This is a genomic window from Desulfobaculum bizertense DSM 18034 (assembly GCF_900167065.1).
Classification (GTDB): domain Bacteria; phylum Desulfobacterota; class Desulfovibrionia; order Desulfovibrionales; family Desulfovibrionaceae; genus Desulfobaculum; species Desulfobaculum bizertense.
The window spans coordinates 171,656-229,326 of the sequence record NZ_FUYA01000001.1 but is presented as its reverse complement, the minus strand read 5'-3'; the positions used below and the strand labels follow the sequence as shown (position 1 = coordinate 229,326).

Annotated in this window: 48 protein-coding genes (2 of these 48 running past the window's edge); 17 read left to right on the top strand and 31 right to left on the bottom strand. The window is 53.0% G+C overall.

The genetic code is table 11. The features are described 5' to 3' along the window. From B5D23_RS01070 to pspA, 12 genes are all read right to left on the bottom strand, one after another. Positions 1-191, bottom strand: the beginning of a protein-coding gene (locus tag B5D23_RS01070; protein WP_078683539.1) for a UbiA family prenyltransferase. Its footprint begins 634 nt before the window's first position; only the first 191 of its 825 coding nucleotides appear in the window; it begins with the start codon at positions 189-191; the stop codon falls past the left edge of the window. After that, positions 191-1,408 carry a cytochrome c oxidase subunit II gene (gene coxB / locus B5D23_RS01065; RefSeq protein ID WP_078683538.1) on the bottom strand — a complete coding sequence of 406 codons (1,218 nt, stop codon included), beginning with the start codon at positions 1,406-1,408 and terminating at the stop codon, positions 191-193. The genes B5D23_RS01070 and coxB overlap by 1 nt, the downstream gene beginning before the upstream one ends. An 8-nt stretch (positions 1,409-1,416) precedes the next feature. Beyond that, positions 1,417-1,704, bottom strand: coding sequence for a cytochrome C oxidase subunit IV family protein (locus B5D23_RS01060; RefSeq protein ID WP_078683537.1), 288 nt, complete (start codon positions 1,702-1,704; stop codon positions 1,417-1,419). A gap of 10 nt (positions 1,705-1,714) precedes the next feature. Beyond that, a complete protein-coding gene (locus tag B5D23_RS01055) occupies positions 1,715-2,317 on the bottom strand; it encodes a cytochrome c oxidase subunit 3 family protein (protein ID WP_078683536.1) in 603 nt (200 codons plus the stop codon). Next, complete coding sequence (gene ctaD / locus B5D23_RS01050; protein WP_078683535.1) at positions 2,304-3,914, bottom strand: cytochrome c oxidase subunit I; 1,611 nt, start codon at positions 3,912-3,914, stop codon at positions 2,304-2,306. Before ctaD ends, B5D23_RS01055 begins: the two co-directional genes overlap by 14 nt. A 25-nt stretch (positions 3,915-3,939) precedes the next feature. Continuing rightward, positions 3,940-5,499 carry an SCO family protein gene (locus B5D23_RS01045; protein WP_078683534.1) on the bottom strand — a complete coding sequence of 520 codons (1,560 nt, stop codon included), beginning with the start codon at positions 5,497-5,499 and terminating at the stop codon, positions 3,940-3,942. Next, complete coding sequence (locus B5D23_RS01040) at positions 5,496-5,810, bottom strand: c-type cytochrome (RefSeq protein WP_078683533.1); 315 nt, start codon at positions 5,808-5,810, stop codon at positions 5,496-5,498. The genes B5D23_RS01045 and B5D23_RS01040 overlap by 4 nt, the downstream gene beginning before the upstream one ends. Before the next feature lie 609 nt (positions 5,811-6,419). After that, on the bottom strand, positions 6,420-8,552 hold the full coding sequence (locus B5D23_RS01035; RefSeq protein ID WP_078683532.1) for a methyl-accepting chemotaxis protein: 2,133 nt from the start codon (positions 8,550-8,552) through the stop codon (positions 6,420-6,422). Between the two features lie 619 nt (positions 8,553-9,171). Continuing rightward, positions 9,172-11,307, bottom strand: coding sequence for a methyl-accepting chemotaxis protein (locus B5D23_RS01030; RefSeq protein WP_078683531.1), 2,136 nt, complete (start codon positions 11,305-11,307; stop codon positions 9,172-9,174). 285 nt (positions 11,308-11,592) lie between these two features. Then, positions 11,593-12,084 carry a PspC domain-containing protein gene (locus tag B5D23_RS01025; protein WP_144012502.1) on the bottom strand — a complete coding sequence of 164 codons (492 nt, stop codon included), beginning with the start codon at positions 12,082-12,084 and terminating at the stop codon, positions 11,593-11,595. Then, complete coding sequence (locus B5D23_RS01020) at positions 12,071-12,319, bottom strand: hypothetical protein (protein ID WP_078683529.1); 249 nt, start codon at positions 12,317-12,319, stop codon at positions 12,071-12,073. Before B5D23_RS01020 ends, B5D23_RS01025 begins: the two co-directional genes overlap by 14 nt. A 31-nt stretch (positions 12,320-12,350) precedes the next feature. Further along, positions 12,351-13,040 (bottom strand): phage shock protein PspA, encoded by a 690-nt coding sequence (pspA, locus tag B5D23_RS01015; protein ID WP_078683528.1) that lies wholly within the window; start codon positions 13,038-13,040, stop codon positions 12,351-12,353. Between the two features lie 205 nt (positions 13,041-13,245). On the opposite strand from pspA, the gene pspF reads away from it, so the two are divergent. Next, the gene (gene pspF, locus B5D23_RS01010; RefSeq protein WP_348980879.1) at positions 13,246-14,301 is read left to right on the top strand and encodes a phage shock protein operon transcriptional activator; all 1,056 of its coding nucleotides are present in this window, start codon (positions 13,246-13,248) and stop codon (positions 14,299-14,301) included. Positions 14,302-14,363: 62 nt separating this feature from the next. Here pspF and B5D23_RS01005 read toward each other — a convergent pair whose 3' ends face one another. Both B5D23_RS01005 and B5D23_RS01000 read right to left on the bottom strand, forming a co-directional pair. Then, positions 14,364-17,381 carry a proline dehydrogenase family protein gene (locus B5D23_RS01005; RefSeq protein ID WP_078683527.1) on the bottom strand — a complete coding sequence of 1,006 codons (3,018 nt, stop codon included), beginning with the start codon at positions 17,379-17,381 and terminating at the stop codon, positions 14,364-14,366. Positions 17,382-17,646: 265 nt separating this feature from the next. Next, on the bottom strand, positions 17,647-18,681 hold the full coding sequence (locus B5D23_RS01000; RefSeq protein WP_144012501.1) for a hypothetical protein: 1,035 nt from the start codon (positions 18,679-18,681) through the stop codon (positions 17,647-17,649). A 357-nt stretch (positions 18,682-19,038) separates the two neighbouring features. On the opposite strand from B5D23_RS01000, the gene B5D23_RS00995 reads away from it, so the two are divergent. Then, entirely contained in the window at positions 19,039-19,239 is a 201-nt protein-coding gene (locus B5D23_RS00995; protein ID WP_078683525.1) for a hypothetical protein, read from the top strand. A 289-nt stretch (positions 19,240-19,528) separates the two neighbouring features. Here the strand turns inward: B5D23_RS00995 and wbaP are convergent, their stop codons facing one another. Then, positions 19,529-20,887 carry an undecaprenyl-phosphate galactose phosphotransferase WbaP gene (gene wbaP / locus B5D23_RS00990; RefSeq protein WP_078683524.1) on the bottom strand — a complete coding sequence of 453 codons (1,359 nt, stop codon included), beginning with the start codon at positions 20,885-20,887 and terminating at the stop codon, positions 19,529-19,531. 207 nt (positions 20,888-21,094) lie between these two features. On the opposite strand from wbaP, the gene B5D23_RS00985 reads away from it, so the two are divergent. After that, complete coding sequence (locus tag B5D23_RS00985; protein WP_078683523.1) at positions 21,095-21,646, top strand: hypothetical protein; 552 nt, start codon at positions 21,095-21,097, stop codon at positions 21,644-21,646. 28 nt (positions 21,647-21,674) lie between these two features. Here the strand turns inward: B5D23_RS00985 and B5D23_RS00980 are convergent, their stop codons facing one another. Both B5D23_RS00980 and lpxB read right to left on the bottom strand, forming a co-directional pair. Beyond that, entirely contained in the window at positions 21,675-24,245 is a 2,571-nt protein-coding gene (locus B5D23_RS00980) for a DNA internalization-related competence protein ComEC/Rec2 (protein WP_159445865.1), read from the bottom strand. A gap of 19 nt (positions 24,246-24,264) precedes the next feature. Beyond that, positions 24,265-25,371 (bottom strand): lipid-A-disaccharide synthase, encoded by a 1,107-nt coding sequence (gene lpxB, locus B5D23_RS00975; RefSeq protein ID WP_078683521.1) that lies wholly within the window; start codon positions 25,369-25,371, stop codon positions 24,265-24,267. 193 nt (positions 25,372-25,564) lie between these two features. Between lpxB and B5D23_RS00970 the strand changes: the two genes are divergently transcribed. Next, on the top strand, positions 25,565-26,500 hold the full coding sequence (locus B5D23_RS00970; protein ID WP_233813568.1) for a Gfo/Idh/MocA family protein: 936 nt from the start codon (positions 25,565-25,567) through the stop codon (positions 26,498-26,500). Between the two features lie 67 nt (positions 26,501-26,567). Here the strand turns inward: B5D23_RS00970 and hgcB are convergent, their stop codons facing one another. Both hgcB and hgcA read right to left on the bottom strand, forming a co-directional pair. Then, entirely contained in the window at positions 26,568-26,855 is a 288-nt protein-coding gene (gene hgcB, locus B5D23_RS00965; RefSeq protein ID WP_078683520.1) for a mercury methylation ferredoxin HgcB, read from the bottom strand. A gap of 14 nt (positions 26,856-26,869) precedes the next feature. Continuing rightward, a complete protein-coding gene (gene hgcA, locus B5D23_RS00960) occupies positions 26,870-28,018 on the bottom strand; it encodes a mercury methylation corrinoid protein HgcA (RefSeq protein WP_159445864.1) in 1,149 nt (382 codons plus the stop codon). Positions 28,019-28,781: 763 nt separating this feature from the next. Here hgcA and B5D23_RS00955 point away from each other — a divergent pair. Together B5D23_RS00955 and hydA are read left to right on the top strand one after the other, a co-directional pair. Beyond that, entirely contained in the window at positions 28,782-30,158 is a 1,377-nt protein-coding gene (locus B5D23_RS00955) for a cytosine permease (RefSeq protein ID WP_078683518.1), read from the top strand. Positions 30,159-30,166: 8 nt separating this feature from the next. After that, on the top strand, positions 30,167-31,594 hold the full coding sequence (hydA, locus tag B5D23_RS00950) for a dihydropyrimidinase (protein WP_078683517.1): 1,428 nt from the start codon (positions 30,167-30,169) through the stop codon (positions 31,592-31,594). A gap of 564 nt (positions 31,595-32,158) precedes the next feature. Here the strand turns inward: hydA and qrcD are convergent. From qrcD to rfbC, 6 genes are all read right to left on the bottom strand, one after another. Continuing rightward, a complete protein-coding gene (gene qrcD / locus B5D23_RS00945; RefSeq protein ID WP_078683516.1) occupies positions 32,159-33,457 on the bottom strand; it encodes a menaquinone reductase integral membrane subunit QrcD in 1,299 nt (432 codons plus the stop codon). Beyond that, entirely contained in the window at positions 33,450-34,271 is an 822-nt protein-coding gene (qrcC, locus tag B5D23_RS00940; RefSeq protein ID WP_078683515.1) for a menaquinone reductase iron-sulfur cluster-binding subunit QrcC, read from the bottom strand. The genes qrcD and qrcC overlap by 8 nt, the downstream gene beginning before the upstream one ends. 14 nt (positions 34,272-34,285) lie before the next feature. Beyond that, entirely contained in the window at positions 34,286-36,322 is a 2,037-nt protein-coding gene (qrcB, locus tag B5D23_RS00935) for a menaquinone reductase molybdopterin-binding-like subunit QrcB (protein ID WP_078683514.1), read from the bottom strand. A gap of 15 nt (positions 36,323-36,337) precedes the next feature. Next, complete coding sequence (gene qrcA, locus B5D23_RS00930; RefSeq protein WP_078683513.1) at positions 36,338-36,940, bottom strand: menaquinone reductase multiheme cytochrome c subunit QrcA; 603 nt, start codon at positions 36,938-36,940, stop codon at positions 36,338-36,340. Between the two features lie 275 nt (positions 36,941-37,215). After that, positions 37,216-38,646: a mannose-1-phosphate guanylyltransferase/mannose-6-phosphate isomerase gene (locus B5D23_RS00925; RefSeq protein WP_078683512.1), complete on the bottom strand. Its 1,431-nt coding sequence runs from the start codon at positions 38,644-38,646 to the stop codon at positions 37,216-37,218. A 25-nt stretch (positions 38,647-38,671) separates the two neighbouring features. Beyond that, positions 38,672-39,229, bottom strand: a complete 558-nt coding sequence (gene rfbC, locus B5D23_RS00920) for a dTDP-4-dehydrorhamnose 3,5-epimerase (RefSeq protein ID WP_078683511.1) — start codon at positions 39,227-39,229, stop codon at positions 38,672-38,674. 195 nt (positions 39,230-39,424) lie between these two features. Between rfbC and B5D23_RS00915 the strand changes: the two genes are divergently transcribed. Next, complete coding sequence (locus tag B5D23_RS00915) at positions 39,425-41,791, top strand: PAS domain-containing sensor histidine kinase (RefSeq protein WP_078683510.1); 2,367 nt, start codon at positions 39,425-39,427, stop codon at positions 41,789-41,791. Between the two features lie 467 nt (positions 41,792-42,258). On the opposite strand, the gene gap is transcribed toward B5D23_RS00915, so the two are convergent. The 3 genes from gap to surE all read right to left on the bottom strand — a co-directional run bounded on the left by gap (position 42,259) and on the right by surE (position 45,156). Continuing rightward, the gene (gene gap / locus B5D23_RS00905) at positions 42,259-43,260 is read right to left on the bottom strand and encodes a type I glyceraldehyde-3-phosphate dehydrogenase (protein ID WP_078683508.1); all 1,002 of its coding nucleotides are present in this window, start codon (positions 43,258-43,260) and stop codon (positions 42,259-42,261) included. A 25-nt stretch (positions 43,261-43,285) separates the two neighbouring features. Next, a complete protein-coding gene (gene fba, locus B5D23_RS00900; RefSeq protein WP_078683507.1) occupies positions 43,286-44,209 on the bottom strand; it encodes a class II fructose-1,6-bisphosphate aldolase in 924 nt (307 codons plus the stop codon). Positions 44,210-44,397: 188 nt separating this feature from the next. Continuing rightward, positions 44,398-45,156, bottom strand: a complete 759-nt coding sequence (gene surE, locus B5D23_RS00895) for a 5'/3'-nucleotidase SurE (protein WP_078683506.1) — start codon at positions 45,154-45,156, stop codon at positions 44,398-44,400. Positions 45,157-45,601: 445 nt separating this feature from the next. Here surE and B5D23_RS00885 point away from each other — a divergent pair, with 445 nt between their 5' ends. The 9 genes from B5D23_RS00885 to B5D23_RS00840 all read left to right on the top strand — a co-directional run bounded on the left by B5D23_RS00885 (position 45,602) and on the right by B5D23_RS00840 (position 52,606). Then, positions 45,602-46,633, top strand: a complete 1,032-nt coding sequence (locus B5D23_RS00885) for a 3'-5' exoribonuclease YhaM family protein (RefSeq protein WP_078683504.1) — start codon at positions 45,602-45,604, stop codon at positions 46,631-46,633. Continuing rightward, the gene (gene tmk / locus B5D23_RS00880) at positions 46,609-47,268 is read left to right on the top strand and encodes a dTMP kinase (RefSeq protein WP_078683503.1); all 660 of its coding nucleotides are present in this window, start codon (positions 46,609-46,611) and stop codon (positions 47,266-47,268) included. The genes B5D23_RS00885 and tmk overlap by 25 nt, the downstream gene beginning before the upstream one ends. Positions 47,269-47,353: 85 nt before the next feature. Further along, a complete protein-coding gene (locus B5D23_RS00875; RefSeq protein WP_078683502.1) occupies positions 47,354-48,133 on the top strand; it encodes a glycosyltransferase family 2 protein in 780 nt (259 codons plus the stop codon). Between the two features lie 317 nt (positions 48,134-48,450). After that, on the top strand, positions 48,451-49,263 hold the full coding sequence (locus B5D23_RS00865) for an amino acid ABC transporter permease (protein ID WP_078683500.1): 813 nt from the start codon (positions 48,451-48,453) through the stop codon (positions 49,261-49,263). A 61-nt stretch (positions 49,264-49,324) separates the two neighbouring features. After that, positions 49,325-50,050 (top strand): amino acid ABC transporter ATP-binding protein, encoded by a 726-nt coding sequence (locus B5D23_RS00860; RefSeq protein ID WP_200803616.1) that lies wholly within the window; start codon positions 49,325-49,327, stop codon positions 50,048-50,050. Positions 50,051-50,071: 21 nt separating this feature from the next. Further along, positions 50,072-50,905, top strand: coding sequence for a transporter substrate-binding domain-containing protein (locus B5D23_RS00855; RefSeq protein ID WP_078683498.1), 834 nt, complete (start codon positions 50,072-50,074; stop codon positions 50,903-50,905). Between the two features lie 61 nt (positions 50,906-50,966). Beyond that, complete coding sequence (locus B5D23_RS00850) at positions 50,967-51,851, top strand: amino acid ABC transporter permease (RefSeq protein WP_078683497.1); 885 nt, start codon at positions 50,967-50,969, stop codon at positions 51,849-51,851. Between the two features lie 150 nt (positions 51,852-52,001). Continuing rightward, positions 52,002-52,256, top strand: coding sequence for a glutaredoxin family protein (locus tag B5D23_RS00845; RefSeq protein ID WP_078683496.1), 255 nt, complete (start codon positions 52,002-52,004; stop codon positions 52,254-52,256). Positions 52,257-52,258: 2 nt separating this feature from the next. Then, a complete protein-coding gene (locus tag B5D23_RS00840; protein WP_078683495.1) occupies positions 52,259-52,606 on the top strand; it encodes a ferredoxin-thioredoxin reductase catalytic domain-containing protein in 348 nt (115 codons plus the stop codon). A 64-nt stretch (positions 52,607-52,670) separates the two neighbouring features. On the opposite strand, the gene B5D23_RS00835 is transcribed toward B5D23_RS00840, so the two are convergent. The 3 genes from B5D23_RS00835 to B5D23_RS00825 all read right to left on the bottom strand — a co-directional run bounded on the left by B5D23_RS00835 (position 52,671) and on the right by B5D23_RS00825 (position 56,490). Further along, entirely contained in the window at positions 52,671-54,098 is a 1,428-nt protein-coding gene (locus B5D23_RS00835) for a sigma-54-dependent transcriptional regulator (protein ID WP_078683494.1), read from the bottom strand. Next, positions 54,091-55,947, bottom strand: coding sequence for a two-component system sensor histidine kinase NtrB (locus tag B5D23_RS00830; protein ID WP_078683493.1), 1,857 nt, complete (start codon positions 55,945-55,947; stop codon positions 54,091-54,093). The genes B5D23_RS00835 and B5D23_RS00830 overlap by 8 nt, the downstream gene beginning before the upstream one ends. Before the next feature lie 90 nt (positions 55,948-56,037). Next, entirely contained in the window at positions 56,038-56,490 is a 453-nt protein-coding gene (locus tag B5D23_RS00825) for a Spy/CpxP family protein refolding chaperone (RefSeq protein WP_078683492.1), read from the bottom strand. A 445-nt stretch (positions 56,491-56,935) separates the two neighbouring features. On the opposite strand from B5D23_RS00825, the gene B5D23_RS00820 reads away from it, so the two are divergent. Further along, on the top strand, positions 56,936-57,671 hold the 5' portion of the coding sequence (locus B5D23_RS00820; RefSeq protein ID WP_078683491.1) for a hypothetical protein. It continues 233 nt past the right edge of the window; the window shows 736 of its 969 coding nt (coding positions 1-736); its start codon is at positions 56,936-56,938; the stop codon falls past the right edge of the window.

Here is a 57,671-nt window from a genome sequence, read left to right as displayed (position 1 = left end):
ATCAGGCTGTCCTGCTCGCGCTCCTGAACCTGATTTAGAACGGAGCATCCCGCGCACAAAAAAAACGCACAGCTTGCCGCAAGAAACACCTCAAAAGACAGCTCTCCACGAGCAAGGATAAAGCCACACGCGCAGGCCACGGCGACCATAAAAGAAACCCGAACACGCAAAAGTTGCTGGATCTGAGCCATTACTTTGATGGCGGCACCCCCAGAGTTTTTATCCAGTCGATAAGCGCCAAAAGCTCTTCTTCACTCAAGGCGTCATAGGCAGGCATCAACTCACCATAGCCCTTGGTGAGTAATTTCTTTGGATTCAGGATAGAGGCACGAATATACGCGTCATCTGCCACGACAGACTTTTCTGCTCCATCTTCAACGACAACACGCATGCTCCCGTACAAACCACGGAAACTTGGTCCTGCGACGTCGCTCCCATCCGTTGAATGGCAACTCAGACAGCCTTGATCCTCTGCGACCTGCCGCCCAAGACTGGCATCCCCAACTCCCTGATTTGCCATCCAGTTCACCATACGCAAAAGTTCATCCTCTGGAATGACTCCTTCATATGAAGCCATAAGAGCCTCATAGCCCTGAACCAACTCTTCATTGGGGTACAGTATGGCCCGGCGCAAATAGGCCTTGTCTGCGATCTGTTCTTTTTGTGTCCCATCAGGCAAAACCAGAATCCGCGTCTTGCCATAAATGTTGTACAGCGTTGGCCCCACGCCCTCACTCCCATCCAGGGAATGACACGAGGTACAGCCATATGTTTCAAACAGGGCCTCATCCCCCTTTCCTTCCTCATCCAGCTCCCCGGCCAGCCAGCTCTCGTACTTTTCCTCTGGCACCACCCGCACCGTCGACAGCATGTTGGCGTGCTTTACTCCGCAGTACTCCGCACACAAAATGTCATAGTCGCCCTGCTCCTTTGGCAGAAACCACGCATAGGTCTGCATGCCGGGCACGGTATCCCTCTTGAGGCGAAATGCAGGCACATAAAAGCTGTGGAGCACGTCGCGGGATGTCATGGTCAGCTTGATTGGTGTTTTTTGTGGCACATACAAAATGTTGCTTCGCCGCCCATTCCCGTACTCAAAATTCCAGCCCCACATGTACGCTTCGACCTTCACCTCCAGCGCATTCTCTGGCACCGCCCGCAAAGCCTGATAGCTGTCCCATCCAAACCAGAACATTCCCACAGCAAGGACTGTCGGGATAATGGTCCACACGACTTCCAGCCACCAGCTTTCACCCTCATGCTCTGGCTCCGGGTGCCTGCTGTGATGATAGCGCCAGACAAAAAAGAGCATCAGGGCCGTCACCAGCACGAGCACCACAACTGAAATCCCAAGAATAAGCAGGAATGTTGCGTCAACTTTTGCGACAGCATCAACGCTTGTGCTCATAAGCAGCCCTACCTGTACGCAACGTCAAAAAAGGTAAACCCAATAAAAATGGCCAGAACAGCACAGGCGATCAAGACCATCAGGCCCATGACACGAGACTCGTAGCGGAGATGCATAAAAAACAGCACCACAAGCGCAGCCTTGCAGGTCGCGACGCTCAGCGCCACGGCCACATTGGCAAAGCCCAAGTCAATGCCCGCCACGTACACCGTAATAACAGTCAGCACCAAAAGCAGTATCCAAACCGTCACCAGCCCCTGATAGCGTAAAATCGGAAGTTCACGTCCTTCCTGCATAGCGTTCTCCTTAGGCCACAAGGTAAAACAGCGGAAAAAGATAAATCCACACGATGTCCACGAGGTGCCAGTACAGACCTGCGTTTTCCAAGGTGACCGCATACGCAGGAGTGACCCGGCGCAGGTGAATAAGCCAAGCCACCCAGATCAGCACAAAAATGCCAATGCACACATGAATCGCGTGGAGTCCGGTCATGGCGTAATACATGGAATAAAAAATGGCTCGCCCGTCGTTTTGCATGAGGTCTGGCGCCCCCGGGAAAATGCCATGCGAAATTTTCTCATGCCACTCAACCCCCTTGATAACGAGAAAGGCACCCGCCAGCACCAGCGTTGCGCTCAGGTACTGGAGACATCGCACCCGCTCGCCACCGCGCAGGGCCGTCACAGAGCAGGCAACACAAAGACTACTCGTGAGGAGCACAACAGTATTTGCAGCCCCCAGCCCCACATGCAGTGTTTTTCCTCCTGCGTGGAAGGCATCAGGAAAGCGCGAAAAATACACCGCATAGAGCAGAAAAAGCCCGCCAAAGAGCATGAGTTCTGTAAACAGCAAAAGCCACATGCCCATGCGTGCCCCAAACTCATCGTGGTGCTGGTCAAGGTGCATCATCAGGCGTGACCTCCGTGTAGTCATAGGGCCAGCGCACAGAGTCCGGCGGCGTTTCAAAATTATGCCGCGGCAAAGGCGAAGGGAGGGTCCACTCTAGCGTGCCAGCGCCCCACGGATTTGCTCCTGCTTTTCGCCCTCGCAGCATGCCAACGAGCAAATTCCCCAGCATCAGAAAAACAGCAGCAGCAACAACCCACGAGCCTACCGTGACGATGACGTGCAGCGTCGTATATTGCGGCAGATAGTCGTAGTAGCGTCTCGGCATGCCCTTCATGCCAAGCACAAGCATGGGCATATACAAAATGTTTATGCCCAGCACGAGCAGGACAGTGCTTACATTGGCCCACTTAGAATTATACCGCCTGCCGCAAAGCTTGGGAAACCAGTAGTGAAGCCCTGCAAACAGGCTCAGCATGGTTCCGCCAAAGATAATGTAATGGAAGTGCCCGACGACAAAGTAGGTGTCGTGGACATGGATGTCCGTGCCCGCAGCTCCAAGGACAAGTCCGGTCAGTCCTCCGACCAGAAAAAGGACAATGAAGCCCAGCGCAAAAATCATAGGAGTTTCGAGGCGGATAGAGCCTTTGTACAGGGTCGTCACCCAGTTAAAGACTTTAATAGCCGAAGGGATTGCGACCACAAAGGTCAAAAAGGAAAAGACCAGCACAGCCGTGTCGCTCATGCCGCTTGTAAACATATGGTGCGCCCAGACAAGCGAGCCAACAAAGGCAATAAGCAAGCTTGTCAGGGCCAGCATGGTATATCCGAAGATTCGTTTTCTTGAGAACACAGGAATGATTTCGGAGATGGTGCCCATTGCGGGCAGGATCATGATGTACACGGCCGGGTGGGAATAAATCCAAAACAGGTGCTGGTAGAGTATGGGATCGCCTCCTCGCGCCGGGTCAAAGATGCCAAGCCCCAGCACGCGCTCTGCCACGATCAGGAGAAGGGTTATGCCCAGAATTGGCGTTGCCAGCACCTGAATCCATGCTGTGGAATACAAAGACCAGACAAAAAGCGGGAGTTTGCCCCACGTCATTTTTGGGGCACGCAGGCGGTGGACTGTCACGATAAAATTCAGTCCGGTCAGGATAGACGAAAATCCCAGCACAAACGCCGCGCTCACGGCCAATCCGACATTTGTGCCTGTTTTTGTGGAGAAAGGGACGTAAAAGGTCCAGCCTGTATCTGGTGCGCCACCTCCGGTAAACAGCGAGCCTAGCGCCATCAGGCCGCCGATCATATACATCCACCACGACAGGCAGTTCACCCGAGGAAAAGCAACATCTTCTGCCCCAATATGCAGGGGGAGCATAATATTTCCAAAGCTGGCCGGAATGCTTGGGATAATGACAAGAAAAATCATCACCACGCCATGCACCGTAAACATGGCGTTATAGGTCTGGGCATCCATCAGGGTTGCTCCCGGTGCAATCAGTTCCAGCCGCATCAAAAGGCCTATGCACAGCCCCAGAACGAACATGATAAGCACGCCCCAGAGGTACATGACCCCAATACGTTTATGATCTGTTGTCAGAAGCCACGAGCGCAGCAGACTCTGCCCCGGGACGCGGGCAGTAAAACTTTCAGACATGGAGCACCCCTCTTTCCTCTTTGCCCTAGTCTTTCTTTTTTCTCCTTCCCGCAACAAGCAGACTCACAAGCAAAATTCCGGCACCAAGCAGCACGGCAAAGCCTGCAACCCGCATCGTTGAAAAAACATACCGCTTTCCCTCAGGATCATAATCAAAGCAGAATGCCACCAGCCGTTTTATGGAAACACCAGTTCGGCCTTCGGCCGCCTCTGTTGCTGCCATTGTCACGTCAAAAGGCATGAAGCTCGTCCCATAGAGGTAGCGGATAATCTTGCCATCTTCCGACAGCGCGACAACCACGGAGGGGTGCACAAATGCATTGCCCCTGCGTTCATAGTGGTATCCCAGAGAATCCAGAACCTTTCGCGAGTTTTCTTCTTTTCCAGTCAAAAAGACCCACGCATCAGCGGGAAACTCTTTCCCTATTGCTGCATAAAAATTGTGCTTTTTCTGCGCCGCCAATCGTGGCGTGTCGTTTCCATCGAAACTCAGCGCAATAACCCGGTATTCCTTGCCCGGCTCCAGCTTGACCTTGCTTAGCACGGAGGCAAAGGACGACAGGATCATGTTACACGCGCTTGGGCAGGTGTAGTACACAGGTAAAAGGATTGTCGGCGCAGTCAGCAATTCATCCAAAGAGACGGTCTTTCCTGATGAATCCACGAACTCAAGCTTAGTCGTAGCCGTCTCGCCAAGTCGTTCTTCCACGCCGATCGTCTTCTCTGAACTTTTTTTTTCCGTCGTGTTTTCCTGCATGTCCTGCATCATCTTTTCATGATCATGCCCAAATGCACCGTGCTGCCCTGCTTCCTCTTCTTCCGCAGCCCGCTGCTCTGCCTCTTGCTCCTGCTGCAAATGCATCATCAATTCCTGGTCATCCTGCATGCGCATCATGGAATCGTTTTCCTGACTATTTTGCATGTCCATGCCAGAATCCATTCGCTCACTCGGATTTTCCGACGCGCCGCCAGCATCAAGAATCCCACCTTCATCTCCGCCATCAGCATCAGCCGCCAGAGCCAGCAGGATTTCCTGCCGCCCTGAATCTCGCAGAGAATTTTGTTGTGGATCATCGGACTCCGGCACCATCTTTTCCGGCTTGTCCTTGGCCTCAGGAGTCTCTTCAATCTCCAGCTCCTGATCCACTGCATCTCGGTCCATACGGTCACGAATCATATCGTGCGTTTGGCCCATCTGGTCGTGGTTCGGCGCAGAGTAATCTCGCTTTAGCCGTACATCTTCACTTTTCGCATTTGCACCACCGCTTCGGTCCGGATGCTCCAGCGTCTCAATCAAAGGCAAAAAGTTTGCCTCAATTGGAGACTTTGGCGACAGAGGACGCTGGGACAAAGAATCTTCAGAACCAATATCCCTATGCGTTTCCGCTCCATCCTTCTCGACGCTCTGCGTTTGGTACAAAATCACTTTCGGCCCCTGTTGCCACGAGCGCTTTTGCACTTCCTGCTGCTGCACCTCTGGGCGATTTGGGCCAAGTATCCACGCCCCGGCATCACTGCTCGGTAGTCCCCACAGCAGCACCAGAGCGCAGCTTACGCCTGCAAAACTCTTTTGAAGTGTTGTCATTTAAAACCCTCGATATGTTTCGCCAGACCAGAAATTTCCTCCGGACTGAGCTTTTTGAGGATGTTCACCATAATCGTCTTTTTGTTCCCGCCGTATGTGCCATCAAGGTAACCCTTCATCATTTTCTCCAGATCAGCAGCCGAGTGCCCCTTAAGCGGAACCCCAGCCCCAAGTGCAAGCTTCTCCCCATTCTGACCATGGCACCCAGCACATTTCGACTTATACAGCTTATGCGCGTCCGCCTGCGCAATCCCAACAGCTCCAAACGTGAACAACGCGCACACAATTCCAGTAACAACTGCCTTTCGCATTTCTTCCTCCTCTTTCTCTCGCAGGATTACAGTTCTATGCCTTACGAGAATACCACACCACTACAGCGCTGGCGAGTTCTTGTAGAGCTAAGCGGGGTGGAGCTACGAGACTCCGTCTCGTGCCCTGCAAGGGGTGCAGGGGTGGGTGGGGGTACGAGACTCCGTCTCGTGCTCTGCAAGGGGCGCTGCCCCTTGACCCCGCCCAAGGACGAGGCCCTTGGGAATCCCGCTATCGCCCAAAATGAAGGGCCGGATGTGTGAAAGCCGTTGGCTTTCCCTTACATCCGGCCCTTCATTTTGGCCTAGTGGCATTTCCCGATTGCGTGTTCTTTTGCCTTTTCTGCCGCACTTATTTTCTTTCTGAACGCTCGCGTTCAGAAAGAAAATGGTGGCGAACGAACGGGAAAGAAAAGAAGCCGCTTTAGGCAGCCCCAACAAGTTTAAAAGCCGAGCAAGCGAAGCTTGCCCGGCTTTTAAACTCGATGAGGATACGTAAGGGAATCATTCCCTTACGCGGGGGTTTGGGGGCTGGCCCCCAAACTTCCCCCCCCACCCATCCAGCACTCACGTGCTGGGGCTGGCCCCCAATTTCTCTAAAACAACCCTCAGCTAACGCTGAGCATCGTCTTTCATGCGCTGAATAAGCTGCGCGAGGTCAGCGGCCTGCTGAGCCATTTCGCGAAGCGCGGCAGTTGTTTCGGCAATGCCCTGAGCAGTGTCGACAGTAATCTGGTTAATGTTCTCAATAGCGTGATTAATCTCTTCGCTAGCGGCAGACTGCTGCTCGGCGGCAGTGGCAATGCTCTGCACCTGGCTGGCAGATTCCTCTGCGGAACGAACAATATCGTTAAGCATCTCACCGGAATTATTAGAAAGCTTCACAGCTCCGGCAAGGTCCTTCTCCGCGAGAAGCATTGTTTCAATATTGCTGGAGGCGACGCGCTGAATGGAGACAATGGAGGCGCCAACTTCCTTGGTTGCGGTCATAGTCTTTTCCGCGAGCTTCCGCACCTCGTCCGCAACAACGGCAAAACCGCGACCAGCTTCACCAGCACGGGCGGCTTCGATGGCAGCATTGAGGGCAAGCAAGTTGGTCTGGTCTGCAATGTCCTCAATAACATTCATGATGTTGCCAATGGACTGAGCCTGAGAATCAAGATCCTCCATGGCTTCCTTGAGCTTCTCTGTCTGCTTGCGAGTCATGTCCATTGCTTCAATGGACTGGCCCACAACATCCTGCCCCTCACGGGCCTGAGACATGCTAGTATTGCCACTCTCCGCAGCCTGAGAAGCATTCTGCGCAACTTCAAAAACAGTTGCATTCATTTCTTCCATTGCTGTAGCCGTCGCCTGAATGCGCTCTTTCTGCGTTTCTGTGCCGTTGTGAATTTCTTCCGACTGGGCAGAGATTTCTTCCATCGCAGTTGAAAGCCGCTCCACAACTTTTTCCAACTGCTCAGCGGCCTGGAGCATGCCTTCGGCCTTGGCACTCTCGGCCTTGCGCTTCGCCTCCTCAGCGGTGCGCATTGCAATTTCAGCTTCGCGTTTCTTTTCCTCGGCAAAATGCATCTGCTGCTCAAGGGAATCCACATTTTCCTGAAGCTTTTCTGCCATAAGGTTCACAGAACGGCGCATTGTTGCAACTTCGTCGCGGCCTGTACTGGCAAGACGTACCGAAAAATCACCTTCGGCAATCTGGTCAACGGCCTTGGCGGTTTCATGAATGGGAGAAGAAATTCTTCCAGCACCGATCCACAACAAAATCAGCCCGACGCCCATGCACAAAAGACCAATAAGGACCATGCTCATCGTCATGGCATTGGCTTCTTCATAAATCTTAGCAACTGGAATGCTATACCCAAAGGCCCAGTACTGGCCGGTTTGGCCAATAGAAATTGGAACGAGGACGAGGAGTCGACCGTCAGCAATGGTAAAGTCGCTCTGACCTCGCATGCAGCTTTGGATAAGGCGACGGCAGGATGGCATACTTTCCACGAGCTTTTTCCCGACCAGACTCTGGTCATAAGAATTTGCGCAAATGCTTCCGGTATGCGTGACAAGAACTGAGTTTGCGCCTGAATCGCCTTCAACAGCGCTCACAGCTAACGTTTTTAGGTAACGCATGGACAAGTCCACGCCAACAACACCAAGAGATTGTCCGTTATGGATAATTGGTGAGGTCAGTGAGGAAACCGTGTCATTAATGAGCTTATAGTATTGAGGATCACCAATCGCATCACGCTGTGAATTAAAAGAATCCCAATACCACGCTGTCTCTTTCGCCCCAATGGCAAACCAAATCCAGCTTCCATTCTTTTGCTGAATAATCGGTTTGAAACGTCCGTTTTCGTCGCTCCCCTTGGCTCCTCGGAACTCTGCATCCCGACCATCAAATGCGTTCGGCTCCCAGTCGCACCACACATCAATATAACTCGTATTATCACGAGCCAGTGAGCGCATCATGCTGATGACCTGAGAACGCTCCTGGGTCCCAGAACTGTCCGCTCGATACCCCTCTACGGTACGAGCAAAATCTCGGGCACTATTCAGCGCCTGCTCAAGATAGTTCTCAACCTCGGCACCCCTGATCTCGGCCTTCTGCCGAATACCATGAAGCGCATTGTCCTGTGCACGGTCCCGCATTGTATACGCAGAGTACGTAATCAGCACCGCCATCGAAACAATAATAATGCAGCCAAAGAAGAGAAGGATCTTAGCCTTAATCGATTGCAATCCGTTCACAAATGACTCCTTATCGCTGCCCCCCACAATTCCCCTTGAGGTGGACAACTCTGGTTGTAGCCCCACTCTTCTCTTCGGCAATACGTTACAATCCTTTAAAATTTATGCGTAGCACGAGCTACGAGACTCCGTCTCGTGCTTTGCAAAGGGCGCAGGGGTGGGCGGCGGGGACTCTGTCCCCGCTCCTCTGCAAGGGGCGCTGCCCCTTGACCCCGCCCAAGGACGAGGCCCTTGGGAATCCCGCTTTCGCTCAAAAAATAAGGCTGAATGGGATGAAAGCTTCGCTTTCCTCTCCATCAGCCTTATTTTTTGAGCTAGTGGGCGTTTCCCTAACGCGTATTCTTCTGCCTTTTCCAGACCGCACTTATTCCTTTTGAACGCCGAAAGGCGGTGGCTCGCAGAAGAAAAAGAAGCCGCTTTAGGCAGCCCCAACAAGTTTAAAAACCGAGCAAGCGAAGCTTGCCCGGCTTTTAAACTCGATGAGGATACGTAAGGGAATCATTCCCTTACGCGGGGGTTTGGGGGCAGGCCCCCAAACTTCCCCCACCCACCCATCCAGCACTCGCGTGCTGGGGCAGGCCCCCAATTTCTGCCACCATTTTTCTAAAACACCCCTCAGCTAACGCTGAGCGTCGTCTTTCATGCGCTGAATAAGCTGCGCGAGGTCAGCGGCCTGCTGAGCCATTTCACGAAGGGCGGCGGTTGATTCGGCAATGCCCTGGGCAGTGTCGACAGTAATCTGGTTGATGTTCTCAATAGCGTGATTAATTTCCTCGCTCGCGGCAGACTGCTGCTCGGCGGCAGTAGCGATGCTCTGAACCTGATTAGCGGCATCTTCTGCGGAACGCACGATGTCGTTAAGCATCTCTCCAGAATTGTTGGAAAGCTTTACTGCTCCGGCAAGATCCTGCTCTGCGAGAAGCATCGTTTCAATGTTACTGGAGGCAACGCGCTGAATGGAGACAATGGAGGCGCCAACTTCCTTGGTCGCAGTCATGGTCTTTTCCGCGAGTTTCCGAACTTCGTCGGCAACAACGGCAAAGCCTCGACCAGCTTCACCGGCACGAGCGGCTTCAATAGCGGCGTTAAGAGCGAGCAAGTTGGTCTGATCGGCAATGTCTTCAATAACATTCATGATGTTACCAATAGACTGAGCCTGAGAATCGAGATCCTCCATAGCTTCCTTGAGCTTCTCTGTCTGCTTGCGAGTCATGTCCATTGCTTCAATGGACTGCCCCACAACCTTCTGCCCGTCACGGGCCTGAGACATGCTGGTGGTGCCACTTTCTGCGGCCTGAGAGGCATTCTTTGCGACCTCAAAAACAGTAGCATTCATTTCTTCCATTGCCGTAGCAGTGGCCTGAATGCGCTCTTTCTGTGTTTCGGTACCGTTGTGAATTTCCTCTGACTGCGCAGAAATTTCTTCCATTGCAGTAGAAAGACGCTCAACAACCTTTTCCAGTTGCCCAGCAGCCTGAAGCATACCTTCTGACTTGGCAGTTTCAGCTCTACGCTTTGCTTCCTCGGCAGTGCGCATTGCTTCCTCAGCCTCACGCTTCTTTTCTTCGGCAAAACGCATCTGCTGTTCAAGAGAGTCAACATTCTCCTGAAGCTTCTCAGCCATAAGATTCACAGACCGACGCATAGTTGCAACCTCGTCGCGACCTTCGCTCGAAAGTCGAACCGAGAAATCACCTTCGGCAATCTGGTCAACGGCCTTGGCGGTTTCATGAATGGGAGAAGAAATTTTCCCCGCACCAATCCATAAAAGGAGGATGCCAACAGCCATGCACAAAAGACCAATAAAAACCATGTTCCAGGTCATGGAATTGGCGTCAGCATAAATTTTTTCGACAGGAATGCTGTAGCCAAAGGCCCAGTACTGACCGGTTTTCCCAATCGGAACAGGGACAAAAGTAACCAGACGACCGTTATTAAAAGCATATGCACTCTGTCCTCTCATGCAGCTTTGAATGAGAGGACGGGTGTACGAGGCAATATTCGCATAATTTTTGCCAACAAGACTCTGATCGCCAGAAAGGGCACAGACATTGCCCGTATGCGTAATAAGAATAGAATGCACGCCTTCTTCACCATGAACAGCATCAACAGCAAGTTTTTTCAGATACTTCATGGAAAGATCAATGCCGATAACACCCAAGGCTCGACCATTATTCATAATCGGCGAAGTGAGGGATGCAACGGTGTCATTGATATAGGAATAGTACACAGGATCAATAACGAAATCTTTTTTACTATCAAGGGATGCGTGATACCAGTCACCTTTCTCCTGATCGCCAGCGGCTCGCCACAACAGCTGGCCATTCTTGCGCTGCCACATAGGCTTAAAGCGACCTGTTTCATCACTTGATTTAGAATTTCTAAATTCGTTATCGCGACCATCAAAGGCATTAGGTTCCCAAACACACCAGACATCGATGTAGTTCGGATTATCTCGGGCAATGGCACCAAGCATGCTGATGACCTGAGATCGCTCCTGCGTTCCAGAACTGTCGGCCCGATAGCCTTCAATGCTCTGAGCAAGGTCACGAGCGCTAAAAAGAGCCTGCCCCAAATAATTTTGCACCTCTGCCCCGCGCAACTCCGCGCGCTGACGAATGGTACGAATCGCTTCCGCCTGAGCGCGCCCTCGCATAGTGTATGCAGAGTATGCAATGAGCGCCGCCAGGGACGCGATAATAATGCAGCCAAAAGAAATAATAATTTTTGATTTTATTGAACTCAGCCCGTTCACAAGTCTTCTCCTTGTCCGCTACCCCCTGTGCTCCCCCAGAGGCATGCGGGCTAAAGTGTATACGCGTACTTCATCATCGGACCAATTCGATAATCCTTTAGAGAAATAAGGATTTTCGAAGAAATTGACCGTACACACCAAGGGAAATCCTGTGAAACAAAATTTCAATTCATATTAAAATGCTCATAAAAGTCCTTCAAAAAGAAAACACAGAACACACAAAGCCTCCTGAGAAATGCAGGAGAGGTCAAAAAAAAGCGCCTCATAAAGCGAGGCGCTTGTGACTTAGTCTTTTTTTTGATGGAACTTTTGTTCCCACTGATAGTCAGAGGAGGTGACAATGTCCTCAGCTCTCCGAATTCGCTTATCCAAGCGGTCAAATTTCTCTTTGAGTCGTGAAATTGCCTGCCCCCGCGAACGGGAATAGGAATCATAAAATTCCTTTTCCGAAGGAGACTGAACAGGAACAACAGGCTCAAGCCGCATAAGCAGTGCGGCCATAAAATAGAGAAAAACGCCGGGCCACAGTCCTGTGAACAAAATGCAGAGCGTCACAAGAAGGCGCAGCCAAAAGACAGAGATGTCGAAATAATTTGCGAGTCCCTGACAAACGCCAAGGAACACAGCGCTTCGAGCGCGATACATTCCTCTACGGCGCGGTTCTGGAGCGACATAAAACCCACCGCCCGAACCACGGCGAGAGGAGGGACCGCCACCAGAGCTTCTGCCCCGGTGAGTACCCCAATGCCCACGCCCACGTCCTTTATGTGCGTTCATTGGATTTTTCTCCCTCGCGTCGATCCTGCTCAATGAGCAGGGTTTCCAAAACATCCATCCGCTGTTCAAGATTATTCATGCTGTTGTACATTTCCTGAATCATGCGGGTCTCATCGACACGTTCTTCTGGTTCATTACGAGAAAAGGCCCCACTAAAGAGCTTTGCCACGAGAATGATGATACCCATGACGACCGCGAGGGGCATCAGGACAAACCAGAAACCAATATGAAACATAAGCTATCCTTTCGCTGGCGTATGGCGGCGCTTAGCGCCCAGAGTTTTCCTCATCAGCCGGCTGCTGGCGCTTGGCCTTCATCCGGGCAAGTTCAGCCTCAATGCTATCCTCTTTTTCCATTTGGGCAAACTCACCTTCTGCGCCGCGAAGCTGTGGGGAAGGGGCAGAAAGTTCTGCTTCTGCTTCCAGCTGCTCAATGTGGTTTTCAAACTTGTCGAAACGAAGCATCACGTCGCTGCTGTCCACCTTGGTCAGAGTGCGCCCAGTACGAGTCCGCTCAGAGGCGCGAACATGGCGCTGCACCAAAAGCCGCTGCTTTTCTCGTGCACCGGCAAGTTTTTCTTCCAGTCGAGTAATATCTTCACGAGTCTGCATAATGGCAGTGTCGAGGTAGTCCATTTCTTCTTTCAGTGTTTCTTCACGATGCTGAAAAGCATTGCGCTCCTGCAAGGCTTCGCGGGCGAGGTCATCGCGACCACGCTCAACGGCCATTTCTGCACGATCATTCCAGCGGTGCAAATCCGCATCAACAGCGGCATACTCACGGTCCAGATTTTTCCGGTCTGCCATAGACTTGGCGCACGAAGACTTGAGTTCAACAAGGGTCTCTTCCATTTCGCGAACCATAAGACGAATCAGCTTTTCCGGGTCTTCTGCGCGGTCAAGCAGTGCGTTCATATTCGAGCTAACAATATCTTTAAATCGGCTAAAAACACCCATATCTTCCTCCGAAAATCGCTGAGTGATGAGATTGTACTGTATCCAATGCACCTAGAAGAGCAGGAAGCGTACCAGATCTCTCTTCCCTTATAAAAATGAAGAAAACCAGATAGATAGTAAAATTTGCATTTCTTACGTATTTGGGCTTATTCTACATTTATATCATTTTTAAACCATTTTTTACATTTCTTTACCAGGAGTTCCCGTGCGCACAGCCTCAGAACAAAACATGATTGGCCAAAGCGACAGCTTCCTTGCCTTTATGGAAGAACTGTCCCGGGCTGCAAAGGTCAACCGCCCTGTTCTCGTGGTCGGCGAACGCGGCACAGGCAAAGAGCTTGCGGCACAACGCCTGCACTTTCTCTCTCAGCGCTGGCAGCATCCATTCCTCACACTCAACTGCGCAACCCTCTCTCCAGCTCTCGCAGACTCCGAACTCTTTGGACACGAAACAGGCGCATTCACCGATGCCCGAACCCGACGCCTTGGACGCTTTGAACGCGCCGATTCTGGCACGCTCTTTCTGGATGAAATCGCCACTCTGCCCCTTTCCATTCAGGAAAAACTTCTGCGGGTTGTGGAATATGGCGAATTTGACCGAGTGGGTGGAGAAAACGCCGTCAGCGTCGACGTTCGCATCATCGGCGCGACCAACACAGACCTTCCACACCTCGCCGCAAAAGGGGAATTCCGCCACGACCTGCTCGACCGACTCAGCTTTGAAGTCCTGACCATCCCCCCACTGCGGGCACGGCAGGATGATATTCTTGTCCTCGCCGAGCACTTTGCCCTGCACATGAGCCTTGAGCTTGGCTTTGACGACCTGCCCCGCTTTCAGCCCTCACTCCGGGAACAACTTCTGCGCTACGACTGGCCCGGAAACGTCCGCGAACTCAAAAACGCCATTGAGCGCGCCGTCTACCTCAGTGAAGGTCAGCCAATTGAGCACGTTCCGCTCAATCCCTTTGCCTCACCCTACCGGCCTCTCCCCAAGCAAACGGACCGCAGCGCGAAACGCACAGAACCCCTCCGGCACAGTGCGCCAGAAAGCCCCCACATTCCAGCTTCGGCCCCATTCAAATCATTTTCTTTGCCCAAAGCCATTGAAGAGATGGAGCGCTCAAGCCTGCTCAATGCTCTTGAGGCAAACCAGTTCCATCAAAAACGTGCCGCAGCAGCGCTTGGCCTCAGCTACAACCAGTTCCGCACACTGTATCGCAAACACAAAGCCACACTCACGCCAACAGCCCCACACAACTAAACGCCACAAAAAAGCCCCCCGCCAAACAGGCAGGGGGCCATACTCTCACTCACACAGCAGGATTAAATCCAGTCGTCGTCGGCTTCGATTGGCGTGAAGCCACGGCGAACCGTATTTTCCGTCACAATCTGCGGGTCCATGAACTGAATCAGGTAATCAGGACCACCGGCCTTGGCACCAATGCCAGACATCTTGAAACCGCCGAACGGCTGGCGCTCAACCAGTGCGCCCGTGCAGTTTCTGTTCACGTAGATGTTACCAGCTTCAATGTCAGTATTCACACGCTCAAGGTGGCGCGGGCTGCGGCTAAAGACACCAGCAGTCAACGCAAAGCGGGTACTGTTCAGCCACTCAATAGCCTGATCAAAGTCCTTGGCCCGCATCACGGAGAGAACCGGACCAAAGATTTCTTCCTGTGCAATGCTCTTGTCTGGCGTAATACCGTCAACCACGACAAGAGGTGCATAGCAGCCAGCTTCCAGATCAGCATCCTTGGACTCAGGCAGACGGTTCACAAGGACATTCCCTTCTTTCTCTGCAACTTCAGCCCAGTGCTGCACTTTCTTCTGCGCCTCGCGGTCAATCACTGGTCCCATTGAGAATTCAGGCTTCTCGGACGGGCCAAGCGGCATGGAGCGGGCAGCTTCAACAAGACGCTCAACAAACTTGTCGTACACGGAATCGAGAACGATAACGCGCGAACATGCCGAGCACTTCTGCCCCTGGAATGCAAAGGCAGAATAAATCACGTGATGCAGGGCTTCATCAAGTTCAGCGTCATCATCAACGATACAGGCATTCTTGCCACCCATTTCTGCGACAACCTTCTTGCAGAAATGCTGGTCAGGACGTGGCTTGGATGCGACTTCAATGATTCGCTGTCCAACCCCCATCGAGCCTGTAAAGGCAATCAGATTCACATCAGGATGCCCAACAAGATGATCGCCCATGACGGAGCTGGGACCCGGCACGTAGTTAAACACGCCCTCAGGAAGACCAACTTCGCGGAAGATATCAACAAGACCGTGACCAACAACTGAAGACAGACGCGAAGGCTTGTACACAACGCAGTTGCCTGTCACCAGAGAAGCGCTCACCATACCTGTGGAAATTGCCAGCGGGAAATTCCACGGTGCGATAACAGCAGCAACGCCCTTCGGGCGATAGGTCGCGCAGTTCATCTCACCCGGAGCACGTCCCATGCGGCGGGGCTTGCCAAGGCGAAGCATTTCACGGCTGTAGTATTCGAGGAAGTCAATAGCCTCGGTCACGTCAGCGTAGGCCTGATCCCACTGCTTGCCGATCTCCAGAACCTGTAGCGATGCCAGATCAAAGATGCGCTCACGCATCTTGGCCGCAGCTTTTTGCAGGTAGCCAACGCGTTCTTCGTATGGAGTCCGGCCCCATACCTTAAATGCTTTGCGAGCGGCCTGAACAGCCTGATCCACTTCTTCCTTGCCTGCCTGACAAATCTTGCCAATGACTTCTTTGTCGTTCGACGGGTTGTAGGAATCAAGCATCTCAGAGGTGCTCACGTCTTTGCCATTAATAAAGAGCGGGTAGGTTTTGCCAAGGTCCTTGCGTATCCGGGCAATGGCTTCCGGAAATTCCTTGCGGCCCTCGGGCTTGGCAAAGTCAATCATCGGCTCATTGCGGAACGGTCCAAGCTCACCCAGAGGCACTGGCTTTTCAGCAGGCTTGGCCTCGCGTTCTTCGTCAGCCTTCTTGATGGGGCTGCGCAAAAGTTCTTCAACGGCTTCACCATCGACAAATCCCTGGCGCAGGAACGAGTCGTTACTGGTATTTTCCAGCAGACGACGAACCAGATACGCCATGCCCGGAATCAAATCGCCGTACGGGCAGTAGAGCCGGACACGGCCAGCAACAGCTTTCAGTCCACGGCGGACAGGTTCGCCCATGCCGTAGAGTACCTGAAATTCATAGCGTTCCTCAGGAACGTTCAACTGGTGCGCGGTCTCCATAATTGCGGAAATAGTGCGGATGTTGTGCGAAGCACAGCTCAGGCGCACGATGTCATGATTTTCCAAGACATACCGGGCATTGCGTTCATACGCGGCATCGGTGTCTGCCTTGATAGTGTAGGTCGGAATATCCCAGCCCTGCTGGCGGGCCTGAACAGTTTCCTGATCCCAGTATGCGCCTTTCACCAGACGGAGTTCGATAGGAAGCTCGCTCTTGCGTGCCCACGAGACCATATCCTTGATATCGTCCAGAGTTTCGCGGAGGTAACACTGGAAGACGAGGCTCAGGTGCTTGTAGTCACGGAATTCTTCATAACTTCTCAGCCGCTTGAACAGCTCGATAGTCATTTCCTTGTGATCCAGAGCTTCCATGTCGATGCACATGGAACCACCAATCTCGATAACCTTGCGATAGATAGGAGCGAGGCGCTGGAACATGCCTTCGACTGCACCTTCGGGGTCGCGGGCGCGGGCCTGAGAGAAAAATGCCGTTGGCTTGACTGCAATGCTGACCATCGGCTCAGTGCCCCAGTCCAGACCATTACTTGATTTTCCAAGCGGACTAAATTTCTTCTGCATTTCATTGAGGTCATCAAGCAGCTGCATGTGTTCGCGAAGCTGCCACTCTGCCTCGGATTCACTCACGGTTGCTTCGCCGAGGATATTGATAACAAAGGCGAAACCTTCTTTACGGAGCTTGATCAGGTTTTTCAATGCTTCCTTGGCATTTTGGCCGATGATAAACTGACGACCCATGCGTTCAATATTTTTCGAAATACCCTTTGCGACAAGCCCATTGCTCAGCTTGCCGACAACGCCAGCGCTTTTGAGTCCAAACTTCATGACTGCAGGGACATCACCAGAAGAACTCTGGAAATAGTCCGCCATGTGCTCAGAAAGAGACTCAGGGGTGTAGAGGCAGGGAAGAACATCAACGAATCGGAAGAGCTGGACCTTGAAATCTTCGTCTTTCATACTCCAGTCCAGAACCTTACCGGTCCACCAGCTCCTGTTGAATACCGAAGGCGTTTCACCGCCAATGGCCTCAAAGAACATCTTTCCGCGATCAACGATTCGTTGTTCGAGATCTGACGACATGTGCTCTCCTTAGGCTTGCAGGTTGGCATGACACTAAGCGACCCGACGAATGCCTCCGGTGTTCCCTCATTCATAGTCTTGAGGCAGTCCCCGGTGCTTTTCCTCCTCTATTTTATACGAGTAAGCACCTAAAAAGACAATATCATTATTGATTTTTTCTGCACTATCGCCAACAAAGCCCGTCAGCAGCCTTTATCTGAATAAAAAAAGTGCGAGCACCCACATAAGGTACCCGCACTCAATTGCTTTTTTATCTCAGAGCAGACTATTTTATGCCAAGTTGCGTCCGCAAATAGGACTTCATCATCAGGTTTACTTTCTGCGCCCTGTTCAGTTGCTTCACATAAGTGTAATCATCAAGAAGACTTGCGAACAAACCATCCTCCAAAAGCTCATTCTCAGAGCGAAAACGCTGCAAACCGTCAACGTAGGTCCGCATCATTGCATCAAGTTCTTCATCAGACAGCTTTGTCAAAGACGCGTATTGTGCAGCAAGCTCATTACTGCTTGGAAGCTTTGGAGATTCTATAACCTGCCGGAAGGACCGTACGGAGCGTTCACATCCCGCAGCAATGTGTTTGGAACGAACCACATTAAGTTTTGCCCACCCAGCGCGCAACCACTTGAACATCATACATGTGGTATGCTGAGGGTTTGCTGCATCCTGAATGTACACAGAGACAGACGCAGAACCGTACATGTAGGTATCCATCCACGTCATGCCGCCCTTGGTCAACCCTTCCTCTTCAGAATAGAGGTAATTCCAAGTTGCGTCGTCCAGAACCAGTCCTTTTTTCCCTACGGAAGACGGTCCATCCTGTTGAGTAATAGACACAAAGACGTCACGACCTTCGTAGCTCGTTCTAAGGAGCACACGGTCCATCGTATAGCGGTAAAAGGCACCACTAAAGGTATCCGGAGTAATTTCTTCAAACTCGCGTCCGCGAATAATAAACGGAGCTTCAAGCGTTCCAGACTTGTCCCAAAGCTGTGGCTTTTCCTGTGCAAAATCAGAATCCGCAAGCCAGCCGCTTTCGCGAATCATGGCAGGGTAAACGACATTTGCTGGAATTCCAGGGTGGTAACCATACTCCAGAATACGCTGGAGTGAGGTGTTGATTGACGCGCTTACCGCAGCGCCAGCCGCACCGTATTTCTTTGGCAAATCCAAAACCTGAGCATCTGCAACACCCGCGACATATTTCAGCACAGCGCGCAAATCCTCAGTTTTTGGCTGAGCGCCGGGCTTTGCACAGAGATCAATCAGCGCAGTCACAGACTGAACGACCTCCAGGGGCACAGAAGACTCTGATTTCTTCGAAGTATCAGCAGAATATGCCGCAAAAGGACAAAAAATGGCACTCATTCCACACAAAAATGCAGAAAGAAAAATACCAGTACACAGGGTCTTCACCCTTTGGGAGCGGATGCAACTTTTTTTCATTACACGTCTATCTTTTTAGATTGAATATCGCGACTCGCGATGAGGATTCTTTATTGAAGCGCGTATTTTATATCCTCTGAAACGCAATTGCAAGTCATGCCTTCTTGTGCACCGCCTTGACTCCGCCAGACTTCTCTCGCGTCCCAAAAGAGGCATGAATTTTGCGATATTCCAAAGTTTCATGCACTTTTTTCCGGAAAGGAGACCCCGACCTTGCGTTTTCATCGGCTTTTTATGCTTGCGGCAATACTGTGCGCCTCTGCTGTCACCTATTTTTCACTCCCCGGCCCGCACAACATCCAAGACCAGTGGGGTATGTCCCGCGTCGAAGGAAAAAACTGCCCACTGTATTATCCCCGGGAATCTCCGTGGTGGGAAGAAATCGAAAACCAGCACTATCATCTCGACGAATAAAAAATCAAAGGGACAAAAAGTCGGCCCTGACTTTTTGTCCCTTTACACACAAACAGTTTGTCTTTTTTCGGCAGGCGTCCCTACCTTCAAAGAGCACACACATATCCAATATGCTTTCCACGTTCCCCCTGCATCAATGAGCGCCCTAGTGTCATGAAAATCAGGGAAGACGTTTTCTGTGCTCTTCACAGAACAAAACGGATCAGCGCAAAAAGCCCTGCGTTTTTTCTTTCAAAGATTTTTATTTTCTTTGTAACACGATGAAAACACAGACTTTTTACACAGAAATTTAATACGCGCCCTTACAGTTTAGGACTACGCGCACGGTTCTGATAAAAATATAAATGTCGAGCCAGATGGACCAGCTTCGGGTGTAATACATATCCAACCGCACCCGCTCCTCATAGCTCGTATCGCTTCGGCCAGAGACCTGCCACAAGCCTGTCAGCCCGGGAAGCGTCCGGGTGTACAATGAAAACGCTTCGCCGTACTTGACGATTTCATCCTGAACAATGGGACGGGGCCCCACAAGACTCATTTCTCCCTTGAGCACATTCCAAAGCTGGGGAAGCTCATCAAGGCTGGTCTTTCGCAACAAACGCCCCACCTTTGTAATACGCGGGTCATCCTTGAGCTTTTGATTTTCCTTCCATTCCTGCTCACATTCAGGATGACACTCCAGATACTGACACAAGACTTCGCCAGCATCGACGACCATTGTCCGAAACTTCCAGACCCGAAACTCATTGCCTCCCTTTCCTATGCGAGCCTGTGTAAAAAACACACACCCCCTGTCCTCAAAAAAGATCGCACAGGCAATCAGCGCGAGCACAGGGAGCAACACAGGCAAAGAAAGCACGATACATCCAAGGTCAATCCAACGCTTAATTTTGATGCGCACAGGGTCAAGACACTTGGTGTGTGACTGCATAAACTGCACGCCTCCGACACCATGCACGCTCAAATTCAAAGACTGGAAAGATGAGGGAGGCACAAACAGTACCCGCCGAAAATTATTTTCCAACTGATACACAAGATCCGAATCATCCAAAGCCTGATGAGAAGGGACATAGATCACAATGGGATTAGGAGACACCGATTCATACCGGGCAAGCTGCGCCAGCGTCTCCATTTCATCCAGTCCAGTCGTATCAATCGTCTTCAAAACACGAAAACCAGACACATCCCCCTTGATAAAGCGTTGCATAACTCGCTTCGTCGCCTTTTTAGGCCCCACGACAACAGCAGGGATCCCCCACCACGAGCAGCCGCCAAATCGGGAACGAACAATTTCCCGAAAAAGAGGCAAAAGCACACAGCTCAGCATCAGTCCTCCCAGCAGGGCCAGACGGGAGAAGCTTTCACTCGTTCGGGTAAAAAACAGCATGGAAAACAGGGTAAAAAACACAAGGACTGCCGAAAGAATCTGGCGCTTGAGTTCAAGGTGCCGAGCAAGCAAAACACCGGGGTACAACCCACTCACAGCAAAAGCACCAATAAACAAAAACGCCAGAGGCCACAGCTGCGCATAAAAAGCGAGCTGAAACTCACCGCCCCAAGCATATCGCACAAGAACACTTGTTCCCATTCCAAAATACAGCGCGAGCAGGTCGGCACAGGCAAAACACAGCGACATTCGAGAAAACACAAGAAACCCCTTTCTCTGGTACAGCAAACGATTTCGCAAGCATAAAACAAACACGATAAATCAGCTAGCAAATACCAACTTACCCGCCGATACTTCTTCCCTAATATTTCAGTTCTTTCTTTCCGGTCGTGGTCCCCGGCCTTGCCGCAGAGCACGTCACTGTGCTAATTCTTTGTCAAAAGTGAACATCCTCTGGAGGCAAGAGTAATGAGCAACAGTGAGACCATTCTGTTTAGCGGTGGTGCAAAAGGCGCGGAGAACTACTTTGGACAACTCGCCGAAGAGTACGGCATTCAGGAAGTCAATTACAGCTTTGAAGGACACCAGAGCGAACGTCCGCGTGGCGTCCGGGTCCTGACAAGCGAAGAACTGTCCCTCAAGGACGTCAGCCTGACCTATGTTTCCCGACTCATGAGTCGAAAATACTCCAGAGCACCCCTGTTCCGCAAAGTTCTGCAAAGCATCTGCTGGCAGGTTGCCAGCGGACACGAAGTCTTTGTCGTTGGCGAAGTTCAGGACGACGACACCGTCAAGGGCGGTACAGGCTGGGGCGCAGAATATGCCAAAATCTGCAACAAGCCTCTCTTTGTTTTTGACCAGAAGCAGGACTGCTGGTTCAAGTGGGGAAAGACAAGCTGGGAAAAAGTCGACGCCCCCAAGGTAACCCACCGACACTTTGCCGGAACAGGCACCCGCTTCCTTGAAGCCAATGGCAGAAAGGCTCTTGGTGAGCTTTTTGCCAGAAGTTTCAAAAAATAATGCTCACAAGGGTATTGGGACTCCGGTCTCAATACCTTTTTTCTTTTCTGCACCCTAAAATATACTGCACCATCCTCTGCACATGTATGGCCCGCCGAGCCTTTTTTTCTTCGGTCGCTACCCCGAGAAACTTCACTTCACCATGCTCACATCGCCAGCGAGCACACAGCGCGCCATGTTCCCCGGACTGATACAAAGGAATTTGAAGCAGCCCCAAAGCTCGTCGAACGCCGTAGTGCGGATAAAAGCGGAAATTCATAAACCCGGCAGCAGCGAAAGCCACTTCGGGCTGCACCCGCACATACAGAGGTACCGACACACTGCTTTTACTGCCATGATGGGGCACCACGAGGACATCTGCCCGCAGATTCTCCGAACCTTCCAAAAGCTCCGAAATCCCTTTCTGTTCAATGTCTCCGGGCACAAGCGCCAGTCCCCGGCCATGCCAGACAAGGCGCAACACCAGCGACCCATCATTCTTGGACAGGCCCTGCACATCACGGGGATGCAAAACATCAAGGCGCACCGCAGGACCGAGCTTCACGCTCTCTCCCCGCCGCACCACATGCAGCGGAATACCCTGCTCAAGAATGCTGTGGCGCAGCTTCTGCGGTTCACGGCGCTCAGTCCAGACCCCATTACAGAAAAATGCTCCAATACCAAAGTGTTGCACCAAATACTCAAAACCTCGGTAGTGATCCGTGTCGGCATGAGATAAAAATGCAGCGTCAAGCCTTGGCTGCCGCCCCTGCGTCAAAATGGGAGCAAGCACAACTTCCCCAAGATTGAACCCCGGCATTCCTCCGCCGCCATCAATCAAAAAACGCCGTCCATCAGGGCATTCCACACAGGCCCCCTGACTTTGGCCAAGATCATAAAGCCACAGTCGCAGCTCTGGCCGATGATGATCCTGAACATGGAGCCACAGCGCAGGTTCCACAAGGCACACAAGAGCGCAGCATGCAGCCTGCAACGCGCGTTTCCTGTGGCGACCAAGCACGTACGCGCAGGCCAGCACAGCCAGCCCATAGCCAAGGACCTCCACCCAGCTGGGCCGCAGCACTAGCCATTCCGGCAAAAGCCCCCACTGGTCCAGTTGCCTCAGCCCGGCAAGGGCGGCGTCGAGCGAGCCAGCAACACACCGCAGAATCCACAGCCCAAGCGGAGCGCATGGTCCCGGCAAAAAGCTCAACCCTAGCCCCGCAAACCCCACAGGAATAACAAAGAATCCCAAAAACGGCAGACAAAACAGATTGAGATAAAAAGCCGCTGCCTGTGTCCCAAAGCTAGCCGCAATAAGTGGAAGCAAAACAAGATTTGCAGAAAGACTCATCAGCAGAATGCCCAGCGCTCCATCACGCCCAAGTTTCCACAGTGAGCGACGCTGATTCGAGGCACCACCCGTCGTCTTCCCCTTCGCTCTTCGCCGCCGCCCCAAGGACAGCGCGCCCTGCACTGCCTTCCACAAGAGCGGCGTAAAAATCGCAATTCCAGCCACCGCGCACACTGAGAGCTGAAGTCGAATGTCATACAAACTCCCCGGTGAGCACAGCAGAATAAGCAAAAGTGCCAAGAAAATTCCGTCAAAGACCACTCGCGACCTGTTCAAAAGAAGCAGCACGCCCCACGAAAAAAACATGACGCCAGCCCGAAGCAGACTTGGAGTGAGACCTCCAAGCACCATGTATCCAGCAACGAAGGGCATTGCCAACAGGACGGCCAGCTTTTGCCGGGGAATTTTCAAAAAGATCCACACATTCAGCCGCCCAAGGCACAGCGCAAGCAGCACGCCAATTCCTGCCGCAAAGCCAAGATGCATTCCAGACAGTGCCAAGGCATGTGACAGCGAAGCCTTGCGCACCAGCCCAAGGGTATCAGGCGTTATGGAGAGCCGATTTCCCGTAAGCAGAGCAAGGAGCACAGCCCGCCCCTGCGATACAGTCTCATCCGTCCCCCGCAGCTTTTCCATGATGCGGTCCCGCACGCTGTCAGCAGCTGCGCCAATTTGTGGATGCCCCCGCGTGCCACGCGACCAGCCACGCCAAAACACATTTTGCAGGGACCAGTACCAGCGCGTATCCCAGCCGCCGGGGTTCAGATAGCCCCGACATGGCCGAACCCGCAGCCGTACCGAGACCTGCGCTCCAATGGCAGGCCGAAGCTCCGGATTTTTCCAGTTCCACAAAAAGAGCCCGGGAACCTCTTTCACCGTGCCATCTTTTAAGCGGCACCGCGCATCTGCCAAAAACACCCGCAGAATCCTGTCCGGCCTCCCCTGCACCTCCACAACACGCCCGGTCAGGTCCACATTCTTTCGTTCACGCATCCAGCTCGGAGCATCAAGGCTCGGCACCCGCGCAGAAAATGCCATAAACACAAAACCCAGCACAAAAAAAAGGGGCAGGACACAGGCCCTCCCCCTCAGTTTTTGTGGATATCGACAAAAAAACAGCAGCACCAGCAAAAGCACAAGCCCCATGCAGGGGAAACGAAATCCCCACATACCGGCCAGTGCAGCACAAAAACAGTTCTGCCACGGAAGCAGGCCCGGAATTCCCCGGCCCAGCTCAACCCGCGCTCTCTGCCCAGCTTCTGCCATAGATCGTCTGCCCCCAGCCCTAGCTGTGGGACAAAATATACTCTGCCGCCCGCTCAGGTGCTCCGGGTTCGCCAAGCATTTTCCGCAGTTCAGCCAGTTTCTGTCGCGTCTCATCGCCGTGCGATGTGTCCATGAAGTTGTTCACCTTGGCCGCAATTTCCCCGGCATTGGCTTCCCGCTGCAAAAGCTCAGGAAAAACCTCTTCGCCAAGAATCAGGTTGGGTAAACTAATGTGCTTCACCTTGACCAGCAGGCGTCCCACAAGTTCCGTCAGCAAGGACATGCGGTAGGCCACCACTGTGGGCACGCCCAGAAGCGCTGTTTCCAGCGCAACGGTCCCCGAAGCGGCAACGACCGCAGCACTCTTCTTCATGCGCTCGTAGCGATCCTCTGGCTCAAAAATTTCAACAGGAATATCCTCTGGCAAATGCGAACGCAAAAAGCCCTCATCCACTCCCGGTGCCCGAATAATGGACACCTGCAAGTCCGGATGCGTCTTCCGTACCTTTTGCGCCGCCTGCATAAATTCAGGAAGCAGCGTTTCAATTTCTTTTTTGCGACTCCCCGGCAAGAGCAAAAGCTGGTTCGGGTCCGTCTCAATTCCATCCAGTTCCGCCAGCGGCATCTGGCTGGTCAGAGGATGCCCCACGTATTCAGCGTCCAGCCCATGCCTTGCCAAAAAAGCCTTTTCAAAGGGCAAAATGCACAGCACTCGGTCGACTTTTTCTCGCAAAAACTTCACGCGCCCGGTGCGCCATGCCCAGACCTGCGGACAAATGTAATAAAAAACAGGAATTCCCAGCCGCTTTGCCATACGCGCCACAAAAAAGTTAAAATCAGGCGCATCAATGAGCACGACAGCCTTGGGACGATGTTTTTTGAGCTGCACATACAGTCGGCGCAAAAGTCCAATGATGCGTGGCAGGTGCCCCAAGACTTCGCCAACACCCATGAGGGACAACTCACTGATATCAAAAACATTTGTAAAACCCTGCTCGTGCATGGCAGGTCCCCCCATGCCCAGACAGTCCAGCTCTGGATTCTGGGTTCGGAGGGCCTTCACCAGCAAAGCGCCGTGCATATCTCCAGAAACTTCGCCGGCATTAATCCATATTGCATTGCTCATAAGCGGGATTTCTCCTGATTTTCTCTGCTCAAACAGGCTTTGGCAGGCGTCGCAAAATCTGGTACACGCCAAACCATCACAAGGATATTTTGTAGTATGAAAAACGCGCCCGGAACGGCTCAGCTTTCTGTACCGATTCGGTCGACGCAGTGATATAACAGCCCTTTTGGGCACGACTCAAGCGAGCATAGTCATGAATACCAAAACCATGCGGGTCGGCGTCATCGGCCTCGGCTGGATGGGTAAAATCCATCTTCGCGTTTACTCCGAACTTCCCAATGTCGAAGTCGTCGGCGTTATGGATACCAACGAAGAGGTTTTGAAGGAAGTTGAAGAAAAATTCAACGTCAAGACCTTCACTGATCTTGATTCCATGCTGGAGATGGAACTGGACGCCGTGAGTGTCTGCGTTCCTACGGTGCACCATTTGCCCGTTGGCCTCAAGGTCATGGACAAAAACATTCCCCTGCTCATCGAAAAGCCTCTGGCAGCAAGCGCTGACGCAGGCCGCCAGCTTCTGAACAAAGCAGAAGAAAAAGGCCTCACCCTCATGGTGGGTCACATTGAGCGCTTTAACCAGGCCGTTCGCCGCGTGCGCGAGCTGGTGCAGGACGACGAAGTCCTGTCCATCAACATCGAACGCGTTGGCCCGTATCCGCCGCGCATTCAGGACGTGGGTGTCATCAAGGACCTCGGTTCTCACGACATCGACCTGATTCGTTTCATCACCGGAGCCGAGTACAAAGACGTCTACGCCGTCATGTCCTCCTCCCGTGGCAAACACGAAGACTCTGCACTGATTACTGCTCAGATGGACAACGGCATTCTTGCCCACATCAGCACCAACTGGGTCACTCCGTACAAGTCTCGCGCTATCAGCGTTGCCACCAAGACCAAGTACATCCACGCTGACCTCGTGACGCAGGACGTCAAAGAGTACAGTGAATTTGAAGGCTACGACGCAAACTACACTGTTCGCGAATGGCCTGTCATGTACAAAGAGCCAGTTCCGCTGGAGCTGAAAGCCTTCCTGAACGCCATTCGGACCAACACCGAGCCTCCCATCACGGGCCGCGACGGTCTGACCGTTCTGGAAACCATTGAGCGCGTTCTTCCTCCGAAGAACTAGTCGCCTCTCTGGTCCAAGAAAAGACAAAGCCCCCACCTTGTGGGGGCTTTTTTTGTGTGTATTGCGTCTAGCGACAGCTGGGACGGGACACACGAAGCCCCATTGACCACAGCCAGCTTTTTATGACGCAGACAGCGCAGCCCACTCCGGGGTCAACCCGAATGGCGCGCCCTTCGCAATTTTTGGCGCAGGCACCGCACTCGACGCAGCCATCACGGTCACGCAGGCGAGCCTTGCCATTTATCATTTCAAACACCCGATGAGGACAGACATCTACGCACAGACCACAGCCCGTGCATGCCTCCTCGTCAAAATTGAGTGAAACCACTCCGGGAATGTACCGGTAGTGTTCCATTCCGGCACCTCCAGTTACGCAATAAACCGGGCGGCAACCCACAGGGCACCGGCAAGAAGAAGTCCTCCGATATGCAGAGGCAATGCTGTTTTCAACTCCTTCTCAACACCAGACGGTGAAGTAAACGGAGCAACACCAGTCAAGGTCAGGCTGGCATAGCTGCTCACCACCACGGTCTGAATCCCAAGGGCAAGCACTTCCACAGCCGTGCAGGACTGCAAAAGCCAAATACAGAGTGGCAGAGCAAACAGAATGCCCGTCACCATACCCTTTGTCGAAAAACGAACACCCGGAACAGTCTGGAGCCAAAGCGGCATCACAACTGCCCCGGAAAATATACCTGTTCCCATCGCGGCCAAGGTTTTGAGCCATCGGCTCGCGGCCACGCTCCAGGAAAAGAGATCTGGCCCAATTCCAGAAATCACCAGCGCAAAAAATGCCATCAGCAAGGCTGGCGTCGTCAGCATCATCAGCCCAATAGGCAAAAGTGCTGCCCGCTCTTTCAGATCATAGGACACCGTGCGCATTTCTGGCGTGGCTTTGCGCCCATTTTCAAAATACGCCTGAAGATCCTCTGGCCGCAGAGGACCAAATTCGACATCAAAGCCGCACTGTTCCCTAATATCATGGGCACTCACGCTCACCGCCGCGTACTGCGGCACCAGCACAGTCCGATGCTTTACCAGCTCCGAGAGCTGCGCATCACGAACCGCCTGCACCAGAGACTGCGAGGAAAAAAGTCCTTTTCCCGTTGCGCACCAGACATTCACGTCCATCGTGTCCACAACCAAAAGCCACGCATCAATGCCAGACAGCGCCACGCGCAGCTTGTCAAAAGTCAGCTTAAAATTGGCCGTCACGATAACAGGCGCGTGCTCATCCGGGAAACCGACGCTATACAGCCCCGGCACGACCTTATACCAGTCGCCCGCAAGCCCAAGCCGTGCAAGGGCATTGCCAAGGCGATCACGCCATTTGAGGTATGCCATCAGTCGAGGAACAACGCCCACCTTGGTGTGCACAAACTCCCGAACAAAATGGCAGACCTTGTAGCCCGGCTTGTCCTCTGGGCCAAAGACGGTCCCCGGACGCATTCCGCACCCAGGAATTTCGCCCCGCACCGCAGAACCGGGTTTAATATAGCAGAACGCGCCCTCATTCACGGACGAGCCCTCAGCTACCGGTTTCGATAGCTCACTATTCTGCCTCTGCTCGCGCACCATGCGTCTTCGTCTCCTCGTATTTCGCGTCTCGCGGACTCCTCGGCTCTCCAAGTGCTCCGCACTAAAAAAGGCCAGAACGTCCTTTTCTCTCCTCAAACCATCTTCTTTTCCTCCCCGCAGGAAAGACCGCATCGCAAAAATGCAACGCCCCCCGTCTTCACACGGCAGAAAAGAAACTCTCACAATAGGATAGGCCGCAGCACTACGTCAGTCAACTTGGTGACAGTTTCATAAGTTCACTGTTGCAGAAGCAAAAAAAAAGATTTGTTGCTCACGCCTTCACCACGCACGCAACACAGCTTTTCTCATTTCTAGAAATGATAATCCGCTTTCAGAAACTCTTTTTTCTATAGAAAGCACCGTCGTCCATACATTAGCCGAACACAGGCACGCAGCGCTTTTTCTCTTTTTGATAACGAATCCACAACGATTCCGCAGTATTCGCTCCCGCAAAACACTTTTTCCTCTTCCCGCTTTTTTTATCATAACATACCAACTCTATTGGACTCTCTCCACAAAGTCTCCTCTCTTTTCTTAAAATGCTGGTCTGATCCTTGCTTTTCACTGCCTAGACACAATTTTCGATCATGTTCACTTTTTTTTGCTCCAGTTCCTGCACCACACGCAAAGCACCTCGCAGAGCGACACAGATATTTCGGTATCCAATTCACTCACAATCCCACTATATTCCAAGGAGAGGCATATGGGAGAGGCTTCAGTCAACAAGGATTTGCTACCAACAAAAGTACACGACCGAACACTGAGTTTTATAGACTTTACCCTGCTCTGGGCTGGGATGACGGTCAACATTGCCGGCTTTGCCATTGGCGCCCAGTTCTACCCGCAGCTTGCACCTGTTTCTGTTCTTTGGGCCATCTTCGTCGCATACATGATGGTTACCCTTCTTCTCGTTCTGAACGGAGACATTGGCATCAAGTATGGCATCACGTTCTCTGTCTACATGCGCGCCTGCTACGGCTACAAAGGCTCATGGATTCCCGGCATTATCAGAACCATTCCCTGTTTTTTCTGGTTTGGTTTCCAGACCTGGGTAGGAGCACTGGCTCTAGATTCCGTCGTCAGCATGCTCACGGGATTTTCGAACCTGACGCTTTGGATCATTCTTTTTGCGGGACTTCAGGTCGGTAACGCCATTTATGGACTCAAGGCTATGGCCAAGTTTGACTGGGTCGCCATCCCCATGCTGGCCTTTGTCTTCATCGCCATATTCCTGTGGCTCCTCAAGGCAAACGATGCCAGCTTTGCCGCCGACATTCTTCACGCCCCCTCAGAAAACACCTATTCCATGCCCTTTGCCATCATGGGCATTGCTGGTGGCTGGATCACCATGGCCCTGAACAGCCCAGACCTCACCCGTCAGCTCAAGGTCACAGGCGACATTTCCACAAACTTTGTTGAGCGCAACACCATTCCCTTTGCCGGGCAGGTGCTCGGACTCGTGCTTGCTGGTGCCCTCATCCTCATCGTCGGCCTGACCGCAAGCATTCTCACAGGCGAGTGGAACCCCATCAACGTTGTGGCCCAGACCTTTGGTCCTGACAAACCCCTCATTCTCTTTATCTGTTTCATCACCATCACCTTTGCGCAGTGGTCCACCAACACCGCCGCAAACCTGATGCCGCCAACCTATGTTCTGCTGAACTGTTTCCCCAAGCTCTCATACGCATGGGCAACCATCATCAGTGGCATTATCGGCATTGCCATCATGCCGTGGGAATTCTCAGACTACCTCGTTCAGTTTCAGGTCTTCTCCTCCAGTCTACTCGGCCCGGTCTGCGGCATCATGCTTGCCGACTACTATCTCATTCGAAAAATGAAACTCAACGTCCCGGAACTCTACTCCCTGTCAGGGCAGTACCGCTATGCCTACGGCTTTAATCCCGCCGCAGTCATCGCGACTATCGTTGCCTTTATTGGTGGCTTTTTCCTGCCAGACTACGCCTTCTTTGTAACCTTCCTCATCGGCATTGTGGGCTATGTCATCCTCATGAAGCAGCTTGTGCTCCCTCGCTATGAGCAGAACATCGGCACTGAACGTTTCATGGAAACCAGCAAATAGGAGCACCCATGTTTGATCTCGTTATAAAAAACGGAACTGTTGTCTCACCTGAAAGCTCCAAGAAAATCGACATCGGCATCAAGGACGGCAAAATATCCGTTCTCGACCAGCTCGGCGACAGCGTCGAGGCAAAAGAAGTTATCGACGCCACAGGAAAGCACATCCTCCCCGGTGTCATTGACGCCCACATGCACGTTGAGGCTCCTTTTCAGGGCTGTTTTGGTGCCAACGATTTCTACACGCAGAGTGTTTCTGCCGCCTTTGGCGGCGTCACCACGATCATGGATTTCACCAACACCTTTCCCGGCAACTCTGTCATCACGCAGTTTGAAGAACGCAAGGATGAAATGTCCAAATCCGCCCTCGACTACAGCATTCACTGCAAATTTGTCGAAGCCCCGGAGCGCATTCTTCAGGAGATCCCCAAGCTCATCGACATGGGAAGCCCATCCTTCAAGATGTTCATGACCTATCGCAAGGAAGGCGTCATGTCTGACGACGAGACCCTTCTCAAGGTTTTCAAGCTCGCCAAAGAGTATGGTGGTCTCCCCCTTCTGCACGCAGAGAGCAACGCCATTGCCGAGAGCAACATTGAAGAGTGTGTCGCCAGCAACTCGCTCGGCTGGCAGAGTTTTGCCAGCTCCAAGCCGGTCCTGTGTGAGACTGAAGCCGTCAGCCGTGCCACCTTGTTTAGTGAATATTGCGGCAATGCCGTGCTTTTCGTCCACACAACAAACAAACCTTCTCTCGACATCGCCCGACGCGCTCAGGAATGTGGTCTGCCCGTTTATGTAGAGACCTGTCCTCATTATCTCACCCTCTTTGACGACATGTACGCCAGCGAGGAACGTGGACATCTCGCCATTTGTTCGCCGCCGCTCAGGACCCCAAAGGAAGCCAAAGAGCTTTGGGACGGCCTGCGCGATGGCACCATCTGTGTCACCGGTTCAGACGACTGCACCTACTCCATCAAAGAAAAAGAAATGTTTTTGGAGCGCGACGCTCAGGGCAAAATAATTCCGGACTTTCGCAAGATCGTGAACGGGCTTTCCGGTTGCGAAATCCGGCTTCCCGTCCTTTTGTCCGAAGGTGTCGCCAAGGGACGCATCAGCATCAACAGGCTTGTTGAGCTGACCAGCACCAATGTTGCCAAGCTCTCCGGCTGTTATCCGCAGAAAGGCTGTCTCGCCCCCGGAAGTGATGCCGACATCACCATTGTCGACCTGTCCAGGAAGTGGGTTCTCTCTCCAGAGCAGCTTCACAACAACATCGACTACTGTCTCCACGATGGTTTGGAGCTGACTGGCGCTGTCGACACCACCATAGCCCGCGGCAGCATCGTCGTTCAGGGAAAGGACTTTCTCGGCAAGCGCGACAGCGGGCGCTTCATCAAGCGCTCTATCGCTGAATCAGTCCTCACCAATCATGCATTTTAACTGAGGAAACAGGTTGTGAGCGTGGGAGTGGGGGTGGGTTACGAGACTCCGTCTCGTGCTCTGCAAGAGGCGCTAGGATGGGCGGGGACTCTGTCCCCGCACCTCTGCAAGGGGCGCTGCCCCTTGACCCCGCCCAAGGACGAGGCCCTTGGGAATCCCGCTTTCGACCGAAATAAAAGGGGCCGGATGAGTGAAAGCCTTTGGCTTTCCCCTTCATCCGGCCCCTTTTTTTCGGTCTAGTGGGCATTTCCAGAACGCGTGTTCTTCTGCCTTTTTTTGCCACACTTATTTCTTTTGAACGCCAAAAGGCGTTCAAAAGAAATGGTGGCAACGCACGGGAAAGAGAAAGAAGCTCTTCACGCCATTCTCACCCAAGTTTGAATTTCATTCACGCGAAGCGTGGATGGAATTCAAACTCGATGAGGATAGTCTGTTCCTCCACCCACCCATCCAGCGCGAACGCGCTGGGGCTGTCCCCCCAACTTCTCCCACAAAGCCCACAAAAAAAGCCCCAGCTAATGAACAGCTGGGGCTTTTGTAAACGCGACTCAGCGTAACGAGGAGTTACGCGGTAGCAGAGGCTTCGTCGGCCTGAGCTTCGCTCTTAGGCTCGACGGGGGTCTGCTTCTTGTAGTTCAGCTCAACTTCCTGCGGGAACACAGGGAGGTAGCGGTAAGACAGGGACAGCAGGAGCGCACCATACGCGAGAACAGCGATGGAGGGTGCCCATTCTGCCCAGTTCGGGACGTATCCGTACCACTTGTCAAAAGGCATGACGGGGATAGCGAGAGCCTGAACGGTGAAGACGTAACGATTAATCGTAATGCCAGCGCAGTTCAGGATAGCGCCTGTGTACATCAATGCCGGGACAGCGCGGAAGCGGGGGGTAATGAGCAGGATAGCGGGGACCACACCACACAGGCCGAGTTCAGCCCAGAGGAGGATTTCGCCAAAGCCCAAACCGCTGTTGAACATCTGATCCCAAGTCAGACCGGAGCGGGGCAAGACATCGGTAGCCCATGCCCATGTATCTGCAAACTTAAAGAAGAGATACAGGGTCAGGAGTGTGCCGCCGATTTTGCACATCAGAGACTGAATCTTGTAGCTCACGAGCTTCTTGCCAGTCATGAATTCCATCAGCTTCACAACCAGCACGGAGAAACAGGGGCCGGAGGCGATAGCAGAGAGAACGAACAGGAAGAAGGTCCATGGCCAGATAAAGAAGCCGTCACGGAGGATGTAAGGACGGGCAAAGAGCACGCCAAACATACCGCCGAGAGAACCCTGATGGAAGGTCGAGAGGAAGCCACCCATACCAGCGATCAGCGGCATAACCTTATGCAGGTTGTGTGCGAGGTGGTGCAGGTAAGGAATCTCGTCGAGTTTCCGGTTCTCAAGGATGTTGGGAAGATACTCGATAGCCAGCACCATGAGGTAACACGTGATGCAGAACATAACTTCTGTCAGCATCGAGTGCACGTTTGCGTGCCAGTAACCAAACCAGGAGCGGAGCGGCTGACCAACGTCCAGAGCCAGAACGATCATGGCACCGGAGTAGCAGATAAAGCCGACGATAACGGTGAGGTTAACGATTTTATCGAGTTCTTTAATATCGAGAATGTACTTCAGGAGGCCGGTGAAGAATGCACCTGCACCAAGGGCGATAACCGCAAGGTCAAAGGTAATCCAGAGGCCAAATCCGAAGTAGTTATCAAGGGCGGTACGAGCCAGACCGTCCGGCACGAGAATCATAAAGAACTCGTACAGACCGGCAGCCAGCACCACGCCAACAACGCCAAGCCAAAGCAAGAATTTGCCAAGCGAACAACGCTCGACGCCTTCAGGCCACAGTGCCCTATCCATGCTGACCTCCATTACCTTGGACCACTGGTCCAACTTCGTTTTCGAGGTAATTGTCACCCTGTCTACGCACCCATTCGCGTTTGCTCATGTAGTAGACCTGCGGGTCAGTTCCAAGGCGCTCCAGCAGGCGGAAGGTGTATGGGCTACGAATCAGCTCATAGACTTTGTGCTCGGGGTTTTTGACATCACCAAAGGTGATGGCACCACTCGGGCAAGCTTCTGCGCAGGCCGGGATGTATGCATCCTCGGGCAGCTTGTTGGGGTCCTCGCCAGCGGCGCGGGCGGCGTCCTTGGCGTACATCCAGCGATGGTGACAGAAATTGCATTTTTCTACGACACCACGAGAGCGCACGGATGCGTTCGGGGTGAGCTGCTTTTCCATCCCTTCGGGGAAGACGGGCTGGTCCCAGTTGAACACGCGAGCGTGGTAGGGACAGGAAGCCATGCAGTAACGGCAACCAAAGCAGCGCGGATAAATCTGGCTGACGATGCCGCCGTTTTCATTTTTATCAGTAGCGGTTGCCGGGCAGACAGACACGCAGGAGGGCTTGCCACACTGCATGCATGGGCGCGGGAGGTATGCGATATCGTTATCGGAACCTTCTTTGCCATTGGTCAGCTCATAAACGGTGAGCCACTCCATTTTTTTGAAGCGGGTCGGAAAGCCTTTTCCGGCGATCCGTTCGAGCTGATTATCCTGCGGGGCAATGTTGTTTTCTTTATTGCAGGCCACAGTACAAGCGCCACAACCAGTGCACTTGTCGATATCGATGACCATGCCCCATCTAATTGGGAACTCTTTGAATGCTGACATGATGCGATCCTCTCTTAAGCAGTGGCGATGTCGACGCGGGTCTCAGTCCAGGCGGTGAGTCCTGTCTCAGGCTCAGTCTGGGCCACAAGCAGCTTGCAGGCATTGTCACCCACACCGTTTGAGAACTGGTCCCATGCAGTGTGTCCAAAGCCCAAAGCTGTCGCAACAACGCCAGTCATAACTTTTTCCGTCACGTCAACACGAGCGACCATCTCACCAGCATGGCTGGAGAGTTTGATCTGCTGTCCAGCTTTCACACCGCAGCGGCGTGCAGTCTTGGCATTCATGCGAGCCATGCAGTCAGCCTCACGCAGGGTGGAGACGTTCTGCGGCGGAGTTGCCAGCTTGGCGGTACCGAGATTGTTCTTTGCTACAGGAGCAAGAGCAAGGGCACCAGAACCAGCAACAGGAGATGTCTGCACAGCACAGGCAGCAAGATTCAGCTGCTGTGGGCGGGCATCGGCACACATGAAGGTTTTGCCATTCTTGACGCTTCCCCAGGAAGCACCCAGAGCCACGGCTTTGGCCTTGACGAGGTCTCGCATGGAGCGGACGCCAAGGTTCTTACCCATCCGGCGGGCAACGCTCAAAAGAACGTCACCAGTATGGCGGGTATTGAATGCTGTTTTGGTGACAGGCTTGTTCACGCTGTAGAACGCCTGAGCAGCACCGTACGGGGCATAGACGTCGTCATAGCGCTCAGCAGTCATAGAGGACGGAAGGACCAAATCTGCGGTCTGAGCCGTCTCATCCATGAAGGTGCTGAAAGCAACGGTGAACGGAGCATTTTTCAGAGCCTTTTCCATCTGTGCAGCCTGAGGCAGTGCATACGCCGGGTTGGCATCGTACACCATCAGCACGTCAACAGACTTGGAGCCTGCGGCAAGCTGCTGCATAAACGGAACGAGGTCAGCATCAAAGGCTTCGCTTCTGGTCTTGGCGCCGGAGATAACGGTCGGAGCGTCGTTCAGGGCAACAACACCACCAGTTGCATCCAGACGGCCCAAAACTGCATTCAGGCCAAGAGAGGCCAGAAGAGCACGAGCACCAGCACCCTGACCAAACTCAGAGCCAGCAATCACGACAGGCTGCTTTGCAGCAGCGAGTTCGCGAGCCATGCGCAGCAGGTCGCGGGCACGCACACCGGTTTCGCGCTCAACGCGAGCCGGAGTGTATGCAGCGGCATTCTTTCGGAACGCAGCAAAGCCAGAGAAGGACGCCGAGCGGCCATCCTGAATCAGCAGGTTGGCAAGACCAAGCGCAACAGTTGTTGCTGCACCGGGACGGGCCTGAACCCACTCGTCGCAGACAGTCGCCGTATTGTTTCGTACGGGACCGACGTATGCGTACTTGGCCAGCGCGGGCTGACCAGAAGGATGGGACTCGGAGAATGCGCGGGCATTACGTACAGAAGTACCGGAAGATTCCAGTGCGTCCGCACCAAGGAACAGGACATGATCGGAATGCTCAATGTCATATCCGAACTGGCCCTGACCACCCATCATTTTCCATGCACGGGAAGCAGACTGTGCTTCGCCGGGCATCATGAAGAATTCGCCATCAAGAGATGCAACCAGCGCCGAGAAAATCTCGTTTGCAGAACCGGTTTCATCTCCGCTAATCATGGCAACCTTGCCACGGGCATCTTCCAGCTTGGCAGACAGCAGCTTTTCGGCCTCGTCCCAGGAAACGGGAACAAAACCAGTTGCTGTTTTTTTCATAGGAGCCTTTACCCGGGAAGGGCTATACAGCATGCCTACTTCAGCAGCAGCCAAGGTTGAAACAGCGCCGCGGCCTGTGGGATGCTCAGCATTGCCAGCAACACTCACAGGATGGCCATTGAAGCAGGCCAGCTTGATGCCAGCACCAGCCGGATCAAGTTTGGAGGCCAGCTCCTCAAAGTAAATAGCCCTTTTCGGGACTTTGGGGTTCCACTTCCAGTTCTGTGTCCAGATAGACACATCGTCGAGAAACTTCCACGGGATGGGAGTGATACACAGCCCCACAGTGGCCCCCGCGGAGAACGACAGAAAAGCTCTTCTATTCAGCATTGCGCCACCTCACTCTTATCGATGACAGACGTAGCATGCGTTGCTCTGACCATTTTCAGCATGACAACGCTCACATTCCCACATCTTCATGGTACCGCGGCTATAAGCCGGGTCCACACCAACTCCGCGACCAAACACAATCTTGTAACCGCCATTGGAATAGTCGGTCATCTTGTTCTGGTAATAGGTCGGAGGTGTGTCGGTCTTTGCCACGTCAGGGTGACAGGTGGTGCAGTCCTGATCCTGGTGAGCAGCATGAGAGAAGAAGACGTTATCAGGCTGATACTGATAGACCAACCACGGAACTTCTTTCTCGTTGTTCACGTATTCTTCGACAAACTTGATCTCATCCGGATCCTCGCCCATAGCCTCAGAGTGACACTCTGCACAGGATTCGGTGTTCGGAATACCGCTGAAGGAGCCGTCTTCATTAATGTAATGACAGTCATCACAGGCCATTTCCTGCTCTTCCACGTGCACCACGTGGCTAAAGCGGATAGGCTGCTGCATCTCGCTGAACAGCAACCGTGGGAATGCCCACCAGCCAATGAAGAGCATTGCCACAAAGCCTACGAAAAACGGTAAGGCTCCTCCACTGCTTGAAGATTTCTTCACCATATGCTCTCGCCTCATCCTTAGGTAGAAAGTTACGGTTACCGGGTTAATCCCGGTTTTCCCCGAGCGGGAAAAACTGCCCTAAGGCCCTCGCCAAGCCCTTGTAAACAGGAAAAATCCTCCCTAAATCGGCCATTCAGGGAGGACTCTATCTGCATAAGGGCGAAAATCATGAATATTTCCCATTATGACCGGTGCATTTCTAGGCATGAGAAGCCTTGTGTGTCAAGGCATAATGAAAAATTTCACTATATGCAAAATCACATAAAATCGGGAACTCAATCCCCTTTTATTCGCCCATAAACATCGTCAAAGCGGACAATATCATCCTCTTCCAGATACGGCCCACTCTGAATTTCAATGATTTCAACCGGGACCTTTCCGGGGTTGGCAAGGCGATGTGTTGCCGTCTTTGGTATATCTACTGACTGGTCTTCATACAAAAGCCGAACGTCATCATTAACCGTCACCTCAGCGGTGCCACGAATGACAACCCAGTGCTCACTCCGGTGATGATGGCGCTGGAGCGAAAGCTTGGCTCCAGGCTTCACCGTAATGCGCTTCAGCTTGTAGAATTCTTTTTCCTCAAGGACGGTGTAGCTGCCCCAGGGACGATGCACAGTGACATGCGCCTCAGCAAGGCTACTCCCCTCTTCCTTGAGTTTCTCGACAACATCCTTCACCCGCTGCACTTTATTCGCGGGGCACACAAGCGTTGCATCTCTGGTCTGCACAACAACAAGCCCGTTGACTTCCACAGCCGCAAGCTTGCCGCCGCGAGACAAAAGCAGACTGTCTTCGCAGTCCAGATTCAGGACATCTCCCTGAATCACGTTGCCAGACTCATCCTTGACGCCCATACGGTGCAAAGCTTCCCAGCTCCCAAGGTCATCCCAGCCAAAGTCTGCACGAACAGTTGCCTGACTTTTGACATTTTCCATAATGCCATAGTCCACAGAGATGTCAGGAATTGCCGTATATCCTTCGGCCAGCGGGACAGTCCTTCTGCGCTTCCACCACGCGTACAGCTCGGGCTGATACTTCTCCACAGCCTGAATAAAGGCTGGCACAGAGAAAATAAACATGCCGCTGTTCCACAGGTATTCGCCGCTTTCAAGATACTTGAGCGCTGTCTCATAATCCGGCTTTTCAACAAAAGCGCCAACCTTGTAGCAGTCCTGCCCAAGGCTCTCACCTTCGCGAATATAGCCGTAGCCAGTTTCAGGCTTATCTGGAACCAGACCAAAGGTCACGAACCAGCCATCACGGGCCAACTCGGTCCCTCGCTTAAGAGCATCAAGCCACAACTCTGGCTTGTGGATCATATGATCAGAGGGGAAAACAGCAACCAGTGCATCAGGATTATCCTGTGAGGCTTTCTCCATGCCCAGCATAATTGCTGGCAAAGTATTGCGCCTCATTGGTTCTGTCAGCACCTGGGTATCAAGTGTCTCGTCCAGCTCGCGAAGCTGACTTCTGACTTCAAAAACCTGTTCCTCGTTCGTAATGACCCAAATATCCTCTGGAGCGAAGCCCCGCATGGCACGATGAACTGTCTCCTGCAAAAGCGTCCGTTCACCTGTCAGAGCCAAAAGCTGTTTGGGATACAAGCTTCGAGAATATGGCCACAAACGAGTTCCTGAGCCGCCTGCAAGAATCAAGGCCTTGCAGCCCTGCAACAGGGTTTCCGGGTGCTTCTCTGTACTCATAGATTTACTCCAGAGTTTGATGTTCTTAGCCATCAAAAACAAAAGGTGACACAAAGTCTCTCAGCCGCGGAAGCACGAGATCTTTGTCAGAAAGAACAGGTGTGCAGTCCGGCCATTCAATGCCGATGTCTGGATCATTCCAGATCAGACCACCTTCTGATTCCGGGGCGTAAAAATTATCTGTTTTATACTGAAACTCTACCACATCTGTGAGGGTCATGTATGCATGCGCAAAGCCCTGAGGAATAAAAAGCTGATGAAAATTTTCATCGCTGAGCGTTTCAGCATACCACTCACCATAGGTTGGCGAGCCTTTGCGAAGGTCGACAACAACGTCCCAAGCTGCCCCCTTTGAGACTCTGACGAGTTTGGCCTGCGCATGAGGTGGAGCCTGAAAGTGCACGCCTCGCAAAACACCTTTCTGAACAGAACGAGCATGATTGTCCTGCACAAAAGCAGTCTCAATTCCCTGATCAGCAAACAGCCTCTGGCTGTAGCTCTCCATAAAAAAACCACGTTTGTCCCCGAAAACCCGTGGAATACAGACCACAAGCCCAGGGAATTTGGTAGCGCGAAATTCCACAGTGTTCCTCCAAAAAAGAATGGATAAGCTTACGGAACTTATTGCAAACAGACAAGAGAGGCTCCCTACTTCTACCCTACTAAGGCGCTCATTTATTGACAGGAGTCATACCCTAGGAATATACACGTAGTGCTTCGTGGGGTGCAATGCATAGGGAATTTCGATCACCTTTTTCTAGGGGAGTGAGAAGACGCCATGCCCAAAAACAGCCCAGCCTGTCCTGCGCAGGATACCACTGACGAGCCTTTACGTCTTCCTGTCCAGTCCGCCAATGCCAACCGTTCGCTTGTTTCTGTCGCGGCGAACACCGAAGGCATTCCTTCATCTCCATATATTCTGTACACAGCCAGCTTTGATACGCCATTTTCCATTCTCAACATTTCTCCAAACGTTGAGGACATCCTCGGGTATTCGCCCAAGGATATTATTCAGGACCGCAGCTTTTGGGAAAAGCACTGGCACCCAAGCGATCAGGAAATGAAAAAATTCCGGCGCTATCTGTTCCGCTCCTCACGGCATACGGCCCTGTACAGGTTTCAGCACAGCGACGGAAGCTGGAAAATACTCCGGGATGAAATGACTCTTGCCCCGGCAAGCGAAAACTATGCGAAAGACGGGCACAGACACATTGTCAGCGGCGTTATTACTGACGTGACCTGCTCTCTCTCCGAACCCGACGAAAGTGCATACTCCCCTTCCCTCTTCTCCGCCATATTCGAAAGCTCCCCTTCCGGGCTTTTTGTCCTCGACATGAATGGAAAATTTCTGGATGCCAATCAGGCAGGCCTTGAACTGTACAAAGCGTCCTACATGGAAATTGTCGGGAAGTACCCTCGCGAACTGTGCAACCGGGAAGACGGCATTGCGCTCCAGGACGCCATACGCCGAGCCTCCGAGCTTGGAACAACCCAGCAGCTTGAACGCCCCCAGCGCTGCATGGATGGCACACGCTTCTGGGCAGACCTGCGCATCAATCCCATTTTTGACACCGAAGGCCACTCCCTTTTTACCGTGGTCTCCGTGACAGACCTCACTCGCCAACGCAAACAGCAGCTTGCCCTTGAAGAAGCAGAAAATGAGAAAAACAAAATTCTGTCGACCGTGACAGAACTCATGCTGCATCAGGACCTTTCCCATCGAATCCTGTGGGCCAACAGCGCCGCAGCCCAGTCCATAAACAAAAGTTCAGAGCAAATCGTCGGCGATTTTTGCTACAAGCTGTGGGCCAAGCGCCGAACCCCCTGCCCTGACTGCCCTGTTCATGAAGCTATTGAAACAGGTCATACCTGCTCAGGCGTCATCAAAAGAGCACACGACCGGACATGGCACATCACTGCATATCCACTCAATGACAGTACAGGGAAGCCCACCGGAGCACTTCAGGTCGCCCGAGACATTACGGACCAGCGCGCAACCGAAGAGGCTCTGCGCAAATCCGAATCAGAAAAACAGCTTATTCTGTCTACCATTAGTGAATCCGTCACCCACCTCCGGCCAGACGGAACCATTATCTGGGGCAACCCCGCCACAGTCATCTCCTCTGGCTCTGAGCTGTCAAAAATGGTTGGGAAAAAATGCTATACGCTCTTCTCCGGCCAGACAGAACCATGCAAAAACTGTCCACTCCCAGAGACGCTAAAAAGGAAAACACAGTCGCGAGGAGAAGTAACACACCCCAATGGAACAATTTGGGAAGTCGCCTGCTATCCCATTCTGGACAGCAAAAAGGACATTACAAGTATCATCAAGGTGTCCCGTGAGATAACCAAAAGCAAGAAACTCGAAAAGAACTTGCGCAAAGCTCGTGACCTTGCCGAAAACGCCAACAAAATGAAAACGGAATTTCTGGCAAACATGAGCCATGAGTTGCGCTCTCCGCTCAATGGCGTGCTGGGCATGCTTGACTGCCTGCTGGATACTGATCTTGATGCGGAACAAAAGGACTGCACGGAAATTGCGCTTCAGGCGGGCGAAGGTCTGCTGACAATTATCAATGACATTCTGGATTTTTCCAAACTTCAGGCTGACAAAATAACTCTCTCTCACAACGAATTTGACCTGCGCCAAACCATGCGGGTGGTCACCAACACCTTTGTGCAGCAGTGCCGCACCAACGCCGTTGAACTGAGCTACTCCGTTGACAACAGTATTCCGCCCCAGCTCATTGGCGACGAAGGCCGCGTCCGGCAGATTCTCTTCAACCTCATAGGCAACGCCGTCAAATTTACCAAAAACGGCTCTGTCGACGTCTCCGTTAACCTGCTCCACAAAGAAACAGCCCCGCAGCAGGCCCGGCTTCTGGTGGAAGTCGCCGACACAGGCATCGGCATTCCAAAAGAACAAAAAGAAAGTATTTTCGACCCCTTTGTGCAGCTCAACTGGGGCAAGCACAGCAAATACGAAGGAACCGGCCTTGGGCTTGGCATTGTCAAACGCCTTGTCTCGCGCATGGGTGGCATCATCAATGTCGAGAGCGAACCCGGCAAAGGGACCACGGTCTCTTTCTGGATTACCGTTGGCCTTGTCCAGCCTGACAGCTCGCCGCAGCTCACAATAATTTGACGCAAAAAAAGCGCCACTCCTTTTCCAAAAGGATGGCGCATATTTTTTCACCTCTGGGCGTTCTGCCCCCGCGTGCTAAATCACCGTATGTGCGTTCCACACAAGGATGATGGCAATCACGACAAAAACTCGAATGAGCTGTCTCATGGATGTCCTCCCTACCGCTTTTGTTTCGCAGCGATGTATTGACTGTCCGCGATTTAGCAATTGCGTACGCAGTCGTCAAGACAAATCAGGACCGAGTTTTTTGCCTTTTCACAAGCAATCGCCTTAAAAAAAAGGAAAATCCGCCCCACACCGAGGGATTTCCTTTTGGCACTTTTTTTCGCACTTCCCCCAAAAGACAAACTTTTCCCTCCACCATGCCTTGCGGTAAAAGCACACCTGCCAAAAGGAACCAAGCTCAACACACAGTGACAAAAAAAGGGAGGCCAAAGCCTCCCTCATCATTTCGCACAGAAACTGCGCTACATGCTCTTTGCGACCTTCTTGATAAGGCGCAGAAGCTGGTTGGTGTATCCACCTTCGTTGTCGTACCAGATAATCAGTTTGAGCATGCGCTTGTCCATGACGTTGGTCAGCATGGAGTCAACCACGCCACCAAAGGAGCTGGACACAAAGTCGATGGAAACAAGAGGCTCATCAGTGTAGCCCATGTTGCCCTTCATTGCGCCCTCGGAAGCAGCCTTAAGGACGTCGTTGACCTCTTCTGCGGTCACGTCGCGCTCAAGTTCAAAGACCACGTCCACGAGAGACACGTTCGGGGTGGGAACGCGCATGGCCATGCCATCAAGGCGGCCCTTCAGCTCGGGGATAACTGCGGTCACAGCCTTGGCTGCACCGGTGGTGGTCGGGATGATGTTCATGGCAGCAGCACGGGCGCGGCGGAGGTCCTTGTGGGAACCGTCCAGAATGCGCTGGCTCATGGTGTAGGAATGAATGGTAGTCATGAGACCGTGCTTGATGCCAAAGGTGTCGTTAATCACCTTGGTAGCAGGAGCAAGGCAGTTGGTGGTGCAGGATGCGTTAGACAGCACATCGTGCTTTGCAGGATCATAAAGATCATCGTTCACACCGGGCACAACGGTCAGGTCAACACCCTTGCCGGGTGCGCCAATGATAACTTTCTTTGCACCGCACTCAATGTGACGGGCAAGGCCCTCACGGTCCTTCACGCGGCCAGTGGTCTCCACAACAATGTCAACGGGGCCGTCATTCCAGGTCCAGTCGCCAATGGGGTTGCGGGACACCTTGACCTGCTTGCCGTTGAGCAGGAAGCCTTCGTCGTTTGCGACGACTTCACCGTCAAAGCGGCCATGAACAGAGTCATACTTGAGCAGGTGAGCCAGCGCAGCATTATCTGCACGGGCGTTTACCATAGAAAGTTCCACGTCAGACTCGGTAGCGAGCAGACGGGTCAGGAAGCGGCCAATACGACCAAAACCATTGATACCAATTTTGACTGCCATGTGGTTTTCCTTCTTAAAACTGGAGTTAAATTGCGTTTGAGCAGCCAAGCACGTTCTTGATCTTGTGCTGGACCATGTCCTTCACAGCCTGACGGGCAGGGCCAAGATACTTGCGAGGGTCAAATTCAGACGGATTTTCCTTGAGGGTCTTGCGGATGACTGCGGTCATTGCAAGACGGATGTCCGTGTCGATGTTGATTTTGCACACGCCAAACTTTGCAGCGCGGCGCAGCAGGTCTTCGGGAACGCCCTTGGCTCCGGGAATCTCTCCACCGTAGCTGTTTGCCATTTCAACGAATTCCTGAGGCACGGAAGAAGAACCGTGCAGGACCAGCGGGTAGCCTTTCATCATGTTGGTGATGGTCTCAAGACGTTCAAAGTCGAGACGGGCTTCACCCTTGAACTTGTATGCACCGTGGCTGGTACCAATGGCGATTGCCAGAGAGTCACAACCCGTGCGCTCAACAAATTCCACGGCCTGGTCTGGGTCCGTGTAAATATTCTTTTCAGAAACGACATGCTCTTCGATGCCAGCCAGACGGCCAAGCTCAGCTTCAACCCACACGCCCTTATCGTGTGCGTATTCAACGACCTTTTTGGTCAGAGCAATGTTTTCTTCAAAAGGCAGATGGGAACCGTCAATCATAACGGAAGTGAATCCGCCATCGATGCAGTCCTTGCAAATTTCGAAATCAGCGCCATGGTCAAGATGCACGCAGATCGGCAGGTCGCACTCCTGAAGAGCAGCTTCAACCAGCTTCATGATGTAAATCTGGCGGGCATATTTGCGTGCGCCAGCAGACACCTGAAGAACCAGGGGAGCCTTTTCTTCTTCAGCAGCAGCAACGATGCCCTGAATGATCTCCATGTTGTTTACATTAAAAGCGCCAATAGCATACCCACCAGCGTATGCCTTCTCGAACATCTCTTTGGGCCCGGTAAGTGCCATGCGTTCCTCCTCGCGGTCCTATCATTATGAAATACAATATATTGAGCGATGCGGACGAGTTCTGCGCAACAGATTCAGAAGCCTGCGCCCGCAAAAAGATGGGGACATCTTAAGCGGACCTTTGCGGAAATCATCCCCAAAGGCCATGCTTTAAGCCCTTATTCTATAGTCTCGCAGCCCGTATGCTGTCAACGAATCCCCATGGAATTCAGCGTCTCCAGCATCGCGCTGTCAGTGAGACTAAATTTCAAAGGCGTCAGCGTGATGTGTCCCTGGCTCAATAACGCCCGGTCCGTATACGGGGAAACCCGCTCAAAAGGAATTTCCCCTTCAAGCCAGTAATATTCCTGTCCTCGTGGATCTTCCCGCCGCTGGTACCCATCTTTGTATGGGATTTTGGTCTGGGGGCAGAGTTTCAGCTCTTTTGCCTGCTCCACACTTCCCTTGGGGAAATTCAGATTCAGCAAGGTCTCTGGCGGCAAGGCCTGCCAGTCCATCCGCTCCACAAATCCACAGACCCAGCGGGCCTGTCCAGAGAGGTCATCTGGGGTCCAGTCATCATAAGAGACCGCCAGAGAAGGAATTCCATTCAGTGCCCCTTCGGTTGCGGCGCTTACCGTACCCGAATAAATGATGTCTACCCCTACATTGCAGCCGCTGTTGATCCCAGAAACCACCAAATCGGGTTTTTCTCCGCCCACTTCGGTGCTGAGTCCAAGTTTGACGCAGTCTGCCGGGGTTCCATAGACACCAACGCCCCGAAAGCCGTTTTCATGAAATTTTTTTACCTTGAGCGGCATTGCAATGGTAATTGCATGCCCAACAGCAGACTGTTCTGTTGCCGGAGCCACGACGTGCACGTCATGCCCAGCCTCAGAAAGCGCCCGATAAAGCGTCCGAAGTCCTACTGCCTGTATTCCGTCATCGTTGGTCAAAAGAATGCGCATTATTCATTTTTCTGCTAAAAGTTACGATCCAGAGGCGTCCGAAGCGTCCTGCTTTCGCACTGATAGAGCGACGATAGCCCATGCAGCAGGACGCTGCAATCCGAAGAACCACAAAGTCACAGCCGGGGCAGACACCGCAAGTCTGGCTCTGGCAGGAAAGTTCTGACAAACGCAAGAGTCTGCACTATAATGCGTTTCACGCAAAATTGTTTTACGAAAGACACAGGGCGAGAGCTATCGCATGGCAAAAGCGCTCCCTACGGCTCCAACACCATTTTGGCAAGCCGTTGAACCAGCAGACTTTTGCTTTAGAGCTGCGATTGCGCCACATCGCCTCCTCTGCTACACAACGGGTGCAGTGAGGGCTTCCCCTCAGGACACGCCCACAGACCTGCCGATCACTCCGGCAGACAGGCAAGGACAATTGACAGCTAAAGCAGGTAACATGATTCGTAAGCAGACTTTCGTTCGGGATCTCGCCCCGGGCCGGAACATTGACGATGTTTTTGTCGTTGTTGAAGCTCGACAGGCTCAGGCGAAAAATGGCCCTTTTTGGGCTCTGACGCTTGGCGACAATTCCGGCGAGGTACCAGCAAGAATATTTTACCCCATGAGTCAGAGTTATCCTCAGCTCAGTTCGGGGACTGCCCTTCGGGTCATGGGGCAGGTTCAGACCTACCGCGATGAGCCACAGATCATTGTGGATTCTGTTCAGGAACTGGACCCTGCTGCCGAAGGCCTGCGCCTTGGAGACTTTGTTCCCTCAAGCAAGCGCGAGCCAGAAGACATGCTTGCCGACATTGAACGGCTTTGCAAAAAGCACCTTGGCTATCGCCCGTGGCGCACCCTGTGCCGCAAGGTGCTCACTGACCCGCAGATCAAACCCAAAATCATTGCTGCCCCCGGCGCCGTGAGCATGCATCACGCCTACGCTGGCGGGCTGATTGAACATACACTTGGAGTCTGCCGCCTGTGCATGGCCTATGCAGACCTCTACCCGCATCTAGACCGGCAGGTGCTTTTGGCCGGAGCCATTTTCCATGACCTTGGCAAGGCATGGGAATATAGCGCAGGCCTTGCCCGCGAGCGAACCGACATTGGCAAGCTTCTTGGGCACATCCAGATTGGCCTGCAAAAGCTCGAACCATTTCTGGAACGGGCCACAGACCTTGATGACGATCTCAAAACGCATCTTCGGCATCTCATCTTGAGCCACCACGGTGCTCTGGAATTTGGGTCCCCGACCCTGCCCCAGACTGCCGAAGCTCTGGCCCTGCACTTCGCAGACAACATGGATGCCAAAATGAACACCATCGAAGTGGCAACAGAGGACATCGCCGCTGGAGAAACAGGCTGGTCGCAATACCTGCGCGCCCTGTCCCGTTCTGTCTACCAGCCGCGGCACACTCCGGCCCCTCGACCCGACAACGAAAAAGAGGAAGCTAACCAGCTATGTTTGTTACCTTTGAAGGGATAGAAGGCTCTGGAAAATCCAGCGTTCTGAACGCGGTCCAAAAGCACCTTGAAGAACAGGGGCACAGCATTCTGCGCACTCTGGAACCCGGTGGAAGCCGCATTGGACAGGAGCTGCGCAAACTTCTTCTGAGCATGAACAGCACCGACCTCACCGGCGAAAGCGAACTGTTTCTGTACCTCGCAGACCGTGCCCAGCACGTCGCCACGGTGATTCGTCCGGCCCTCGAAGAAGGGAAGATTGTCCTTTCTGACCGCTACGCCGATTCCACTGTCGCCTATCAGGGCTATGGCCGTGGGCTTGACCCCCGCCAGCTGCACAGCTTTAACGACGTTGCCGTCTCTGGCCTCTGGCCTGACCTGACCCTACTGCTGGACCTGCCCGCAGAAGTGGGCCTTGGCCGCGCAGTAGCCAGAAACATGAAAGAACAGAAATGCGACAGCGAAGGCCGGTTTGAGGCTGAAAGCCTGAGTTTCCACTCCACGGTTCGCGAAGGCTACCTGACACTTGCTGCCCTGCATAACAACCGCTACCGCATTGTGGATGCAACTCAGCCCCTCGACAAGGTCATTGAAGACTGCATTGAGATTCTGGAAGCCAAACTTCGCGGCGAAGACACACCTCTTCCGCAGCTCTAACACCATATTTCCCCGGTCTGGCACCTTGTCTGGACCGGGGTCACGTTAACTGCTGGCAGCATGCTGACCAGCCCCCCACCCCCATATGAGAGAACCCATCACTGCGGTCATTCTGACCTTCAACGGCGAGACATGGCTGTCCAAGACTCTGGAAAGCCTGTCGTTTTGTGACGAAATTCTTGTTATTGATTCCGGGAGCACCGACTCCACACTGAAAATCGCTCAAAAGTATTCCGCAAAAATTCTGCACCGAGACTGGGAAGGTACCATCCCCCAGTTCCGCTTTGCCTTTGAGCACGTCACAACACCGTGGATTATCACGCTTGACCAGGACGAGTTCCTCTCTCCTGAACTCAAAGACTCCGTATGCGCCGCGCTTGATGCCCCCAAAGGGCACGGTGGATTTTTCTGCCCCCGCCGCTCCTGGTACCTTGACCGCTTTATCATGCACTCAGGCTGGTACCCGGACAGACTGCTTCGCGTGTTCCGGCTGGACAGCGTCGAAATCCGAGGCATGCTTCCGCACGAAGAATTTCACCCAACCGGGAGCACCGAAGTGCTCCGTGGCGACATCATCCACTACCCCTACCGTGATCTTGCTGAGCATCTCGACAAAATCAACAGCTATACCAGCCTCGCCGCACGCGAAATGCACGCCAAGGGGCGCAGGGCTGGCGTCGGCACGGCCTTCTCCCACGCCATAGGCAAATTCCTGAAACAGTACCTGCTCAAGCAGGGTTTTCGAGATGGGAAAGCGGGCTTTGTCCTCGCTATCCACTCCTTTTTGTACGCATTTCAGAAGTACATGAAGCTTGTGGAACTTAAACACTCGGAAAAGCGAGAGAATCCCCAGCAGGAGCCGTGAAACTAGTCTGGACTGCGTTTGCAAAACAGTTTTTTTTTGCTAAGCTGATCTACTCTAGCAAAGGATTTTTCTCTTATGATTAAACTGTTTTCACGTGGAGCCAGACGTCCGCACTCCGTCGTGTTTTTTGGACCAGGCGGAGCCAGACAACCCCGAGACGACGCTCCTGCATCTCTCTGGCGCTCTTTTGATCTGCCCTCTTTTCGCATTCTCTTCTCTCCGAGCGCATCTCTCTCCCCCCTCTTTCCCAAAAAACACAACATCGACGAGACGCAAGCCTTAGGCTCCTCCTTCACCCTTCTTCTGGAGCCGTGCTAATGCCTGCATCATCTCCTGCCATTTTCCGTCCGCTCCAGCGTCACGAACAGATTCTGGACATTGTTAAGCTTCTCCTTCTGGGAGCAGGTGTTTTCTGGTTGCTCATGCTTGGCGAAGAACACCTGAATTATCAGTGGCAGTGGTACCTTGTGCCCCGCTACATCTTCACCTGGAAACATGGTGTCTTTACACCCGGGCCACTGCTGGAGGGACTTTTTGTCACCTTCCAGATTACCGGCCTGAGCCTTGTGCTCTCCATGCTCTTTGGGCTGACAGCCGCTATCTTTGGCCTTTCGCAGTCCTACGTTGCGCGCCTTGTTTCGCGCTGCTACGTCGAGCTGATCCGAAACACCCCCCTTCTGATTCAGATCCTCTTCATTTACTTTGTCATCGCCCCTGTTTTTGACATCGGCGCATTCACCTCAGCCGTTCTGGCCCTGTCCCTGTTTGAAGGGGCATATGCCTCGGAAATTTTCCGTGGTGGCATAGAATCCATTCACAAAGGCCAGTGGGAAGCCGCATACAGCCTTGGACTTTCCACAACAGATACCTACCGAAAAATCATCCTGCCTCAGGCAATCAAACGCATACTCCCTCCGCTGACGGGTGTGCTTGTCTCTCTTGTAAAAGACTCCTCCCTCGCCAGCACCATCGCGGTATATGAACTGACCCAGCAGGGCCAGCTTGTCATTGCCGATACCTTCCTCACCTTTGAAATCTGGTTCCTCATTGCCATCATGTATCTGGCAGTGACCATCAGCCTGTCGTGGGCCGCAGCAGCCCTTGAACGCAAAATGAACAGCGAGAACTAAGATGCCAGAACAGGATATTCTGCCCACTACAGAACCGGCATGTAAAAAGAAAGGCGCTCCCATCATTACGGTTGAGCACGCCTCAAAGACCTTCCCCAATGGCGTTGCCGCACTCCAGGACGTCAACGTCACGGTCTGCAAAAGCGAAGTGGTTGTCATTATCGGACCCTCCGGCTCTGGCAAATCCACGCTGTTGCGCTGTCTGAACGGGCTTGAAGAAATCGACAGCGGGCACATCACTATTGATGACATCCGCCTGAACGGAAACAAAAAGAACCGGGACATTATTCGGCAGGAAGTCGGTATGGTGTTCCAGTCTTTTAATCTTTTTCCACACCTCACCGTGCTGGACAACGTCAATCTGGCGCAAAAGCTCGTCCGCAAACGCGACGACAAAGAAGCCACAGACACCAGCATGGACCTGCTAAACAAGGTCGGTCTGGGCGACAGGGCCGCAAGCTATCCGTCCCAGCTTTCGGGCGGCCAGCAGCAGCGCGTTGCCATTGCCCGTGCTCTGGCCATGCACCCCAAGGTGATGCTTTTTGACGAAGCCACCAGCGCACTTGATCCAGAAATGATTGGTGAGGTTCTGGAAGTCATGCGTGCCCTTGCCAAGGACGGCATGACAATGGTTCTGGTGACGCACGAAATGGGCTTTGCCCGTGAGGTCGGCGACCGAATCATTTTTATGGAACATGGACAAGTCATTGAAAGCGCCACAGCCGAGGCGTTTTTTGAGAATCCCGGCGAGGAACGCACCCGCGCCTTCCTGAGTCAGATTCTGTAACCGCAACCCACAGGAGACCAGATGCGTAAACTTCATACCTTGGCCATTGCCCTTTTTGCTGCTGCATTTCTACTTGTCAGCACAGCTCCGGCTCAGGCCGGAAAACTGGGGCGTCAGCTCACAGAAGAAAGCACCCTGACCACCATCCTGAAACGCGGCACACTTCGCGTCGGCATGGATACCTTTGTCCCGTGGGCCATGAAGGACAAGACCGGGAAATTCATCGGCTTTGAAATTGACGTTGCCCGCCGCCTTGCCGAAGACATGGGCGTTGACATCGAATTCGTTCCCACCTCATGGGACGGCATTATTCCGGCCCTGCTGGCTGGCAAATTTGACCTCCTGATTGGTGGCATGGGCATCCGTGCCGACCGCGCCGTCAAGGTCAACTTCTCCATCCCCTACTACTCCACGGGTATGTCCATTGTTGCCAACTCCAAAAAAATCCCCGGAGCCACAAAGCTCGAGGATTTCAACAAAGAGGACATCGTCATTTCGGCCCGCAAAGGCACCACCGCAGCCAAAGCGGCCAAACGCTTTATGCCCAATGCCAAACTGCGCCTCTTTAACAAGGAACCGCAGGCTGTTCAGGAGCTTCTCAATGGCCGCGCCCATGCCTTCATCAGCATGGCTCCGCTTCCCGCTCAGGAAGCCATCAAGCACAAAGACAAGCTCTACCTGCCCATGACAGGCAACTTTACCAACGAACCTAATGGCATTGCCATGCGCAAGGGTGACGTGGACATGCTGAACTTCGTCAATTCCTGGATTCGTGCCACAAAGGCCGAAGGCTGGATTCTCGATCGTCAGAAATACTGGTTCACCACCTTGGACTGGCAGTCTCAGGTACAGTAAACATCACGGTTATGTGGGGTCACCGCAAGCACCCCACAGCTTCTAACTTTCTGGACAGCCAGTGCTACACACAAAAAAGCCCCGTATTACTCCACTTGATATTGGCATCATTCTCGTGATCGCTGCTGCGCTTGCTGCATTTGGCTGGCGGGTTGATACCCAGCTGGATTACGAATGGAAATGGACTGCACTGGGGCAGTATTTCCTGCTCCATGACCCTGACCAGGGATGGATTCCCGGTCTTCTCACACAGGGGCTGCTCACCACGATCAAGCTCAGCCTGTGGACTATGCTCTTTGCCACCATTATCGGCGTTGTCATGGGGCTGGCCCGCACAAGCCGCAGCCTGTTCAACCGCCTTATTGGTCAGGCCTATGTTGGGCTGGTCCGCAACATTCCCCCGCTGGTCCTGATCTTTATTTTTTATTTCTTCATTTCTGACCAGATTTTCACCGCAATGGGAATTGATACCATGGTGCGCAATGCCCCGCCGTGGGTGCAGGAATTTCTGGCCATCACCGCCGCACCCGTGAACCAGTTCACCGGATTCCTTTCCGCGCTGGTCACGCTTGCCATTTATGAAGGTGCATACATCACGGAACACGTTCGCGCAGGCGTTCAGGCTGTTTCCGTACAGCAGTACGAGGCCGCCTATGCCCTCGGTCTCAGCCCGTGGCATCGCATGCGCCATGTTATTTTCCCGCAGGCCATGACCCACATCATGCCTCCGCTCACTGGCCAGTTTATTTCAACCATCAAGGACTCGGCCATTGTCTCTGTTATCTCCATTCAGGAGCTGACCTTTCAGGGCATGGAACTTATGGCCGCAACGTACATGACCTTTGAAATCTGGATTGTTATTACAATCCTGTACCTTATACTCACTGTGAGCTGCTCTGTCCTTTCCCGCTACGCAGAGCGCTGGTTTAGACGCCATGAAGTCTGATAGACTTTTGGCAGAACAGAGTATTCCAGACTGAGAACATGTGTCTTTTTTTGTACTGCATTGACCTCAATCGCCCAAGACCGTATCACAGAGTTGTCTCTTTCTGTTCAGTCTGATTATGCAAATCACAACCCGCCACGGAGGTTCACAATGGCAAAGGATGTCAAAATTTTTGCATTATCAACCTGTGTCCACTGCCGAAGGGCACAGGACTATCTGGATGAATGCGGCGTCAAATACGACTGCGTCCACGTCGACCAGCTCGACGGGGCAGAACGGGATCAGGTCATTGAAGAACTCAAAAAGCACAATCCATCCCTGTCATTCCCGACGCTGCTCATTGATGGCTGCAAGGTTGTGGTGGGCTTTGACGAGGCCAAAATCAAGGAACTGCTGGAGAGCTAAAAATGGATGCACAGGAACTCTACGAACAGCTAAAAAAGATTCAGGAAGCCCGTGGGTACCGATTCAACGCTGACATGAGCCTGACCATGCCACTTATGCGCAGTCTTCTTGCCAACCGTGAACGCTATGGCTACATGGCCTGCCCGTGTCGGCTAGCGAGTGGCACCTTTGACAGTGACCGCGACATCATCTGCCCCTGCGAGTACCGGGATGCAGATCTTGACGAATTCGGATCCTGCTTTTGCGGCCTGTATGTCACTGACGAATGGAACAAGAACCCAGAACTGCGCACAACAGTTCCTGAACGCCGACCACCGGAAAAGCTGCTGGCGGCACTTGGCAAAAAATAACGCACAAAAGAAAAGACCGGGATGCATAAGCACTCCGGTCTTTCTCTTTCCTTGAGAACTACTCTTAGCTCCGTCGGGTCAGGCCATATTTTCTCAGTTTATATTGCAGGGTTCTGCGGCTGATGCCAAGGGCATCCGCAGTCTTCTGCCTGTGCCCACCATGAACGCCAAGGGCTTCAATCAGGGCCTGTTTTTCTGCTTCATCAAGTGAACTTGGGCCTGTACGGTTACACATAGCCGACATCTCGTGCCGGGCAGGAAGGACTCCGTAAGTCATCATTTCCACTGTATTCTTCTCCTCTGTATGAGCTTTGCCAGCAATCACCTGCGGGGGGAGGTCCGCAGGGCTTAGCGAGTCCGTACGAGAGAGGACCAAAGCCCGTTCAAGGGCATTTTCCAGCTCACGCACATTGCCCGGCCATGGATAGCCCTGAAGGGCTTCCAAGAACTGCGGGCTGACCTCGCGCATTTTTTTACGATTCTTGCGCCCCAGCTTTTCCAGCAGATGGGCAACAAGTAACGGCAGATCATCCATTCGTTCCCTCAGAGAGGGGATGCGAATTTCCAAGACATTCAGACGGAAATACAGATCTTCCCGGAAGCGCCCCTCTGCGACTTCACGCCGCAAGTCCCTGTTGGTCGCAGCAATGATGCGCACGTCCACAGGTACAGGCCCCACACTTCCAAGGGGTTCCACCATCTTTTCCTGAAGTGCACGCAAAAGTTTTGCCTGCAACTCCAGTGGCATTTCGCCAATCTCGTCGAGGAACAGTGTTCCTCCAGATGCCAACTGAAAGCGCCCGGGTTTATCCCGGTTTGCTCCAGTAAAGGCTCCCTTCACATATCCAAACAACTCACTTTCGAGCAGGTCAGCAGGCAAAGCAGCGCAGTTCACCTTAATGAGCGGACCCTTGGCCCGCACACTTGCCCCGTGCAGAGCAGAGGTGACCAGCTCCTTGCCTGTACCAGATTCCCCCATGACCAGCACAGTTGCCTCTGTAGGGCCAGCCTGTGCAATCAGGTCCCGAACCTGCTCCATCTGAGATGTTTGGCCTATAAACCCGGAACTTTCTCCAGCTTCACGCCGAAGTTCCCGGTTTTCGGCCACAAGGCGAGAATAATCATACGCCTTGTTCATAACGGCCTTAAGCTCTTCATTATCTGCGGGTTTTGTCAGGTAGTCGAACGCCCCTTTTTTCATGGCGTCCACAGCAGAACCGACCGTGCCATATGCTGTCAGCATGACAACAGGCACACCGGGTATCGCAGTCCGGATGGCTCCCAGAGCCTCCAGACCATCCATGCCCGGCATACGCATATCCAGCAGGATGGCATCCGGTCCGGCATCAGGAAGCAGTTCCAGCGCACGCTCTGCGCTATCGGCCTCCATCACATGCCATCCGGCATCCCGCAGCACTGCCCCAACCAAAAGGCGAAGGGCAGGCTCATCATCAACAACCAAAACTCTTGGTGTGTCAGTAGACTCACGCATTTTCATCGACTCCGTCCCGACTCTCGTTATTCTGAACCCGAACTGGGAAAATAAGCTGAACTTCCGTACCGCTAGGCTCGCCCGTGTGCGACAGGATGGAAACCTGCCCGCCATGAGCGCGCATGATGCGGTGTACGATTGCGAGACCAAGTCCCGTGCCCTCTTTTCGTGATGTAAAGAAGGCTTCCAGAGCATGGGCGCGGTCATCTTCGGACATACCGTGTCCATTATCCCGTACGGCGACCATCACGGCGTTTTCACGCTGCTCAGTCAAAATTTCTACTTTACCGGCCCGTTTTTCTGGACCGTCACCCTGCTCATCCTGCTCAGAGTCGTCCGGCTCTGGCAGCGCATTCAGGCTGTTTATGACAAGGTTCAGCAAGGCCTGCTTGAGCATGTCCATATCCGCGCTCAAGGCGAGGTCTGGACTCAGCTCCATGTGTAGCTCTGCACCCTTGAGTTCAAAATCGCGTGCCGTGAGGTTCTGAATATCTGCACACAGCATGCGCATATCCACAGGCATCAGCTCTGGGCGACGCGGCCGGGAAAGGAACAGCAAATCAGAAACGACCTTGTTCAAACGGTCTGCCTCTCGCACCATAATCTCGGCGTACTGCTGTTCTGGCTGGCGCCCCTTGAGCTTTTCTGCAAAAAGCTGGGCAAAGCCACGAAGCGCACTCAGCGGATTGCGAATCTCGTGGGCAAGGCTCGCTGCCAGGCGGCCAATAGCCGCAAGCTGGCGCACTTCGGCGAGATCATCCTCAAGGGCCTTGATGTCTGTTCTGTCCCGCACCAGCACAAGACGTTCACCGTCTTCATCCGGATTTTTCTCCGAGGGCGGAATGGGGAGCATCAGCACTTCGAGGCAGCGACCGTCGTAGTCATACTGCACCCATGTGCGCTCGCTGGTTCCCACAGGGAAATGTCCCTGAAGCTCTTCCTGCGGAACGCTCTTCAGCGGGAGCTTCTGCCAAAAACGACCAATAAGCGTCCCTTCACGATTCTGACGCAGGATAGCTTCCGAGGCCGGATTTGCGGCCAAAATCAGTCCATCCTTGTCCAGCGTCAGCAAGCCTTCCGGCATGGTATCCAAGAGTCTGGAATGAAAACGTTCCAGCCGATGCAGGCGTTTTCCCATGTCCCTGCGACGCATGTACGCAATGGCAAGGCCCCAGAGAAAAACAGCAACCAGAAGCACATACAGTGTCTGGTACATGGCGGTGGATCGAAATTTTCCGAACTGGTCGAGGTGACGGGAAGCGTCAAGTCCGACCACAAGGTACGGTGTGCCCATGCCACCGGGAGGCGGCGGAAGACTCGAATCAATCGTTGCGATTTGTCCGAGCGAGCGTTTGGAGCGGAGACCGGCAACAAAAATATTCTGCTTGTTCTTGGAGTAGAAAGCCTGCCATTCGCCGGTTTTTTGCAGTGCTTCCCACCCGTAGGCCGGGATTTCTGGATATTCCAGTCCCTTGTCGGCCACAGTCAGGATGAGCTTTCCGTCCTGTGTGTATAAAGAAAGAAAATCAACTTCGCTCTGATTTACCAGATCAGTCAGCAGTTCCACGATCTGGGTGCGGATGGAGGCCTTTCGTTTTTCTATCTCGGCCCGGCCATGCATCATGCCGTGGCCCATGACCTGATGTCCGCGCACCTCGCGCAACAGGCTGGTCTCAATCCCGCGCAAAATAACCTGCGACGAGAGAAACATGTGCTCATTAATGGTTTCGCGCTGCTGCTTCAGGTTATGCCAGGTCACGTAACTGATCCCCATGCCCAACACGACGAGAGCAAGTGTGGCAATAATCAGGGGATTTGTGTCCCGGCTTTTGCGAAGTCCAAATTCCATAAGCTTCAAAAAATGCCGGGGTCCAGCCTAGGCCGAACCCCGGTTTCTTTATCGATGAGGAGGGGTGTGAAACGAGAGGAGCTGTTGGGGCTAGTAACAGCCGCCCCTTCCATTATGTCCATGTCCGTAGCCATGACCATGGCCATGACCGTGACCTGCCGGAGGATACATTCCGGTTGCACTCTGCATGCTGCGGAAGAATTCGACACGGCGAGTCGAGCACTGGTTACGGGCGTCGTTGAGTTCGGCTGTCGCACTGTCAATCTGGGCTTGACTGGCATTGCCGCCTGCGATCAGAGAATCCAGAGCAGCACGCTTGGCAAAAACCTGCTGTCTGAGGGGCTGCATCTCTGTCATGAACTCTTGAGAAAGAGCATCTGCCTTAGCCTGCTGTTCAGGAGTCAGGTTTTGGTATCCCTGACCGCAGTAGTTTTTCCCCCAGTGATGAACATTCTGGACATTGGAGGATCCTGCATACGCCACCGCGGAGAGGGCAAAAACCACGAGGGCAGCAAGGGTCATGATGGATGTTTTCTTCAACATATCGTCACTCCGTTAAGATGAGAGGGCGCTCATCTTCTGCCATAAGGTATAGCATCAGGCGTGCCAAAAATAAAAAGCCCATGATTTTAAGCCCCTACAAATTTTGCTCTCTTTTCCCTCTCTGGATGTGCACTCTTTTCGCCCAATTCTGTGCACTTTTGTGCAAGCCTTCTTGCACATTTTGCACAAACCATTGCACATCGTGCTGCACATGTCGAGCACAAGCCCCCGTAGCAGGTCAAAAAAAGCGTGTACTCACAGCAGTCTTTGCGACGCTGCACAAGGGTGCAAAAAATATTTTGCTTGAAAAACAAAGAAAGACAGGAACTAAGGGAAAAGTGCCCTATTCTGCACAGATGCAGGGCTAAACTCCCGGCTTTTCCCTGCCGATAAGGAGAAATATCTCTGAACTGTATCCTGCCCACTGGTCGAGGAGTCTTTTTGCATGGCACGCATACATACGCTTTCCGTAACACTCCAGTCCATCCGCCCGGTTCTCCTGCTTATGAGTTCCCGACGCATGGACTGCTTTATGCTGTGCACAAAATGTCTGGAACAGTACACCGAGCTTGCGCAGTTCAAAAAAATCTATGTTCTGTCCACGGGCTGCTCCAGCGAACATTCCGTCCTGATCCAGTCTTTTCAAAAACGCCACGACAATGTCGTTGTCATTGAGGGCAACAGCTTTGGCGGGGGGAATCCCCTTCCGGCCATGCTCAATATCATCATGCGGCGCCATGTTGCTGACCCTATCGTCAAGCTCTATGAAGACGTTTTTGTCACTCCAGACTGGCTGCCCCGGCTTCTTTCGACCTACAGAAACACCCGCAGCAATCCCCGCCGGGCCATTGTTTCGGCCCTCGCGCCCATCAGCCGTACCGGACGGCCCTTTATGGAGCGCCTGCTTCGGGCACACTACCCGGAAGAACGCGAGCTGTTCCCAGACATTCCATTTTTGCACAACAGTATTGCGCACCGTTTTCTCTGGGAAAAAATCCTTCATGAGCAGCTGACCCAAAAGCTTCTGGAACAGCGAAATTCAGAATATATTCTTCGCCCCAGCCTCAGCACAGAATGCATTCTGTTTGATGCCGCGTTTACCCGCCAGCTTCTCCCCTTCCCAATGGAGCGCGACGATGCTCCCCGCCCGGATGAACCACATATTGTCGAGACGCTTTCTC

Coding starts and splice junctions, on each gene's coding strand:
- gap (WP_078683508.1), bottom strand. CDS start 43,260: ATGGCAGTCAAAATTGGTATCAATGGTTTTGGTCGTATTGGCCGCTTC.
- lpxB (WP_078683521.1), bottom strand. CDS start 25,371: ATGAGCAATGCAATATGGATTAATGCCGGCGAAGTTTCTGGAGATATG.
- B5D23_RS01025 (WP_144012502.1), bottom strand. CDS start 12,084: ATGAACGCACATAAAGGACGTGGGCGTGGGCATTGGGGTACTCACCGG.
- B5D23_RS00830 (WP_078683493.1), bottom strand. CDS start 55,947: ATGGAATTTGGACTTCGCAAAAGCCGGGACACAAATCCCCTGATTATT.
- B5D23_RS00970 (WP_233813568.1), top strand. CDS start 25,565: ATGAATACCAAAACCATGCGGGTCGGCGTCATCGGCCTCGGCTGGATG.
- fba (WP_078683507.1), bottom strand. CDS start 44,209: ATGGCACTTACCGGGCCCAAAGAGATGTTCGAGAAGGCATACGCTGGT.
- hgcB (WP_078683520.1), bottom strand. CDS start 26,855: ATGGAACACTACCGGTACATTCCCGGAGTGGTTTCACTCAATTTTGAC.
- B5D23_RS00915 (WP_078683510.1), top strand. CDS start 39,425: ATGCCCAAAAACAGCCCAGCCTGTCCTGCGCAGGATACCACTGACGAG.
- qrcB (WP_078683514.1), bottom strand. CDS start 36,322: ATGCTGAATAGAAGAGCTTTTCTGTCGTTCTCCGCGGGGGCCACTGTG.
- B5D23_RS00840 (WP_078683495.1), top strand. CDS start 52,259: ATGGATGCACAGGAACTCTACGAACAGCTAAAAAAGATTCAGGAAGCC.
- qrcC (WP_078683515.1), bottom strand. CDS start 34,271: ATGTCAGCATTCAAAGAGTTCCCAATTAGATGGGGCATGGTCATCGAT.
- B5D23_RS00955 (WP_078683518.1), top strand. CDS start 28,782: ATGGGAGAGGCTTCAGTCAACAAGGATTTGCTACCAACAAAAGTACAC.
- B5D23_RS01040 (WP_078683533.1), bottom strand. CDS start 5,810: ATGCGAAAGGCAGTTGTTACTGGAATTGTGTGCGCGTTGTTCACGTTT.
- B5D23_RS01020 (WP_078683529.1), bottom strand. CDS start 12,319: ATGTTTCATATTGGTTTCTGGTTTGTCCTGATGCCCCTCGCGGTCGTC.
- B5D23_RS00845 (WP_078683496.1), top strand. CDS start 52,002: ATGGCAAAGGATGTCAAAATTTTTGCATTATCAACCTGTGTCCACTGC.
- B5D23_RS01055 (WP_078683536.1), bottom strand. CDS start 2,317: ATGATGCACCTTGACCAGCACCACGATGAGTTTGGGGCACGCATGGGC.
- qrcA (WP_078683513.1), bottom strand. CDS start 36,940: ATGGTGAAGAAATCTTCAAGCAGTGGAGGAGCCTTACCGTTTTTCGTA.
- B5D23_RS00835 (WP_078683494.1), bottom strand. CDS start 54,098: ATGCGTGAGTCTACTGACACACCAAGAGTTTTGGTTGTTGATGATGAG.
- B5D23_RS01060 (WP_078683537.1), bottom strand. CDS start 1,704: ATGCAGGAAGGACGTGAACTTCCGATTTTACGCTATCAGGGGCTGGTG.
- B5D23_RS00980 (WP_159445865.1), bottom strand. CDS start 24,245: ATGGCAGAAGCTGGGCAGAGAGCGCGGGTTGAGCTGGGCCGGGGAATT.
- B5D23_RS00865 (WP_078683500.1), top strand. CDS start 48,451: ATGCCTGCATCATCTCCTGCCATTTTCCGTCCGCTCCAGCGTCACGAA.
- B5D23_RS00885 (WP_078683504.1), top strand. CDS start 45,602: ATGATTCGTAAGCAGACTTTCGTTCGGGATCTCGCCCCGGGCCGGAAC.
- B5D23_RS00985 (WP_078683523.1), top strand. CDS start 21,095: ATGAGCAACAGTGAGACCATTCTGTTTAGCGGTGGTGCAAAAGGCGCG.
- B5D23_RS00925 (WP_078683512.1), bottom strand. CDS start 38,646: ATGAGTACAGAGAAGCACCCGGAAACCCTGTTGCAGGGCTGCAAGGCC.
- B5D23_RS01005 (WP_078683527.1), bottom strand. CDS start 17,381: ATGTCGTCAGATCTCGAACAACGAATCGTTGATCGCGGAAAGATGTTC.
- qrcD (WP_078683516.1), bottom strand. CDS start 33,457: ATGGATAGGGCACTGTGGCCTGAAGGCGTCGAGCGTTGTTCGCTTGGC.
- B5D23_RS00875 (WP_078683502.1), top strand. CDS start 47,354: ATGAGAGAACCCATCACTGCGGTCATTCTGACCTTCAACGGCGAGACA.
- pspA (WP_078683528.1), bottom strand. CDS start 13,040: ATGGGTGTTTTTAGCCGATTTAAAGATATTGTTAGCTCGAATATGAAC.
- B5D23_RS00855 (WP_078683498.1), top strand. CDS start 50,072: ATGCGTAAACTTCATACCTTGGCCATTGCCCTTTTTGCTGCTGCATTT.
- B5D23_RS00825 (WP_078683492.1), bottom strand. CDS start 56,490: ATGTTGAAGAAAACATCCATCATGACCCTTGCTGCCCTCGTGGTTTTT.
- surE (WP_078683506.1), bottom strand. CDS start 45,156: ATGCGCATTCTTTTGACCAACGATGACGGAATACAGGCAGTAGGACTT.
- tmk (WP_078683503.1), top strand. CDS start 46,609: ATGTTTGTTACCTTTGAAGGGATAGAAGGCTCTGGAAAATCCAGCGTT.
- B5D23_RS01045 (WP_078683534.1), bottom strand. CDS start 5,499: ATGACAACACTTCAAAAGAGTTTTGCAGGCGTAAGCTGCGCTCTGGTG.
- ctaD (WP_078683535.1), bottom strand. CDS start 3,914: ATGTCTGAAAGTTTTACTGCCCGCGTCCCGGGGCAGAGTCTGCTGCGC.
- coxB (WP_078683538.1), bottom strand. CDS start 1,408: ATGAGCACAAGCGTTGATGCTGTCGCAAAAGTTGACGCAACATTCCTG.
- hydA (WP_078683517.1), top strand. CDS start 30,167: ATGTTTGATCTCGTTATAAAAAACGGAACTGTTGTCTCACCTGAAAGC.